General features: G+C 66.5%; 53 protein-coding genes and 1 pseudogene (2 of these 54 only partly in view). 20 read left to right on the top strand and 34 right to left on the bottom strand.

Annotation, left to right across the window (positions count from 1 at the left end):
* The 16 genes from STE01S_RS01705 to ffh form a co-directional block, all read right to left on the bottom strand.
* Positions 1-421, bottom strand: partial view of a PepSY-associated TM helix domain-containing protein gene (locus STE01S_RS01705; protein WP_062764258.1) — the 5' end (the start) only. 953 nt of this gene lie to the left of the window's left edge; the window shows 421 of its 1,374 coding nt (coding positions 1-421); the start codon lies at positions 419-421; its stop codon lies off the left edge, out of view.
* Between the two features lie 14 nt (positions 422-435).
* A complete protein-coding gene (locus STE01S_RS01710) occupies positions 436-2,448 on the bottom strand; it encodes a TonB-dependent receptor family protein (protein ID WP_062764260.1) in 2,013 nt (670 codons plus the stop codon).
* Between the two features lie 69 nt (positions 2,449-2,517).
* A complete protein-coding gene (locus tag STE01S_RS01715; RefSeq protein ID WP_062764262.1) occupies positions 2,518-2,910 on the bottom strand; it encodes a DUF2946 family protein in 393 nt (130 codons plus the stop codon).
* Between the two features lie 50 nt (positions 2,911-2,960).
* A complete protein-coding gene (locus STE01S_RS01720; protein ID WP_062764264.1) occupies positions 2,961-4,130 on the bottom strand; it encodes a sterol desaturase family protein in 1,170 nt (389 codons plus the stop codon).
* Between the two features lie 47 nt (positions 4,131-4,177).
* Positions 4,178-6,304, bottom strand: a complete 2,127-nt coding sequence (gene ligA / locus STE01S_RS01725; protein ID WP_062764591.1) for an NAD-dependent DNA ligase LigA — start codon at positions 6,302-6,304, stop codon at positions 4,178-4,180.
* Between the two features lie 29 nt (positions 6,305-6,333).
* Complete coding sequence (locus STE01S_RS01730; RefSeq protein ID WP_058811156.1) at positions 6,334-6,897, bottom strand: hypothetical protein; 564 nt, start codon at positions 6,895-6,897, stop codon at positions 6,334-6,336.
* Positions 6,898-7,536, bottom strand: a complete 639-nt coding sequence (locus STE01S_RS01735; RefSeq protein WP_062764266.1) for a hypothetical protein — start codon at positions 7,534-7,536, stop codon at positions 6,898-6,900. It abuts the gene before it with no gap.
* An 82-nt stretch (positions 7,537-7,618) separates the two neighbouring features.
* Complete coding sequence (locus tag STE01S_RS01740) at positions 7,619-8,014, bottom strand: putative quinol monooxygenase (protein ID WP_062764268.1); 396 nt, start codon at positions 8,012-8,014, stop codon at positions 7,619-7,621.
* A complete protein-coding gene (locus STE01S_RS20995) occupies positions 8,014-8,337 on the bottom strand; it encodes a GNAT family N-acetyltransferase (protein WP_409371963.1) in 324 nt (107 codons plus the stop codon). Before STE01S_RS20995 ends, STE01S_RS01740 begins: the two co-directional genes overlap by 1 nt.
* Positions 8,276-8,695, bottom strand: a complete 420-nt coding sequence (locus STE01S_RS21000; RefSeq protein ID WP_409371964.1) for a hypothetical protein — start codon at positions 8,693-8,695, stop codon at positions 8,276-8,278. Before STE01S_RS21000 ends, STE01S_RS20995 begins: the two co-directional genes overlap by 62 nt.
* Entirely contained in the window at positions 8,692-10,377 is a 1,686-nt protein-coding gene (recN, locus tag STE01S_RS01750) for a DNA repair protein RecN (RefSeq protein ID WP_062764270.1), read from the bottom strand. Before recN ends, STE01S_RS21000 begins: the two co-directional genes overlap by 4 nt.
* A gap of 49 nt (positions 10,378-10,426) precedes the next feature.
* A complete protein-coding gene (locus STE01S_RS01755; RefSeq protein WP_062764272.1) occupies positions 10,427-11,221 on the bottom strand; it encodes an outer membrane protein assembly factor BamD in 795 nt (264 codons plus the stop codon).
* 96 nt (positions 11,222-11,317) lie between these two features.
* Positions 11,318-12,031, bottom strand: coding sequence for a peptidylprolyl isomerase (locus tag STE01S_RS01760; RefSeq protein WP_003043024.1), 714 nt, complete (start codon positions 12,029-12,031; stop codon positions 11,318-11,320).
* A gap of 84 nt (positions 12,032-12,115) precedes the next feature.
* Positions 12,116-12,625, bottom strand: a complete 510-nt coding sequence (gene rimM / locus STE01S_RS01765; protein ID WP_062764274.1) for a ribosome maturation factor RimM — start codon at positions 12,623-12,625, stop codon at positions 12,116-12,118.
* Between the two features lie 4 nt (positions 12,626-12,629).
* On the bottom strand, positions 12,630-13,211 hold the full coding sequence (rpsP, locus tag STE01S_RS01770) for a 30S ribosomal protein S16 (RefSeq protein WP_062764276.1): 582 nt from the start codon (positions 13,209-13,211) through the stop codon (positions 12,630-12,632).
* A gap of 45 nt (positions 13,212-13,256) precedes the next feature.
* Positions 13,257-14,702: a signal recognition particle protein gene (ffh, locus tag STE01S_RS01775; RefSeq protein WP_003043033.1), complete on the bottom strand. Its 1,446-nt coding sequence runs from the start codon at positions 14,700-14,702 to the stop codon at positions 13,257-13,259.
* On the opposite strand from ffh, the gene STE01S_RS01780 reads away from it, so the two are divergent.
* From STE01S_RS01780 to STE01S_RS01805, 6 genes are read left to right on the top strand one after another with little or no spacing between them, the layout of a single operon-like run.
* Positions 14,701-14,916 (top strand): hypothetical protein, encoded by a 216-nt coding sequence (locus tag STE01S_RS01780; protein WP_062764278.1) that lies wholly within the window; start codon positions 14,701-14,703, stop codon positions 14,914-14,916. The two genes, ffh and STE01S_RS01780, sit on opposite strands and share 2 nt — an antisense overlap.
* A gap of 52 nt (positions 14,917-14,968) precedes the next feature.
* Positions 14,969-16,600, top strand: coding sequence for a putative bifunctional diguanylate cyclase/phosphodiesterase (locus STE01S_RS01785; RefSeq protein WP_062764280.1), 1,632 nt, complete (start codon positions 14,969-14,971; stop codon positions 16,598-16,600).
* 51 nt (positions 16,601-16,651) lie between these two features.
* Positions 16,652-17,458, top strand: a complete 807-nt coding sequence (gene dapF, locus STE01S_RS01790) for a diaminopimelate epimerase (RefSeq protein WP_062764282.1) — start codon at positions 16,652-16,654, stop codon at positions 17,456-17,458.
* On the top strand, positions 17,455-18,753 hold the full coding sequence (locus tag STE01S_RS01795) for a MiaB/RimO family radical SAM methylthiotransferase (protein WP_062764284.1): 1,299 nt from the start codon (positions 17,455-17,457) through the stop codon (positions 18,751-18,753). The genes dapF and STE01S_RS01795 overlap by 4 nt, the downstream gene beginning before the upstream one ends.
* Positions 18,750-19,676 carry a signal recognition particle-docking protein FtsY gene (ftsY, locus tag STE01S_RS01800; RefSeq protein WP_062764286.1) on the top strand — a complete coding sequence of 309 codons (927 nt, stop codon included), beginning with the start codon at positions 18,750-18,752 and terminating at the stop codon, positions 19,674-19,676. The genes STE01S_RS01795 and ftsY overlap by 4 nt, the downstream gene beginning before the upstream one ends.
* Positions 19,673-20,338: an inner membrane-spanning protein YciB gene (locus STE01S_RS01805; protein ID WP_082813177.1), complete on the top strand. Its 666-nt coding sequence runs from the start codon at positions 19,673-19,675 to the stop codon at positions 20,336-20,338. The genes ftsY and STE01S_RS01805 overlap by 4 nt, the downstream gene beginning before the upstream one ends.
* Before the next feature lie 37 nt (positions 20,339-20,375).
* Here the strand turns inward: STE01S_RS01805 and STE01S_RS01810 are convergent, their stop codons facing one another.
* Genes STE01S_RS01810 through STE01S_RS01825 form a run of 4 tightly spaced genes read right to left on the bottom strand, consistent with a single transcriptional unit; the run spans position 20,376 to position 25,813 of the window.
* Positions 20,376-20,930, bottom strand: coding sequence for a gamma carbonic anhydrase family protein (locus STE01S_RS01810; protein WP_058811148.1), 555 nt, complete (start codon positions 20,928-20,930; stop codon positions 20,376-20,378).
* Positions 20,927-23,179 carry a spermidine synthase gene (locus STE01S_RS01815; protein WP_062764288.1) on the bottom strand — a complete coding sequence of 751 codons (2,253 nt, stop codon included), beginning with the start codon at positions 23,177-23,179 and terminating at the stop codon, positions 20,927-20,929. Before STE01S_RS01815 ends, STE01S_RS01810 begins: the two co-directional genes overlap by 4 nt.
* Positions 23,176-24,174, bottom strand: a complete 999-nt coding sequence (hemB, locus tag STE01S_RS01820) for a porphobilinogen synthase (RefSeq protein WP_062764597.1) — start codon at positions 24,172-24,174, stop codon at positions 23,176-23,178. Before hemB ends, STE01S_RS01815 begins: the two co-directional genes overlap by 4 nt.
* 52 nt (positions 24,175-24,226) lie before the next feature.
* Positions 24,227-25,813 (bottom strand): M23 family metallopeptidase, encoded by a 1,587-nt coding sequence (locus STE01S_RS01825; RefSeq protein WP_322787061.1) that lies wholly within the window; start codon positions 25,811-25,813, stop codon positions 24,227-24,229.
* A 241-nt stretch (positions 25,814-26,054) separates the two neighbouring features.
* Between STE01S_RS01825 and STE01S_RS01830 the strand changes: the two genes are divergently transcribed.
* The 12 genes from STE01S_RS01830 (at position 26,055) to STE01S_RS01885 (ending at position 37,372) form a co-directional block, all read left to right on the top strand.
* Positions 26,055-28,871, top strand: coding sequence for a helicase-related protein (locus tag STE01S_RS01830; RefSeq protein ID WP_062764600.1), 2,817 nt, complete (start codon positions 26,055-26,057; stop codon positions 28,869-28,871).
* Positions 28,871-29,200: an RNA-binding S4 domain-containing protein gene (locus STE01S_RS01835; protein WP_003043057.1), complete on the top strand. Its 330-nt coding sequence runs from the start codon at positions 28,871-28,873 to the stop codon at positions 29,198-29,200. Before STE01S_RS01830 ends, STE01S_RS01835 begins: the two co-directional genes overlap by 1 nt.
* 81 nt (positions 29,201-29,281) lie before the next feature.
* The gene (gene fdxA / locus STE01S_RS01840; RefSeq protein WP_003043060.1) at positions 29,282-29,620 is read left to right on the top strand and encodes a ferredoxin FdxA; all 339 of its coding nucleotides are present in this window, start codon (positions 29,282-29,284) and stop codon (positions 29,618-29,620) included.
* 161 nt (positions 29,621-29,781) lie between these two features.
* Positions 29,782-31,224: a metalloprotease TldD gene (gene tldD / locus STE01S_RS01845; protein WP_058811297.1), complete on the top strand. Its 1,443-nt coding sequence runs from the start codon at positions 29,782-29,784 to the stop codon at positions 31,222-31,224.
* Positions 31,225-31,440: 216 nt separating this feature from the next.
* Complete coding sequence (locus STE01S_RS01850; RefSeq protein ID WP_062764292.1) at positions 31,441-32,661, top strand: hypothetical protein; 1,221 nt, start codon at positions 31,441-31,443, stop codon at positions 32,659-32,661.
* An 88-nt stretch (positions 32,662-32,749) separates the two neighbouring features.
* Positions 32,750-33,151, top strand: a complete 402-nt coding sequence (locus STE01S_RS01855; protein ID WP_003043068.1) for a hypothetical protein — start codon at positions 32,750-32,752, stop codon at positions 33,149-33,151.
* Positions 33,152-33,163: 12 nt separating this feature from the next.
* On the top strand, positions 33,164-33,742 hold the full coding sequence (locus STE01S_RS01860) for a DUF924 family protein (RefSeq protein ID WP_062764294.1): 579 nt from the start codon (positions 33,164-33,166) through the stop codon (positions 33,740-33,742).
* 28 nt (positions 33,743-33,770) lie between these two features.
* Entirely contained in the window at positions 33,771-34,346 is a 576-nt protein-coding gene (locus STE01S_RS01865; RefSeq protein WP_062764296.1) for a pyridoxamine 5'-phosphate oxidase family protein, read from the top strand.
* Positions 34,347-34,559: a putative signal transducing protein gene (locus STE01S_RS01870; RefSeq protein WP_003043073.1), complete on the top strand. Its 213-nt coding sequence runs from the start codon at positions 34,347-34,349 to the stop codon at positions 34,557-34,559.
* Positions 34,560-34,651: 92 nt separating this feature from the next.
* Complete coding sequence (locus STE01S_RS01875; RefSeq protein WP_058811296.1) at positions 34,652-35,353, top strand: endonuclease/exonuclease/phosphatase family protein; 702 nt, start codon at positions 34,652-34,654, stop codon at positions 35,351-35,353.
* 292 nt (positions 35,354-35,645) lie between these two features.
* Positions 35,646-35,984 (top strand): P-II family nitrogen regulator, encoded by a 339-nt coding sequence (locus STE01S_RS01880; protein WP_003043080.1) that lies wholly within the window; start codon positions 35,646-35,648, stop codon positions 35,982-35,984.
* Between the two features lie 17 nt (positions 35,985-36,001).
* On the top strand, positions 36,002-37,372 hold the full coding sequence (locus tag STE01S_RS01885) for an ammonium transporter (RefSeq protein ID WP_062764603.1): 1,371 nt from the start codon (positions 36,002-36,004) through the stop codon (positions 37,370-37,372).
* Positions 37,373-37,812: 440 nt separating this feature from the next.
* Here STE01S_RS01885 and STE01S_RS01890 read toward each other — a convergent pair whose 3' ends face one another.
* The 7 genes from STE01S_RS01890 to STE01S_RS01920 form a co-directional block, all read right to left on the bottom strand.
* Entirely contained in the window at positions 37,813-39,399 is a 1,587-nt protein-coding gene (locus STE01S_RS01890; protein WP_062764298.1) for a GMC family oxidoreductase, read from the bottom strand.
* A gap of 96 nt (positions 39,400-39,495) precedes the next feature.
* Positions 39,496-40,413, bottom strand: a complete 918-nt coding sequence (locus tag STE01S_RS01895; protein WP_058811139.1) for a sterol desaturase family protein — start codon at positions 40,411-40,413, stop codon at positions 39,496-39,498.
* Positions 40,406-40,813: a hypothetical protein gene (locus STE01S_RS01900; RefSeq protein WP_062764300.1), complete on the bottom strand. Its 408-nt coding sequence runs from the start codon at positions 40,811-40,813 to the stop codon at positions 40,406-40,408. The genes STE01S_RS01895 and STE01S_RS01900 overlap by 8 nt, the downstream gene beginning before the upstream one ends.
* A gap of 2 nt (positions 40,814-40,815) precedes the next feature.
* Positions 40,816-41,244, bottom strand: coding sequence for a protein tyrosine phosphatase family protein (locus STE01S_RS01905; RefSeq protein WP_003043089.1), 429 nt, complete (start codon positions 41,242-41,244; stop codon positions 40,816-40,818).
* Between the two features lie 75 nt (positions 41,245-41,319).
* Positions 41,320-43,095 carry a DNA helicase RecQ gene (gene recQ / locus STE01S_RS01910; RefSeq protein ID WP_062764302.1) on the bottom strand — a complete coding sequence of 592 codons (1,776 nt, stop codon included), beginning with the start codon at positions 43,093-43,095 and terminating at the stop codon, positions 41,320-41,322.
* Between the two features lie 59 nt (positions 43,096-43,154).
* Positions 43,155-44,969: an ABCB family ABC transporter ATP-binding protein/permease gene (locus STE01S_RS01915; protein WP_062764304.1), complete on the bottom strand. Its 1,815-nt coding sequence runs from the start codon at positions 44,967-44,969 to the stop codon at positions 43,155-43,157.
* A 131-nt stretch (positions 44,970-45,100) separates the two neighbouring features.
* A complete protein-coding gene (locus tag STE01S_RS01920) occupies positions 45,101-46,321 on the bottom strand; it encodes a polyhydroxyalkanoate depolymerase (RefSeq protein WP_062764306.1) in 1,221 nt (406 codons plus the stop codon).
* Between the two features lie 379 nt (positions 46,322-46,700).
* Here STE01S_RS01920 and STE01S_RS01925 point away from each other — a divergent pair, with 379 nt between their 5' ends.
* Positions 46,701-48,503, top strand: a complete 1,803-nt coding sequence (locus STE01S_RS01925) for an ABC transporter transmembrane domain-containing protein (protein ID WP_058811134.1) — start codon at positions 46,701-46,703, stop codon at positions 48,501-48,503.
* 2 nt (positions 48,504-48,505) lie between these two features.
* Positions 48,506-49,045 (top strand): DUF1993 domain-containing protein, encoded by a 540-nt coding sequence (locus STE01S_RS01930; RefSeq protein WP_003043097.1) that lies wholly within the window; start codon positions 48,506-48,508, stop codon positions 49,043-49,045.
* A gap of 40 nt (positions 49,046-49,085) precedes the next feature.
* Here the strand turns inward: STE01S_RS01930 and STE01S_RS01935 are convergent, their stop codons facing one another.
* The 7 genes and pseudogenes from STE01S_RS01935 to STE01S_RS01965 form a co-directional block, all read right to left on the bottom strand.
* Positions 49,086-49,508, bottom strand: a complete 423-nt coding sequence (locus STE01S_RS01935; protein ID WP_003043099.1) for an ExbD/TolR family protein — start codon at positions 49,506-49,508, stop codon at positions 49,086-49,088.
* A 270-nt stretch (positions 49,509-49,778) separates the two neighbouring features.
* Positions 49,779-50,894: an OmpA family protein gene (locus tag STE01S_RS01940; protein ID WP_062764308.1), complete on the bottom strand. Its 1,116-nt coding sequence runs from the start codon at positions 50,892-50,894 to the stop codon at positions 49,779-49,781.
* Between the two features lie 129 nt (positions 50,895-51,023).
* Positions 51,024-51,476 (bottom strand): DUF2793 domain-containing protein, encoded by a 453-nt coding sequence (locus tag STE01S_RS01945; RefSeq protein ID WP_062764310.1) that lies wholly within the window; start codon positions 51,474-51,476, stop codon positions 51,024-51,026.
* Positions 51,477-51,503: 27 nt separating this feature from the next.
* Positions 51,504-53,678, bottom strand: coding sequence for a phage tail protein (locus STE01S_RS01950; RefSeq protein WP_062764312.1), 2,175 nt, complete (start codon positions 53,676-53,678; stop codon positions 51,504-51,506).
* 1 nt (position 53,679) lies between these two features.
* Positions 53,680-54,093 (bottom strand): NlpC/P60 family protein, encoded by a 414-nt coding sequence (locus STE01S_RS01955; protein WP_322787064.1) that lies wholly within the window; start codon positions 54,091-54,093, stop codon positions 53,680-53,682.
* Entirely contained in the window at positions 54,086-54,919 is an 834-nt protein-coding gene (locus tag STE01S_RS01960; RefSeq protein ID WP_062764314.1) for a DUF2163 domain-containing protein, read from the bottom strand. The genes STE01S_RS01955 and STE01S_RS01960 overlap by 8 nt, the downstream gene beginning before the upstream one ends.
* Positions 54,913-56,168 (bottom strand): annotated as a pseudogene (locus STE01S_RS01965) (DUF2460 domain-containing protein); its annotated part runs 265 nt beyond the window's last position; the annotation flags it as partial. The pseudogene STE01S_RS01965 and the gene STE01S_RS01960, both read right to left, overlap by 7 nt.

Raw genomic sequence — 56,168 nt, forward strand, 5'->3', positions numbered from 1 at the left:
CGCCCAGCCCCAGCAGCAGCTTGCCGTGCAGCCGCGCGAGCCATGCCGTCCAGCGCTGGTCGGGATCGGCCGACCCGATAACGCGTCCCTGCGGAGATACAGCCACATCGCGCATTGTGCCGCCGGGCAGGCCGAGATGGATCACCGCGGCGTCGCCCGGTGCTTCCGGGATGCGATAAGAATGAAAGGCCGCGCCGGGAAAGGCGGCGAGCGCCGCCGCGACCTGCGCGTCAGCATCGACGCGCTGCGCGGCGGCCAGCCCGCGCCAGTCGCGCTCCTCCCACCGGTCGATCTGCGGTTTGAACAGATAAGCCGCACCGGTCACCGACAGGATCAGGATGAAGGGGATGACGAACAGCCCGGCATAGAAATGCCAGCGCCATATCGTGCGATAGAGCGGCATGCGGCTGATGTCGGCCATCCCCCTCCTCCCCGTCAGAACCGCGCGCGGAGGCCGGCCGAAATGGCGCGGCGTTCGACGGGGTAATAGATCGCCGACGTCGGTGTCGCGGTGATCGTCGCGCTGATATCGCCGATGGCCTTTTTGCCGGTGATGTTGCGCACATCGACGAACGCGTCGATGCCGTCGGCAATCCGCGCACCGCCGGTGATACCGATCAGCGCATAGCCCGGCGTCCGCACCAGATTGCGATAATCGGCATAGGGACCGTCGGGCACCCATTCGACATTCGGCGCAATGTGCAGCGCCTCGCTCCCCAGCCGCAACTCGGCGCGATAGACATGCTTCGGCACCACCGGCAGGCGGTTGTTGCCGAACTGGCTGTCGCCGCGGAAGCGGAAGTCGCTGTAGGTATAGATCTGGCGCAGCCGCACCCATGGCGCGAAATTCAGCTCGAGCGCCGCCTCGATCCCCTGATGCAGCGTCCGGTCGGCGTTGAAGGTCGCGGCCGGAATGCTGCTGTTCGTCGAGAATTGCAGCATCTCGCCGGTCAGCGTCGAACGGTAGAACGCCAGATCCCAATGCGCGATGCCCGCGCTGCCGCGCGTGCCGATCTCGGCCGTCCACGCGCGTTGCGGGCGGATGGCGGAAACGACGGCGCTGGTCGGCGGGGTGCCGATCGTCTGGAACACCTCGCCGAAACCGGGAAATTCGGCCGAACGGCTATAGTTGGCGAAAATCTGGATGCGGCTCGACGGTTCGAACAGCAATCCGAATTTCGGCGAAAAGGCATCGAGATCGACGCGCCCGTCGGTCGCCGGAGACGCCGAGTAATTGACGTGGCGCTTGCGCCAGCCATCGGCATAGACGCCGCCCGCAATCAGCGAAAGCTGCGGCACCGGGCGCACGCGGACCTCGCCATAGAGGCTCGCCGTCTGCGCCTTCTGGTCGGCATCGAAGGTCAGCGCGCCGCGCGACCCGCTGATGTTGACGAACTGCTTCGCCTTGGTGCTGCCGTGGCGAAGCTCGCCACCCAGCGTCAGTTCGACCGGCCCCGCCGCATAGTCGAGGCGCGCGAAACTGCCGACATCGGTCGATTTCTGGTCGATCACCTGAAAGATCGGGTGGAACAGCGATTTGGCGTTGACGAAGCCGCCAACCTCCAGCGTCGCCGATCCGAAATCGAAGGTCGTGCGGTTCTGCAGGCGCAGCGAATCGATGTCGCGCTGCTGATCGCCCGCCGCGCTGCCCGCGTTCGCCATCTTCGGCGTCGTCAGCGCCTGGTCATAGGTCAGGGCGCCGGGAAGCTGCTGGTCGATATTATTGAAGCTGGCGTAGAAACGCGTCGAAACGGCATCGCTGAACCGCAAGCCAACATTGGAATGAAAGCGAAAGCTCCGCCGCCCCGCATGATCCCGATCCCCGTCGGACGTGTCGGCGCTGACCGCGCCCCACGCATCGACCGCATCGCTCGCCACCCCGGCTGAGACGAGTCCACGCAGCATCGAAAAGCTGCCCGCGTCGGCGCGCAGATAGACGCCCTCGGCGGTGCGGCCGGTCGGCGTCACGCCATTGATCGCGCCGCCGAGCGTGCCCGACCCGAAGCGCAGCGCATTGGCGCCACGATAGACTTCGAGATGGTCGAAGAAGATCGGTTCGAGTTCCTGGAAATCGCCATTGTCGTCGGCGAGGTTGATCGGCACCCCGTCCTGGAGCAGCGTGATGCCGCGCATGTGGAAACCGCGCGACAGGCCCGAACCGCGGATCGACAGGCGCACTTCCTGCCCATAGCGCGGCTGGAGATAGACTCCGGGCGAAAAGGCCAGCGTGTCGCGCAGGCTGACGATCGATTTGTCGGCATAATCTTCATAGGAAACGACATCGGTGCCGCCCGGCATCCTGGCGGCGCGCGCTTCGGCCGCATCGGTAAGCTGCGGCGCGGTGACGATGATCGTCGACTGGTCTTCGGCGTCCGCGGCATGGGCGGTGGACGACAGGGAAATGGCGAGCGCCAGCAATGGCGCCGCACGGGTCACGTGACTCTTCATGGAAAATCCTTCGCTTGAACACAGGCAGAACCGCGCCGCGCGAGGTGCGCGGACGGTCATCAAACCGGGTCAGGCGAAGGCGGGTGGTCCGGTGCTCGGCGGCAGCGGCGACGCGATCCCGGGCGCATAGCCAAGCGCGGGAATCGCGACCGGCGCGGGTTCGGCCGCGGCGAGCGCGACGGGGAGCACGGGCGTATCGGGAACGATCGGGGCCACCGCGAGCGCGCCCCAAGGACAATGTTGCTGCCCCTTGCCGCTGTCGTGGTCGCCCGCCTTTTCAATGGGGATGGTCAATGTCGCGCCGGGATTGGCGGGATCCGAACAGACGCGCACGGTGATCGCGCCCTTTGCGTCGCTTTCGATCATCCAGCCGGGCGCGACGAAGACGCGCGCCGCCAGTGCCAGCAGCACGGGCAGCAGCAACAGGATGCCGGGACGGCGCAAGACGGCAAGAACCCCCACGCGCCGCGCCTTATGCCCGTCCGCGCGCGCTGGCAAGCGGGCATGATGCCCTATTCGGCGGGCGCCTCGTCGATCTTCTTCCCCGTCCGCGTCCACGGATAGAGGAACTGGCCGCCATAGCTGCGCGGCACATCTTCGGGGATGCCGTAATTTTCGGGCCAGCGATCCTTGGGCAGATGAAAGGTGCCGAACAGCTTGTCGAGGAAAGGAAAGTGGATCGCGAAATTGACGTCGAATGCCTCGCGTTCCAGCCCGTGGTGCCAATGGTGAAAGCGCGGCGTCGCGATCCAGTGTCCCAGCCGGTTGAAATCGCCGCCGACATTGGCGTGGAGCAGCGACGACCAGACATAGACGAAGCCGATATAGGCCTGCATCACCGACGGGCTGAAGCCGAGCGTGAACAGCGGCAGCGAGGTGATCGAACGGAGGAGGATGATCTCGACGAAATGCATCCGCGATCCCGCGAGCCAGTCCATCGATTTCGCGCTGTGATGGATCGCGTGGAATCCCCACAGAAAGGGGATTTTGTGGAACAGCCGGTGATACCAATATTGCGCGAGGTCGGAGACGAAGAGGACGATGGCGAACTGCGCGATCCACGGCAGCGCCGCGACCCCGGCGCGGAATGCCGCCCAACTGCTCGTATGGTCGTTGACGAACGCCTGCGGGGCGAGCGCAAGAAAGCCCAATATCTGAACGAACATCGTGCTGACGAGATAATAGAACAGATCCTCGCGCCATTCGGTGCGGAACAATCTCTGCGCGCGGCGGTGCGGAAAGGCGCGCTCGAGCGGCGCGAACATGAAGCCGGTGACGAGCAGGTTGACGACGAAAAAGTCGAGCCCGAAAAAAATCCCCCAGTCGCGCGTTTCGGCGGGCTGGACATTGGCGCCGCCCATCAACGCCGCCGCCAGCCCGATCATCAGCGCGGTCAGCCCCAACACCTTGCGCGGCCGCAGCAGCAGGCTGAGCAGCGACAGGCCATAGCTCGCGAGCAAAGTCAGGTGGACGATCCCGCGAAATCCGGTCCAGCCCTTGACGATCTCGAGCTCGGGCGTCGCGAACCAGTCGGGAAAGCGCAGCGCGACAACCATGAAAAAGCCGCTGATCGCAAACAGCAATCCGAAGAAGCCCGAAAGCCACCCGCTCCCGAACCGCCGCACCTCGGTATGCGATTCCAGATCGCGCATGAGGCTTTTCAGATAGTCGCTCTTAGCCATTTTGCCCCCTCGCCCCCTCCGCATGACCAACCATATGTCCCGCGGTGCTATCCCGCCGTCGCCACAATTTCCGCCCACTGCGCCTCGTCGATCACCCGGATGCCGAGTGCGGCCGCCTGCTTGAGCTTCGACCCCGCGCCCGGCCCGGCGACGACGAGGTCGGTCTTGGCACTCACCGACCCCGCCGCCTTGGCGCCGAGCGCCTCGGCCTGCGCCTTCGCGTCGTCGCGGCTCATCGTCTCGAGTTTGCCGGTAAATACGACCGTCTTGCCCGACACCTCGCTCTCGCGGGTTTCGACGACGTAAAGCGGCGGCGACACTTCGCTGAACAGATCGTCCCAGAGCGCGCGGTTGTGCGGCTCATGGAAGAAATCGCTCAGCGCCTCGGCGACCGCGGGGCCGATGCCGTCGGCGCGCACTTCGAGGATGGCCTTGATTGCGTCGAGTTTGCGGCTTGCATATTTGCCGTCGGATTCGTCCGGATCTTGCGGGTTCGCCTCGGTCCAGGCCCGCAATTGCTCGGCCTTTTCGGGCAATCGCCGGATGTCGCCGATCCCCTTGAGCAGATCGCGCGCGGTCACCGCGCCGATATGCCGGATGCCGAGCCCGAACAGCAGCCGCGCGGCGTCGGGCTGCCGCTTTGCCTCGATTGCGGCAATCAGCTTGTCGACCGATGTTTCCTTCCACCCTTCACGTCCGAGCAGTTCGTCCCGGTGCTCTTTCAGGCGGAAGATGTCGGCCGGCCCCTTGTCGAGCCAGCCGATATCCATGAATTCCTGAATACTCTTCTCGCCCAGCCCCTCGATGTCGAGCGCACCGCGGCTGACGAAGTGGCGCAGCCGCTCGAACTTCTGCGCCGCGCAGATCAGCCCGCCGGTGCAGCGGACATCGACCTCGCCCTCCTCGGCAACCGCTTCGCTGCCGCAGACGGGGCAATGGTCGGGGAAGATATAGGGGTCGCGCGGCGTGTCGCGGGTGAGATTGTCGACTACTTGCGGAATCACGTCGCCCGCCCGCTGGACAACGATGCGGTCCCCCGGCCGGACACCGAGCCGTGCGATCTCGTCGCGATTGTGCAAGGTCACGTTCGAGACGACGACGCCGCCGACGGTAACGGGGGTCAGGCGCCCGACCGGGGTCAGCTTGCCGGTGCGGCCGACCTGGATGTCGATGGCTTCAAGGGTCGTCTGCGCGCGTTCGGCGGGGAATTTATGCGCGATGGCCCAGCGCGGCGCCTTGGCGACGAAGCCGAGCCGTGCCTGCCAGTCGAGCCGGTCGACCTTGTAGACGACGCCGTCGATATCATAGGGCATGTCGGCGCGCCGCCGCTCGATCTCGGCATAATGGGCGAGCAGATCGGCGACGCTGTCGCAGCGCGCGAGCAGCGGCGACACCGGAACGCCCCAGCCCGCGAGCGCATGCATGACGCCGAACTGGGTATCGGCGGGAAGCGCGCTTACCTCGCCCCAGCCATGCGCAAGGAAACGCAGCGGGCGCGCCGCAGTGACGCTCGCGTCCTTCTGGCGCAGCGATCCCGCCGCGGCGTTGCGGGGGTTGGCGAACTGGCGGACGGTGGCGGGATCGAATATCTGTTCGCGCTGTTCGGCGAGCGCCCGCCCCTCCTCCATCAACCGTTCGTTGAGCGCCGAAAAATCCGATTTCGACATATAGACTTCGCCGCGAATCTCGAAAACGTCGGGGGCGTCCCCCGGCAATTCCTGCGGAATATCCGCGATATGCCGCACATTGGCGGTGACATCCTCGCCCACCGTCCCGTCGCCGCGCGTCGCGGCCTGCACCAGCCTGCCCTTTTCGTAGCGCAGCGAGCAGGACAGGCCGTCGATCTTGTCCTCGGCGGTCATCGCCACCAGGGCATCGCCCGGAAGGTTCAGGAAACGCCGCACGCGGGCGGCGAATTCCTCGACATCCTCGGCCGCGAAAGCATTGTCGAGGCTCATCATCCGCACCGCATGGGCGACCTTGGCGAGCGGCGATGCCTCGACCGCCGCACCGACCAGTCTGTTCGGGCTGTCGGCACGGATCAGGTGCGGAAAGGCGGCTTCAAGCTCGTTATTGCGACGGACGAGCGCGTCGTATTCGGCGTCCGAAATCTCCGGCGCATCCTCGGTATGGTAACGATTGTTGTGATGGGCGATCGTCCTGGCGAGACGCATCAGTTCGTTGGCGGCGTCGGCTTCAGTGGTCACGGCGATTTCAAAGCTTCCAACAGGGCGGGGTCGGCGAAGACCTGCCGCACGAGCAAGGGATAGAGCGCATTATACTGCCGGAACGCCTCGGGGATAGCGATGGCGCCGATAAAATCACCCTTCCAGCGCGTCTCGACTCGATAGTCCTTCGAAAAGCCCGGCCCTTCGCCGCGTAGCACCGTGATGCGCACACCCAGCGACGCATGAGTCTCGCCGGCCCGGCTTTCGATCAGCCGCCCCGCGATCGCGACCGGCGCGCTTGCATCGAAGCGCCCCGCCGCTCGCAGTTCCTTTTCGAAGCTCATGCCCAGAAATTCGGCGAAGCTGGCCCCCTTCGGCGGGCTGAGCGTCGAGCCGCGAATGATAACGGCGCGCGCAATGGGTGCCTGCCCGCCCGCATCGACGAAAGGACCTAGCGCGATCGGCGGAACCTTTGCCGCACGCAGCGACTTCAGCGTCTCGATCGACGGCGCCGTGTCGTCGATCTGCGCATGGACGCAGCCCGCCAGCGCAAGAAGGGCTGTCGTCGCGGCGAAAAAGGCGAGCCGCCGCCAGGCCATCTATTGCGGGAAAGCGGGATCGGAGACGAGATTGTTGACGCCGCGATCCGTCGCCTGACGCACCACCGTCTTCACCGCCTCGGTCACATTCTTGACCTGCGTCCCCGGAATTTCGACGTCCTTCTTGCCATATTTCATGTGCAATGCGTGCTGAACCAGCGTCTTGATCGACGCGGCGCCCTCGCCCGGCAGATATTCGAAGGTCACGTCATAGCGGTCGGTCGCGACGACGCCACCGAACAGCCCGAAGCCGAGCCCGGCGCGAAAGCCGTCTTTCTTCGCCTTGTCGACATCTTCCTTCTTGACGATATTGTTGAAAGTGACGCTGAGCACGGCGCCGCCGGCGACGGGAGTCTCGAGCACCTCGCTGAACGCGCCGCTCTTTTGCAGCGCTTCGATGATCCAGGGTTTTACTTCCTTGGTCGCGCGCGGGTTGGGCGCGCCATCGCGCTGAAACTCGAAGATCAGTTGGACCGGCCGCGGCATCGCGGGCGTCTTCTTTTCCTCGGGCTTCACTTCGCCCAGTGTGTTGTCGACATACCATTTTGCCGCCTGTGCCGCCGTCGGCAGGGCAAACAGCAGCAGGGCCGCGAGCGCCATCAAGCCCTTGGTGCGCGCGGATAAAATCGATTTCAGCATGATAGCCCCCTCCCCAATGGAAATTGGATATCACCGCGAGCGAAATCGGCAAGCCGCTTTGCATCGCCCCGCTCGCCATCGCTCAGCGCAGAGGGGATGCAATCGGCCTGAACTCGGCGCGAGCGCCAAATCCCGCGATCAGCGGGCGGCCCTTTTTGATGGCCGCCCGCACCGACGGCAACTGCAGCGACGCGGCATGGGCATCCTTGTCAGCCCAAAGCTCGACGATCCACAGCGCATCCGGATTGGCGCTGTCTTCGCCGACCAGATAGGTGAAATTGCCGGGCATCGAGTCTGTATCCTCGGTCAGGATCCCAGCAAGCGCAGCGCGCTGGCCGGGCTGCGCGATCATCTGGCCGATCAGGCCATAATGGGGCTGTTCTTCGTCCATGGTCGTCTCCAAGGCCAACAGGTCGCGCGGTGCCAGAACTGCTGCTGCGAAAGTCGCGAGCGCGGCAAGATGGGTGCGTCTGTCCATCACCGTGCAATCACCAGCACGTGCACCTGTCGCCGTTCCCGAAAGCCGAGCGATTCATACAGCGCGATCGCGCCTTCATTGTCGGCATAGCTGTGCAGAAAGGGCGTCTCGCCGCGCTGCGCCATCGCGCGCATGACATGGCCGATCAACGCGCGCGCCAGTCCGCGGCCGCGGCAATCGGCCCAGGTCGCGACGCCGCTGACCTCCGCCATGCCGGGAACAAGCATCCGTTGCCCCGCCATCGCAAGCAGGCGCCCCTGCTCACGCACCCCGAAAAAGGGACCAGAGATGCGTCTTCGGCCCCCACGGCCCCGGCTTCGCATGCTCGGCAAGCGCGGTCATTTCAGCCGCATTGGCCTCGCCCAGCGGCACGATGAAGGGATCGTCCGCGCGCGGTTCAGGCGGCGGCCCTTCCGCAACCATCTGCGTCAGAATGGCGCGCTTTACCTCGCGGGTTCCCGGCGGCAGCGGCCAAGCCTCGCCTTCGACCAGCCACAACTCTCCACCCTCAGGAACCAGCGCCGCGAGTGCGGCTTGCGCGGCCGCGCCGGTGTCGGCAGCGGCGCCGAACGGGCCATAATCCCGATCGATCCGCACCGCCCGCGCATCGCCCTGTGCCAGATGCGCCTGTCGGCCGGTCAGGATGCTTCGGATCGGCCGGTCGAGGGGCTGCGCGCTCACCCCGCTACCTCCAGCAGCCGGTCTGCCTGTGCCCGCGCCTCCGCGGTCACTTCGGCCCCCGACAGCATCCGGGCGATTTCTTCGCGGCGCCCCGCTTCGTCGAGCGCGCGGACGCCGGTGCGCGTCACCGTTCCTTCGCTCGACTTGGCGATCATGAAATGCGTCGCGCCCTTGGCGGCGACCTGCGGGCTGTGCGTCACCGCGAGCAATTGCTTGCCCGCGCCTTTTCCGCTTCCGCCGGCAAGCCGTGCCAGCCGCTCGCCGATCGCGCTCGCCACCGCGCCCCCGACGCCGCGGTCGATCTCGTCGAAGATGATCGTGTCGGCACCACCCTCTTCGGCAAGTGCAACCTTCAGCGCGAGGATGAAGCGCGACAATTCGCCGCCCGAGGCAATTTTGGCGAGCGGAGCGAAAGGAGCGCCGGGATTGGTCGCGATCAGAAATTCGACGCGGTCGATGCCGTCCGCACCCCAACGCTCGGCAGGCAGGCGTTCTACGAGCGTCCGGAAGCGCGCGGCATCGAGCTTGAGCGGCGCCAGTTCGCCGGCCACCGCCGCATCGAGCCGCGCCGCGGCCTTCGTCCGCTGATCCGACAGCGCGGTCGCGGCATGGGTGTAGGCGGCGGCACTTTCGGCGACCGCCGCTTCGAGCCGGGAAAGCCCCGCGCTGCCGCCCTCGATCGCGTCGAGCCGCGCGGCGAGATCGTCCGTCAGCGCGGCCAGTTCGTCGGGCTGGACGCCATGCTTGCGCGCCATTGCGCGCAGTTCGAACAGCCGCGTCTCGGTCGCTTCGAGCCGGTCGGGATCATATTCAAGGGCGCGTGCCGCCTCATGCAGCTTGGCTTCGGCATCGTCGGCATCGATGATCGCGCGATCGAGACTGGCGAGCGCTTCGGCAAGCAGCGGATGGTCGCCCGCCAGCCTATCGAGCCGCCGCGCGGCACCGCGCAGCAGGGCGGGACCGCCGGCGCTGCCGTCGAATGCCTCCATGATCGTGGAAAGGTCGCCCGCAATCCGCTCGCCCTTCTGCATCGCGGCGCGCGCCTCGGCGAGTTCGGCCTCTTCGCCCGGCTGCGGCGCCAGCGTTCGCAACTCGGCAACACAATGCTCCAGCCATTCGCGGTCGCGTTCGGCCTCGGCAATCGCGGCGCGCGCGGCTGCCAGCCGCTCCCCGGCGCTGCGCCAGCTGGCATGCGCCGCCGCCACCGCGCCTGCATCGGCGCGCGCATAGGCATCGAGCAGTGCGCGATGCCCCGCGGGCGCGAGCAGGCCGCGATCGTCATGCTGCCCGTGAATTTCGACCAGATAGCTGCCGACTTCGCGCAGCAGCGCCGCCGAACAGGGCTGATCGTTCAGAAAGGCGCGGCTGCCGCCGTCGGCCTTGACGGTGCGGCGGATGAGCAGCGGTTCGCCATCCTCCAGCACGACATCATTGTCGGCGAGCAGCGCGGCGAGCGGCGTGCCTGCTGCCGGCGGCGCAAAGCTGGCGGTGACCTGCGCCCGGTCGCTGCCCTGCCGCACCAGCGCCGTGTCGGCGCGCGCGCCCAGCGCAAGCCCCAGCGCGTCAAGCAGGATCGACTTGCCGGCGCCGGTTTCGCCCGTGAGCACGCCCAGCCCGCCCTCGAAATCGAGGTCGAGCCGTTCGATCAGAACGATATTCGATATGGACAGCGCGGTCAGCATCCGGCCCCGCCTTACAATAGAACAAAGCGCGAATCTATCGCGCGATGCATCAGGCGCTGGGCGCGTGCTTTTCCATCAGCTTGTACGCGCGCTCGTACCATTTGCTGCCGGGATAATTGGCGCCGAGGACGGCCGCCGACTTCTTCGCCTCTTCGGGAACGCCGAGCGCGAGATAGCATTCGGTCAGTCGGAACAGCGCCTCGGGCGCGTGGCTGGTCGTCTGATATTTGTCGACGACTTCGCGGAAGCGGATCGAGGCCGCGAGCCAGTTCGAGCTGCGCTCGTAAAAGCGGCCGATTTCCATCTCCTTGCCGGCCAGATGGTCGCGGACAAGATCGAGCTTCAACCGCGCATCGGCGGCGTAGCGGCTATCGGGATAGCGGCGCACAATCTCGCCCAGCGCGGCCTGCGCCTGCTGCGTGATCTTCTGGTCGCGGGTCACGTCGCTGATCTGCTCATAATAGCTGAGCGCGATCAGATAATAGGCGTAAGGCGCATCCTTGTTGCCGGGGTGGATCGACAGGAAACGCTGCGCCGATTCGATCGACGGAGTATATTCGCGGTCCATATAATAGGAAAAGGCGCTCATCAGCTGCGCCCGGCGCGCCCAAGGCGAATAGGGGTGCTGACGCTCGACCTCGTCGAACAACGCCGCGGCAAGCTTGTACTGGCCGCGGTCGAGACGATCCTGCGCGGCGCGATAGAGCGTATTCACGTCACGCGCGACGTAGCGCGTGTCCTTCTTGACCCCACCCCCGCCGGCGCAGGCCGCGAGCAGCGGCGAAATCACGAGGGCGGCGGCGATCAGGCGCACGGCGGCGCGAGAGGAAGGGCGCTGAGTCATGGGCGCGGTATAGCCACAGCGCAGATGAACGCAAAATAAATGATCATGTCTTTCGTCGGCTTCGCGAACCAAATCGTCCGGCGGCGTCCGGGGGCGTCACGGCGCCGGAACCGCGGGCGCCTTCACCACACAGCCTTTGGGTGCATCGGCAGGCGCCGGAACGCGGCGCGCCGACAAGATGGTCACGGCGGGATCGAGGATCTGGCCGCGCATCACGCCCTCGCCCGCGGTCTCGGAAACCGGCATCGCGAAGATTTTTTCCGCCACGTCGCGCCCCGAAGCAATCTCGCCGAATACCGCGAAACCAGCTCCATCGCCGCCGGGCGCGTCGGCGTCGAAGCCCTTGATGTCGGACAACAGCAAAAAGAAATCGGTCGTCGCATCGCCCGGGCGCAAATGCGCCATCACCAGCGCGCCGTCGCAATTGGTAAGGCCGGTTTTCGTCGTCGGCTCATGCGCGATCGGCGGAAAGTTGGTTCGCGGGTCGCCGCGGTTGCCCGCCTGGATCAGCTTGTTTCCTTCACCCCAGCTGCGCGTCGTGCGATAGAATTTGAACCCGTCCATCCGCTTGCTGTCGACATAGCGGAGGAAATTGGCGCTGGTGATCGGCGCCCGCTTGTCCTCCAGCCGAACGACGATCGTGCCTGCGTCGGTCTTGAGCGCGACATAAGGCCGCGTATCGGGCGCCGCGACCTCGACCGGGGGCGTCACGGCCGCCGGAACGGGCGGCGGCGGCGGGGGCAGTTGCGTGGTCTGTGCCGGAACGGACTGCACCGCAAGGACGAGCGACAGGATCAGGGGAGCGAACATGGACCTTTCTGCGGACCTCTCTCTGGTTGGCGGGCGGTCAGGCTAGACGCCCCGGCAGCGAACGCCAAGCCCTTGCGCCGACGCCTATTCGACGAAGGCCGCCGCTACGGTCACGCCCTCGGCGTTCCAGGCAGGAACCGCCTGCGCGGTCATCGGCACCATGAAGCGCTTCGGCTTGTGCCCCGCTTCGGCCGGACGTTCGATTTCCAATATGTCGCCGGCGCCGAAATTCTCGACCGCCACGACATGACCGACGACCTCGCCGTCGGTCGAAACGCAGGGCAGGCCGATCAGGTCGTGATGATAATATTCCCCCGGCGCGAGCGACGGCAGCGCCGAGCGCGGGACCGTCAACACCGTACCGCGCAGCGCTTCGGCGGCGCTGCGATCGGCGATTTCGGCAAAGCTTGCCACCGCCCCCTGATTGGCGGGGCGTACCGATTTCAGCGTCAGCTTGCGGGCGCCGGCGTCGAAAACGGAAAAGGCGCGGAGAGCCTCCGCGCCTTCACCGAACAATTTGAGCCGCACCTCGCCCCGGACCCCGTGCGCGCCGGCAATGGCGGCCAGGGTGACGGGACGATCGGCGGCGGCCAAGGGTTTAGCCTTCGGCCTTTTCTTCGCCGGCTTCGGCGACGGGGCCGCCTTCGGCAACTTCTTCGGCGATCGCAGCCGCGTCCTCGGCGCTCGCGTCGGCCGGAACTTCCTCGGCAACCGCGTCGGCAACCGCTTCGGCGGTTTCTTCGCTCTTCACCGAGCCGGTCGCATCCGATTCAGCGGCTTCGGGAGCAGCTTCTTCGGCCGGAGCCGGAGCCGCAGCGGCGGCCGCCGCAGCTTCTTCGGCCTCAGCCAGCTTCGCGGCCTTTTCCTCGGCGCGTTCCTTGGCCTTTTCGCCCGGGACAGCCTTGTTCGGGTTGTTGCGGGCCGAACGTTCCTTCACGCCCGCGGCGTCGAGGAAGCGGGCGACGCGGTCGGTCGGCTGCGCACCAACCGAAACCCAATGCTTCGCGCGTTCGGCGTCGAGCTTGACGCGGTCCGGATTATCCTTGCCGAGCAGCGGGTTGTAGCTGCCGATGCGTTCGATGAAACGGCCGTCGCGCGGGCTGCGCGAATCGGCAACGACGATCTTGTAATAGGGGCGCTTTTTCGAACCGCCGCGCGAAAGGCGAATGGTGGTAGCCATGATATTTTCCTTCTGACTTTCTAACTTTGACTTTGATTTTCCGGGTTATTTCTTCTTGTTCAGCAGATTGGCGAGATCGGGCGGAAGTCCGGCACCGCCAAGGCCGGGCAGTCCGCCGGCACCGCCGCCGCCGCCCATTCCGGGGATACCGCCGCCGCGGCCGAGGAGGGCGCCAAGGCCCTTGAGGCCGCCCATCTTGCGAATCTTCTTCATCGCGGTGGACATTTCCTGATGCATTTTCAGCACCTTGTTCACCTGTTGCACCGTGGTACCCGACCCGTTGGCAATGCGGATCTTGCGCTTCGCATTGATGATTTCGGGCTTCGCGCGCTCTTTGGGCGTCATCGAGCCCATGATCGCGTCGAAATGGACCAGCACCTTGTCGTCGGTGCCGCTCTGCGCCATCGCCGCCTGTGCTTTTTTCAGGCCGGGGATCATGCCCGCCAGCGCACCCAGTCCGCCCATGCGGCGCATCTGGTTCAATTGCGTGCGAAGATCGTCGAGGTCGAACTGACCCTTCGCCATCTTCTTCGCCATCGCCTCGGCCTCTTCGGCCTGAATCGTCTCGGCGGCGCGTTCGACGAGGCTGACGACGTCGCCCATGCCGAGGATGCGGCCCGCGATGCGCGAGGGCTGAAAGACTTCAAGACCGTCAAGCTTTTCGCCGGTGCCCGCGAATTTGATCGGCTTGCCGGTGACGGCGCGCATCGACAGCGCGGCGCCGCCGCGCGCATCGCCGTCCATGCGGGTGAGCACGACGCCGGTCAGCGGCACCTGTTCGGTAAAGCGCTGCGCGACCTGCACCGCGTCCTGACCCGTCAGGCTGTCGACGACGAGCAGCGTTTCGGCCGGATTCGCCGTGCGCGATACCGCCTGCATCTCGTCCATCAATTGCTGATCGACGTGGAGGCGGCCCGCGGTATCGAGCATCAGCACGTCGAAGCCCTGAAGCTTCGCCGCCTGCATGGCGCGCTGCGCAATCTCGACCGGCTGCTGCCCGGCGATGATCGGCAAGGTCGCGACGTCGATCTGGCTACCGAGGACCGCGAGCTGTTCCTGCGCGGCGGGACGATTGACGTCGAGCGACGCCATCAGCACCTTCTTGCGCTCCTTGTCCTTCAGCCGCTTCGCGATCTTCGCGGTCGTCGTCGTCTTGCCCGACCCCTGAAGGCCGACCATCATGACAACGGCGGGCGGCGTGACGGCAAGGTCGAGTTCGGCAGCTTCGGAGCCGAGCATTTCGGTCAGCGCGTCGCTGACGATCTTGACGACCTGCTGCCCCGGCGTGACCGAGCGCAGGACATTCTGACCGACCGCAAGTTCGGTGACCTGATCGACGAAGCTGCGCACCACGGGCAGCGCGACGTCGGCTTCGAGCAGTGCGATGCGCACTTCGCGCATCGCCGCGCGCACGTCGGCCTCGGTCAGCGCACCGCGGCCGCGGAGCTTCCCGAAAACATCGCCAAGCCGATTGCTCAGACTGTCGAACATGCGCTTCCAAACCCTTCTCTCGATCCGCAACGCAAAACACGCCGGTGAGCGAAACCTCGCCAACCAGCGGCTATCCGTGGACAGAAATTCCGTCGCGGATGTCGATATGCCCACCCGAATCCAATCGGCGGACGGCGGCTCCTTAAGCGAGATCGCCCACAAAGGCAAGTCGGACCGCCCGCTGGCCCGGACTTCGCAGCGGCGCGCCACTTAACGCAAATTTCACCGCTTTGCCGGCATATGCGGCGAATGGTGGGGACTATAGCATGAATTCGACGATGAAGCCGCGAAACCGCAGCGAGGACGCCCGACGCGACATGATCGCAGGGGGAATCGTCGTCGCCGCGATCGTGATGTTCGTCGGCACCGGCGGCAATGTGATGCAGGCGGTGGTGCAGACGCTGATCGGCATCGGCGGCGGGCCGGATAAGGTCTTGTCGGCGGCGCTGATCCTGAATGTTGCGCTGATCCTGTTCGGCTGGCGCCGTTACGAAGACCTCAACCGCGAGATTCGCGAGCGCACCGAGGCCGAACAGCGCGCGCGCTATCTGGCCGACACCGATCCGCTGACCGGATTTCTGAACCGCCGCGCGCTGATCGTTGCGGGGCAGCAACTCATCGCCAGCGCCGTGGCCGAAAAGCGCAACGTTGCCCTGTTCCTGCTCGACCTCGACCATTTCAAGACGGTCAACGACATCCACGGCCACGCCGCGGGCGACCGCGTGTTGCAGGTCGCGGCCGAGCGGATCACCGCCATCCTGCCGCCCAATGCGACCAAGGCGCGGCTCGGTGGCGACGAATTCGTCGCGATGATCCCGTTCGAGCCCGCCGCGCGCGCCAACATCGACGCGCTCGCCGCGGCACTGGTTTCGTCGCTCGAGGATTCGGTCGCCCACGATGCGCAGCATATCCGCATCGGCGCCTCGCTCGGCATCGCGCTTGCCAACGACGCGAGCATGACGATGGAAACCATGATCCGCCAGGCCGACATCGCGATGTATCACTGCAAGGACGAGGGTCGGAACCGCTATTGCTGGTTCGAGCAGGGCATGGAAATGGCGGTCCAGGTCCGCAACCAGATCGAAAACGGCATCCGCGAAGGCATGCCGCGCGGCGAGTTCATTCCCTTTTTCGAACCGCAGGTCGACATCGCGACCGGCCGCCTTGTCGGCTTCGAAATGCTGATGCGCTGGGATTCGCCGGAATATGGTATGATCCCGCCCGAACGCTTCATCCCGATCGCCGAGGAAAGCGGGCTGATCGGCGAATTGTCGCTGCTGGTCATCCGCCGCGCGATGGAAATCGCCAAAGGCTGGGATCCGTCGATCATTCTCGCGGTCAATATTTCGCCGCAACAGCTCAAGGACCCCTGGTTCAGCCAGAAGCTCACCAAGCTGCTGGTCGAAACGGGCTACCCCGCCAGCCAGCTCGAGGTCGAGATTACCGAAAGCTCGCTGTTCGAAAATCTGCCGCTCGTCCGCTCGATCGTCACCAGCCTCAAGAATCAGGGCGTGTCGCTCAGCCTCGACGATTTCGGCACCGGCTATAGCTCCTTGTCGCACCTGCGTGCGCTGCCCTTCGACCGCATCAAGATCGACCGCAGCTTCGTCGCCGCGATGCGCGGCAGCCCCGATGCGCAGGCGATTGTGGTGGCAATTGTGCGCCTCGGCGAAAGCCTCGCCATGCCGATCACTGCCGAAGGCGTCGAAGACGAAGTAACCGCCATCGAACTGACGCGGCTCGGCTGCGCGAAGGGCCAAGGCTGGTTCTTCGGTCGCGCCGCGTCCGCCGACGACACGGCGCGCCTGCTTGCCGACCGCGGCCTGCTCCGCGCGCCCGCGCTGCCGCAAACGCCGCCGCCCGCCGGCGACGAGGAAGTGCTGCGCAAGACGGCCTGACGCCGCCACATCGCTAGACTTCGCCCGTCGGCGCCCTTACATGCGCGGACTATGGCGGACCGCTTCACCAAGATGCATGGCCTCGGCAACGACTTCGTCGTGATCGATGCGCGCGCGAACAGCGTCGAGATGACGCCGGCGCGGGCGCATGCGATTGCCGATCGCCGCCACGGCATCGGCTGCGACCAGCTTATCCTGCTCGAACCGTCGTCGAAGGCCGACGTCAAAATGCGTATCTTCAACGCCGACGGCAGCGAGGTCGAGGCGTGCGGCAATGCGACGCGCTGCGTCGCCACGCTGATCGGCAAGCCCGCAGTCATCGAAACGCTGGGCGGAATGCTGCGCGTGACCCCCGCCGACGGCGGCGCCGAAGTCGTGCTGGATGAACCCGTCTTCGACTGGGAGCATATTCCGCTCGCCATGCCGATGGACACCCGCGACATGCCCGTCGCTTGGGACGAACTGGAACATGGCGCGGCGGTCAATGTCGGCAATCCGCACATCATCTTCTTCGTCCCCGAAGCCGACGCGGTCGCACTGGGCGACCTGGGCCCGCGGATCGAGACCGACCCCCTGTTTCCCGAGCGGGTCAACGTCAATGTCGCCAGCCTCGACGGCGAAAATCAGCTTCAGCTTCGCGTTTGGGAACGCGGCGTCGGGCTGACGCAGGCGTGCGGCACGGGCGCGTGCGCGACCGCGGTCGCCGCCATCCGCGCCGGCATCGTCAAATCGCCCGTCACCGTGTCGCTGCCCGGCGGCGATCTGGTGATCCGCTGGTCGCCCGGCGAGCCGATCGTGATGAGCGGCGCGGCGACCCGCGTGTTCGAGGGCGAGACCGACTGGGCGCAATTCGGATGAGCGTTGCCGAAGCCGACCGGGTCGAGGTCGTCAATTTCGGGTGCCGGCTGAACCTGGCCGAAGGCGAAGCGATCCGCGCCGCCGCGACGCGCGCCACAGCGCGCGACACGATCGTGTTCAACAGCTGCGCGGTGACCGACGAAGCGGTGCGCCAGACCCGCCAGGCCGTGCGGCGCGCGCTACGCGAGCGCCCCGACACCGCGGTGGTCGTTACCGGCTGCGCCGCCGAACTGGAGGCCGAGCGCTTTGCCGCAATGGGTGCGCGGGTGGTCGCCAACGATGCGAAGGGGCTAACGGCAAGCTACCAAGTCGAAAACGGTGCTTCGACAAGCTCGGCACGAGCGGAGATGGATGACGGAGCTCCTCCGTCACCGTTCGCCCTGAGCCTGTCGAAGGGCCGTTCTTCCGTTCCCTACACCCCCGCCCTCTCCGGCGCCGACCACGCCCGCGCTTTCTTGGGCGTGCAGACAGGCTGTTCGCATAGCTGCACTTTCTGCGCGACGGTGCTGGCACGGGGAGCCGCTCGCTCGGCAACGGTCGAATCGATCCTGACAGCGGCCCGGACGGCGATAGACCGCGGCCAGCGCGAGATCGTGCTGACCGGGGTCGATCTTGCCAGCTATGGCGATGACAGCGGCACCAGCCTTGCTGCGCTGGTCGAAGCCTTGCTGCGCCTGCCCCTCGAACGGCTCCGCCTATCGTCGCTCGATCCGGACCGTATCGACGATGGGTTGTTCGCGCTGCTGACGCAGGACGCGCGGATCATGCCGCACGTTCATCTCTCGATGCAGGCGGGCGACGACATGGTGCTGACGCGGATGAAGCGCCGCCACCGCCGCGCCGACGCCGTGCGGCTGGTCGAACGGCTGAAGGCCGCGCGCCCGGAAATCGCGATCGGCGCCGACCTGATCGCGGGCTTTCCGACCGAGGATGCCGCCATGTTCGCGAACAGCCTGGCGCTGATCGACGATTGCGACATCGTCTTCGGCCACATCTTTCCCTACAGCGCGCGAAGCGGGACGCCCGCGGCGCGGATGCCGCAGGTCGGACGCGGTGTGGCGCGCGAGCGGGCGGCGCGGCTGCGCGAGGCCAATGCGCGGCGGCGTCATGCCTGGCTGGACCGGCTGAGGGGGTCGACAACGACCATGCTGGTCGAGCGCGACGGCCGAACCGGCCATGCCGAAAACTTCGCCGCGCTGACATTGACCGCGCCCGCCGAACCGGGCGCCATCGTGCCGGTCCGGGCGGGCGCACGCGACGGCGACAGAATGAATGCGGAAAGGATATCGGGATGAGCGGACCGAGCTGGAGCGAGCGGCTGCTCGGCGGCTTTCGGCGCACGTCGGAACGGCTTGGCGAAAATCTCGCGGGACTGACGGGCAAGTCGCGCCTCGACGAAGACGACCTCGACCGGATCGAGGAAGCGCTGATTACCGCCGACCTTGGCCCCGGCATGGCGGCGCGTATCCGCGATCGCCTGTCCGAACGCCGCGACATTGCCGCGAACGGAACCGACGAATTGCGCCGGGTCGTGGCCGAGGAGATTGCGGCGGTGCTGCGTCCGGTCGCCGAGCCGCTTGAAATCGATGCTTTCCCCCGCCCTCAGGTCATTTTGGTAATCGGGGTCAACGGATCGGGCAAGACCACGACCATCGCAAAGCTCGCGCATCTGTTCCAGGAACAGGATTATGGCGTTATGCTGGTCGCCGGCGACACCTTCCGCGCCGCCGCAATCGGCCAGCTCAAGGTCTGGGCCGAACGGCTGGGCGTGCCGATCGTCACCGGACCCGAGGGCGGCGACGCGGCGGGCATCGTGTTCGATGCGGTCAAGCAGGCGACCGCGACAGGCATCGACGTGCTGATCGTCGACACCGCCGGGCGGCTCCAGAACAAGCGCGAGCTGATGGACGAGCTGGCCAAGATCAAGCGCGTGCTCGGCCGCCTCAACCCCGCAGCACCGCACGACGTCGTGCTCGTTCTCGACGCAACCACCGGACAGAATGCGCTGTCGCAGATCGACGTGTTCCGTGACGTGGCGGGCGTGACCGGGCTCGTGATGACCAAGCTCGACGGCACCGCGCGCGGCGGCGTCCTCGTCGCCGCGGCCGAACGCCACGGCCTTCCCATCCACGCGATCGGCATCGGCGAAACGATCGACGATCTGCGCCCCTTCGACCCCGACGAGATCGCGGGCATCATTGCAGGAAATATCCGATGAGCGAACCGCTCGACCAGCTTCCCGGCGGCCCCGAACCCGTCCCCGCCGCGCCGCCCGCCAAGCATGGCTGGCTGAACTTCGCGATCGACTTCGGTCCGCTGCTCGTCTTTTTCCTGACCTACAAGTTCACCGCCGGCGGCCAGGGTGCCTTCGCCGCGACTACGGGCGCGATCAAGGGCACGATCGCCTTCATGGTCGCGATCCTCGTTGCGATGGGCATCTCGAAATGGAAGCTCGGGCGGATTTCGCCGATGCTGTGGATGTCGGGTATCCTCGTCATCGGGTTCGGCGCGCTGACCGTCTATCTCCACGATCCCAAATTCATCGTGATGAAGCCGACGATCATCTATGCGGTCTTTGCGCTGATGCTGCTCGGCGGCTGGTGGTTCAAGAAGCCGATGCTCAAATATCTGCTCCAGTCGGCGCTCGACGGGATGACCGAACGCGGCTGGCTGCTGCTGTCGCGCAACTGGGGCCTGTTCTTCGCCGCGCTCGGCATCGCGAACCATGTGATGTACGTGCTGATCGAAGCCGGGCGGATGAGTTTCGATACTTGGCTGACGATCAAGGTCTGGGGCGTGACCGCGCTGTCCTTCCTCTTCACGCTGACGCAGGTGCCGGTGATGCTGAAGAACGGGCTGGCGGTTCCGGAAGAGAATTAACCTTCCGTCCCCTCCCGCAAGCGGGAGGGGAGAAGACTCAGCCGTCGATCGCCGCCTTGTGCATCCGTCCGTTGAGGACATAGTGGGCAACGCCCATCTGCATTCCCGCCGCCTGCGCGTCGCCGATCTCGCGCACCCGGCGCGCCGGCGACCCCGCCCATAGTTCGCGGTCCGGAATTTCCTTATTCTCGGTCAACAGCGCGCCCGCCGCGAGCATCGCGTCGCTGCCGATGCGGCAGCCGTTCATCACCGTCGCCTTCAGTCCGACAAAGGCGCGGTCAGCGAGCGTGCAGCCGTGCACCATCGCCATATGGCCGATCAGTACATCCTCGCCGATGATCGTCGGATAACCTTCGGGACGGCCCGGCATGGGTCCGTCGCAGTGCACGACGCTGCCGTCCTGGATATTCGACCGCGCGCCAACGACGATGCGGCTGACGTCGGCGCGCAGCACGCAATTATACCAGATGCTGACGTCGGGTCCGATCGTCACGTCGCCGATGATCCGGCAACCCGGCGCAATGAAGGCGCTCGGATCGATTTGCGGCGACTTGCCGTTCACGCTGATGATGCTGACGTCGGTGTAGGTCATTCATGTTTCCCGATCAGATTGCCCCAGAGAAGTATCGGTAGCGTGGACGCATAATCGTCGGTCCAGCGCTGGAACCCCGACTCACCACGCAGCGCGACCCAGGCGTCGTTCGCGGCGGCACTCTGACGGGGACGCAGGCCGTGCGTCAACTGGGCAAGGCGGGCGGGCGTCGCCGTCAGCGCCACCCAGTTCGATCCGGTGAGATCACCGAACTCGCTGTCCTCCGGGCCCGGGTCTAGCCGGATCGCCGCGCTCCACCCGCGCCCTCGCGCCTCGGCAGCGAGCACGGGTTCGAGATCGAAGAAGCGGTTCGAGATATGGACGAGCAGGATGCCGCCGGGGCGTAGCGCGCGCGTATAGGCATCGAACGCTTCACGCGTCAGCAGATGCAGCGGGATCGCGTCCGACGAAAAGGCATCGATGACCAGCACATCGAAGCGCGTCGGCGGCAGCTTCGCGATCTGCAAGCGCGCGTCGCCGATCACGATCGGCGTATCGGCGGCGCAGCGCGACAGGAAGGTGAATTTGGTGGGGTCGCGCGCTAGATTGGCCATGACCGGGTCGATTTCGAAGATCGTCCAGTGCTGCCCGGGTTTGCGATAGCAGGACAAGGTGCCCGTCCCCAGGCCGACAATGCCGACGGCGGCATCCGGCCCGGCGAGTTCGGGCAGCCTGTCGAGCGTCAGGCCGACCCCCGACTGATGGCCATAATAGGTAGTCGGATCGAGTTCGTGGCCGGGCGTCGTGCGCTGGAGCCCGTGCAGCGTCGTGCCATGCGCGAGCCGCCGCTGCTGATGATAGCGGTCGTCGGTGACGGTATAGATACCGAAATAGCTGCGCACCCGCATCCCGTCGCGCCCCTTTTCGAGCGTCTGGACGCCCCCGAATCCGAGCATCAAGAGGAAGAGCACGGTGACATAGGCCCAGCGCCAGCGAATGACGAGCAGACCGACCGCCACGATGATCGCCGCCCAGACGACATGCGCGCCGTGCAGCGTCCCGTCCCAGGTCGCCACAAGCTTCCACGATGCGAAGGCCGCAATCGCGACCAGTGCGGCGACGACGGGTAGCGGGCGGCGCAGTCCCAGCCATTTTTCCCACGGCAGCAGCGCAGGCAACGGCAAAAGCATCGCCGCGGCAAGCACCAGCACCGGATGCTCATAGACCCAGTTGAAGACGAGCGGCGCCACCAGCGCCGCGAAGGCGCCGCCAAGGACGCCCCCCGCCGACATGATGAGATAGAACAGGGTCAGATACCGCGGTCCCGGCCGCAGGAAATAGAGATAGCCGTGGAGCGCGGTCGCGACGACGAACAGCATGACGAGGCTCGCCAGCGCGACGAGCATCGTTCCGCCGCCCGTCCCGAGCAGCGCTTGCCCGCCGACGAGCAGCAGCAGCGCCGGGGCGATGGTCACGATGACGTTGGTCAGCGACGTCCAGCTGGAAAAGGCGAGCACGAAGCTGAGCAGATAGAGCCCGAGCGGCAACACCCAGAGCAAAGGCATCGCGACGATATCGGTCGTAAGATGCGTGGTCGTCGACAGCATCAGGCCCGACGGAACGGCGGCGATCAACAGCCAATGGAGCTGTCGCCGCCAGTCCGGCCTGGCTTCGTCGCCGGCCGTGTCCGGCGATTGGGCGTTTTCCGGGCCGCGCCCCCAGCGCGCCGCGGCGGCGGCCGCAACCAGCATGAACAGCAGAACATAGCCCAGCGTCCAGCCGATGCTCTGTTTCGCGAGCGGCAACAGCGGTTCGACGAGCGCGGGATAGCTGATCAGCCCGGCGAAGCTGCCCAGATTCGAAGCCGCATAGAGGAAATAGGGATCGCCGGCGCGCGGATCGGCGGCGAACCAGCGCTGCATCAACGGCGCCTGCGCCGAAACCGCGAAGAAGACGGGACCGATCGAGGCAAAGAGCAGAAGCGGCACCCACAACGCCTCCTGCCCCGGCGCCGGCGGGGCGATCCGCGCGAGGCCGACCGGCAGCCACAGCGCCGCAACGAGCAGCAGGCCGAGGTGGATCATCGCCTGCCGCCGCACCGCGAAACGCCCGAGCCAATGCGCATAGGCATAGCCGCCAAGGAGTAGCGCCTGATAGACGAGCATCGCGCTGTTCCACACCGCCGGCGCCCCGCCGAGCCGCGGCAACACCATGCGCGCGACCATCGGCTGAACGAGGAAGAGCAGGAAACTGCCGACCAAGATGGTCAGAACGAACAGGGGCCGACGCGGCGAAGCGGAAGCGATCATGCAGTGAGCAGCCTCGCCGCGTGCAGCGCGTGATAGCTCAGAATCCCCGACGCGCCAGCGCGCCGGAAGGCGAGCAGGGTTTCGAGGACGAGCGCATCGCGGTCGCCCGCACCTGCCGCCGCGGCGGCCTCGATCATCGCATATTCGCCCGACACCTGATAGGCATAGACCGGCACCGCGAACGCGTCCTTCACCGCGCGCACCACGTCGAGATAGGGCAGACCCGGCTTGACCATCACGCTGTCGGCGCCCTCGGCAAGATCCTGTTCGACCTCGCGCAGCGCCTCTTCGACATTGGCGGGGTCCATCTGATAGGTCTTCTTGTCGCCCTTCAGCAGCCCGCGCGATCCCACCGCATCGCGGAAGGGGCCATAGAAGGCCGACGCATATTTGGCGGCATAACTCATGATCTGGACATGACCGAAGCCCTCGACCTCAAGCGCTTCGCGGATCGCGCCGATGCGTCCGTCCATCATGTCGCTGGGCGCGATGATGTCCGCGCCCGCGCGCGCCTGATTAAGCGCCTGGCCGACCAGCACCTCGACCGTTTCGTCGTTGACGACATAGCCTGCCGCGTCGATCAGCCCGTCCTGCCCGTGGCTGGTATAAGGATCGAGAGCGACGTCGGTCAGCACGCCGATCACATCGCCGAGCGCATCCTTGATCGCTGCGGTCGCGCGGCACATCAGATTGTCGGGATTGAGCGCTTCGGCGCCGTCCTCGCTGCGCCGGTCGGGCTGCGTATAGGGAAAGAGGGCGAGACAGGGGATGCCCGCGTCGACCGCATCGCGCGCGCGCGCAACGAGCAGGTCGACCGACCATCGCGACACGCCAGGCAGGCTGGCGATCGGTTCTTCCACGCCGTCGCCCGGACAGACGAACAGCGGCCAGATCAGATTGGCGGGGGTCAGCTGCGTCTCGCGCACCATCGCGCGGCTCCAGGCGGTTCGGCGGGTGCGGCGCAGGCGCAGGTCTGGGAAAGCGGCGTGAGTCATGCCCGTGTGCATAGCGGCGCTTGGCCGCCGGGCAAATGGATATTGGCCGCCGTCAGATTCCTTCGCCGGCCCGCTTCGATGCGGTGTCGGCCAGCGAACCGAGCTTGGGCCCTTCGGCGGGCCGGGCGGCGACCGGCGTCAGCGCGGCGCCGACCGAGACCGAGGTGAGCTGGCGGATGCGGGCACGGAAATCGGCGAGCGCCTTGCCTTCGAGTTGCGCGCGCGTCACGAAGCTGACCGACAGCGGGTTCACCGCGACGCCGTTGCGATAGACTTCATAGTGAAGATGCGGGCCGGTCGACAGGCCGCTCGACCCGATATAGCCGATGACCTGACCGCGATTGACATGTTGGCCCGGGCGCACCGCGATGCGGCTCATATGGCCGTAACCGGTGCCCAGACCCGCGCCATGGTTCAGTTTCACATAGTTGCCGAAACCGCCGGTCCGCCCCGCGATCGTCACCACGCCGTCGCTGACCGCATAAATGGGCGCGCCGTAGCCGCCGCCGAAATCGACGCCGCTATGCATGCGCGTGTAGCCGAGGATCGGGTGGCGGCGCATGCCGAAGGTCGATGTGATGCGGCCGTTCGTCGGACGGACCATGCCGCCGCGCTGCTGCCCGATGCCCGACGCTTCATACCATTGGGTGCGGCCGTCGACCGTCCATTCGATCATCGACAGTTTCGGCTTTCCGCCGCGCACCAGCCCGGCGTAAAGCAGCTTGCCCGTCTCGCTCTCGCCCGTTTCGGCGCGGCGATGGTCGAGGATGATGTCGAATTCGTCCGATGCGCGAATATCGCTGCCGACCGAAATCTGGCGGCTGATCACGCGCAGATAGGATTGGATCGCCTCGGGCGGTGCGCCGGCGGCGCGCGCCGAGCGATAGAGGCTGTCGCCGACCCGGCCGCGGATGCGCAGCGGTGTATTGTCGACCGCGATCGGGATGCGGCGCATCACCAGTCGGCCGTCGATACGCTCCATCTCGATCCGCAAGTCGAAGCGCGCCCGCATCGCGAGTGCATCGACCGGGCGCGGCATCGTGCGCGCGGCGCGGCGGCCGAGGATCAGGTCGATCCGCGTTCCCGCGGCGATATCGGACAGCGGCACGGCGCCCGCGACCTGGCTGGCGATCGCCTGCGCATCGGGGCTGCCGACGCCCGAGCGTTCGAGCACGCGGGCGAAGCTGTCGCCCTGCCCCAGCGTCGCGGTGAGTTCGATCTGCGGCCGTTCGGGCGTCTGGGCCAGCGGGCGCACCGCGTCGGTCGCCGCCATATGGCGCCCGGTGTCGCCGCCATAGGCGATCGGCACGATCATCTGCGCGCGCGCTTCGTTGAAGTCCGATGCGTCGAGCGCCGGAGCGCCGCCGATCTCGAGCGGTTTCAGCCCCGGAAAGGTCGATATGGCCGTGCCGCACAGCAAGGTGAGCGTGGCCAGCCCGCGCCACCATTCCGCCGATCCGATATTGTCGCCAAGGTCGGGGACGAGGTCGATATGCGCGAAACGGTCGCGCAGCGCGTCGATCCAGGACAGCGCGCGGGGCGATTCGTCCGCGGCACGGCGCAGCGAAATCGCCTGCGACATCGACAGGGTCGCGGCATTGCCCGACATACCCGCGATGGGTTCGTGACGCTGAAACAAATCGCAACCCCCGCTCGACGGGCCCCCAAAGCCCGGCCGTCGATGATGTTTTCGACCCGAGGTCTGTAAACAAAGGCCGTTAAAGTCAATTTAACGGCCACGCGAACGCGCGGGCTTGCGGCCAGTCGTGGCGCGTGCGGGTTATGATGTGCCGCGATCGGGAAATCGACCGGATCGCTCCGCCTTCGTCGATCCGCTGTTGCGCCGCCGCGCCGCCCGTGCCAGCGTTGCATCCAAGAAAATGCCGTCCCACTCCTCCCACCCGGTCAAGGCTGTCCTTGGCCCCACCAACACCGGCAAAACCCATTTGGCGGTCGAGCGCCTGACGGCGCATGCCAGCGGGATGATCGGCTTTCCGCTGCGCCTGCTGGCGCGCGAGGTCTATGACCGGGTCGTCGCCATCAAAGGGCCCGCGCAGGTCGCCCTCGTCACCGGGGAGGAACGCATCTGGCCTGCCGAAGCGCGCTATGTGCTGGGAACGATGGAGGCGCTGCCGGTCGACCGCGACGTCGCCTTCGTCGGCATCGACGAGGCGCAGCTTGGCGCCGACCCCGAGCGCGGCCATGTCTTCACCGACCGCGTGCTGCGCGCGCGCGGCCGCGAAGAGACGATGATCCTTGGTTCGGCGAGCATCAAGGGGCTGGTGCGCGATCTGGTTCCCGAAATCGACGTCATCAGCCGGCCGCGCTTTTCGACGCTGAGCTATGCCGGCGCAGCAAAGCTGTCGCGCCTGCCCAAACGATCGGCGATCGTCGCCTTTTCGGCCGAGGAGGTGTATGCGATCGCCGAGATGCTGCGCCGCTTTTCGGGCGGCGCTGCGGTGGTCATGGGGGCGCTCAGCCCCAAGACGCGCAACGCGCAGGTCGCGATGTTCGAAGCGGGCGAGGTCGACTATCTCGTCGCCACCGACGCGATCGGCATGGGGCTGAACCTCGACGTCCAGCATGTCGCCTTCGCGAGCCTGCAGAAATTCGACGGCCGCCGGGTCCGCCGCCTGACCATATCGGAAATGGCGCAGATCGCCGGACGCGCAGGGCGGCACCAGCAGGACGGCAGTTTCGGTACCGTCGGCCAGCCGCAGGGCGGCTTCACGCCCGAAGAAATCGCCGCGATCGAAGGCCATCATTTCCCGCCGCTGACCAGCCTGTTCTGGCGCAATCCGGCGCCGCGTTTCGATACGCTCGACACGCTGATCGCCGACCTTGCGCGGCCGCCCGAGCACAAGGCGCTGCGCCCGGCCCCCGAAGCCGTCGATATTGCGGTGCTCAAGCATCTGGCGGGCGACATGGAGGTGCGCGCACGCGCCGACGAAGCCGCCGCGGTGCAGCGCCTGTGGGACGTGTGCGGCCTCCCCGATTTCGAACAGCTCGGCCCCGAACATCATAGCCGCACCGTCCTCAAGCTGTGGCAATGGCGCACAAGCGGCAACGGGATGATCGACCCCGACTGGTTCGCGCGCCGCCTCGCCCGGCTCGACCAGGTCGATGGCGATATCGACCAGCTCGCAAGCCGCATCGCCGCGGTCCGCACATTATGCTTTATCGCCCAGCGGGGCGACTGGATCGAAGGCGGCGCCGGATGGACCGAGCGCACGCAGGACCTCGAATCGCGATTGTCCGACGCGCTGCATGCGGCGCTCGCACAGCGTTTCGTCGATCGCCGCCTGGCGCTGCTGATCCGCGATGCGGGGCAGCGCCACGCCGCGCTGCCGGTCGCGGTCGGCCCCGACGGCACCGTCGCCGTCGACGGCGAAGCGATCGGGACGCTCAAAGGCTTTCAGTTCAAGGTCGATCCCGGCGCGCGCGCCAGCGATCACCGCCTTTTACTCGCCACCGCCGAGAAGCATCTGCGCGCCGAACTCGCCCGCCGCGCCGCGCTGCTTGCAAGCGGCGAGGACAAGGCGATCGAACTGGTCAGCGAAGCCGGCGCGCCGCCGCGGCTCGCTTGGCACGGCCAGACGATCGCGACACTCGCGCGCGGCCCGACACTTGTACAGCCGGCGATCCAGATCGACCCGTCGCTTCGGCGGCTCGAACCGCAGCAGGTGCAAGCGATCGCCGAGCGGTTGCAGATTTTCGTCGCCGAACAGCTCGCGCGCCATGCCGCGCCGCTGGCCGCGATGGGCGAAGCGGCGGGCGACCTGTTCACCCCGCCGCATGTCCGCGCGCTGCTCGCCGCGCTCGTCGATGGCGGCGGCATGGCGCCGCGCGCGCAGGTCGAGGCGCAACTGGGCGCGATGAGCGCCGACGAACGCCCCTATCTGCGCAAGCTCGGCCTGACTGTCGGGTCGCTCGACCTTTTTCACCACCTGCTTCTCAAGCCCGAAGCCGTGCGCTGGCGCGCCGCGCTGCTCGCGGCGCAACAAGGAAGCGCACCGATCCCGGCGCTGCCGCCGCAGGGCGCGGTGCTGCAAAAGAGCGGCCATCACGGCGGGCTGCGCATTGCAGGCTTCCGCCGCTGCGCCTCGGGCTGGCTGCGTATCGACATGGCCGAAAAGCTGGCGCGTCAGGCCCATGCCGCGCGTCTGAAGGCCGCGCATCCGCCGACCGAGCCCGTCGCGGGTGCAGCCGAACATCATGCCGACCATCCTGACGGCGCCGACGAAGGTCAGGGGGTTTCGGCCGCGCCGCCGCCCGGCTTCGTCATCGACCCGGCGCTCGCCATCTCGCTCGGGCTTGACGAGGAAACGCGCCGCGCGCTGCTGCAGGCGTTCGGCTTTCGCAGCGTCGGCGACCCCGCGCTCCAGCGCTGGCGCTGGTCGGGGCTGAAGGCCGCCGACAAGCGCAAGCGCCGCAAGCACAAGGCGGGCGACAAACGGCCTGAAACAAAGGCCACAACCTCGACCGATGGACACCCGGCACGGCACCGAGCCAAGCCGCGCAAGACCGGCAAGCCGAACACGGCAAAGGGTCAGCGGCCGCAGGGGCAGCAGCAGAGCAAAGGCGGGGCGCGGCCACCGCGAACCGACCGTCCCGACCGCCCGGTCCGGCGCGGCCCGTCGCCGAACAGCCCCTTCGCCGGGTTGGCCGCGCTGATGGCAGAGGCGCGCAAGGACTGATGGCAAGCCCCGGCGCAGCAGGCAGCATCCGGCTCGACAAGCTGCTCTGGTATCTGCGCTTCGCGCGCTCGCGCAGCATCGCGCAGGCGATGGTCGCGGCGGGGCATATCCGCCTCGACGGCCGCCGCGTCAGCCGCGCGTCGGTCGCGGTCCATCCCGGCGCGACGATCGTGCTGCCGGTCGGCGAACGCATCGAAGTGATCCGCCTCCTGACCCTGCCGCCACGCCGCGGTCCCGCGCCCGAAGCGCAGGCCTGTTACGAACGACTGACCTCTGCGCCGGCCTCTCCGGGAAATGAGAGTGATTCGCAACTGGCGGCGGACCATTGACGCATCGCCGCCACGCGGCATAGGAGGCGGGGAATCGCAACAAGGGGCGGCAGCAATCCGCCACGAAGGGAGCCCTTACCCATGACCTATGTCGTCACCGACGCCTGCATCCGCTGCAAATATATGGATTGCGTCGAGGTTTGCCCCGTGGACTGCTTCTATGAGGGCGAGAATATGCTCGTCATCAACCCCAATGAATGCATCGATTGCGGCGTGTGCGAACCCGAATGCCCCGCCGAGGCGATTCTGCCCGATACCGAGAGCGGCCTTGAAAAATGGCTGGAAGTGAACAGCAAGTTCAGCGCCGAATGGCCGAACATCACGACCAAGAAGGACAGCCCCGCCGACGCCGACGAATATAAGGGCGTCGACGACAAATATGAAAAATTCTTCTCGCCCGAACCGGGCGAAGGCGACTGAGACCAGGGACAGGGCGGGATTTTCCCGCCCTTTTCTTTTGTAGTTCCTGCCGCTGAAACGGGGAGCGCTGCAAGGCCGCGCACCGCCCGTCGTTGAAGCGCCGCGGCACGGCGGCACCGAACGGGCTTTGCGCCATCGCTATGCGCGCCTATATCATGCGCATGACAAGCCCCACCGATCCCCGCCGCTTCCTCTACCGCGCCGATGCGCTCGACCCCGATCTGGCGCAGAAACTCGCGCGCGAGGCACTGGCGAAGGCCGACGATGGCGAGCTTTATCTGCAATATCGCGCGACCGAGAGCTTCGGCTTCGACGACGGGCGTCTGAAGACCGCCGATTATTCGACCGACGCCGGCTTCGGGCTGCGCGCCGTGACGGGCGAGATGACGGGCTTTGCGCATGCCAGCGACGTCAGCGCCGGCGCGATCCGTCGCGCCGCCGAAACGCTGGCGTTGCTCGATCCCGCGAAACAGGCACCCGCCGGCCCGCCGCCGCGCACCAACCGCCACCTCTATGACGAGGCGAACCCCCTCGACCTCGTCCCCTTCGCGAAGAAGGTCGAGCTCTGCCAGAAGATCGACGCCGCTGCGCGCGCGCGCGATCCGCGCATCGTGCAGGTGTCGGTCGCGCTCGCGGGTAGCTGGTCGGTGGTCGAAATCGTCCGCGCCGACGGCTTCCTCGCAACCGACATCCGCCCGCTCGTCCGCCTCAACGTCTCGATCGTCGTCGAAGAAAATGGACGGCGCGAGAGCGGCTATTTCGGCCTCGGCGGCCGTTATATGTACGATCACCTCTTCGAAGAGGCGCAGTGGAACCGCGCGATCGACGAGGCGCTGAATCAGGCGCTCGTCAATCTGCGCGCGGTCGATGCCCCCGCCGGCGAATTTACCGTGCTGCTCGGCCCCGGCTGGCCGGGCGTGCTGCTCCATGAAGCGGTCGGGCATGGGCTCGAGGGCGATTTCAACCGCAAGGGCACCAGCGCCTTTTCGGGCCGGATCGGGGAACGCGTCGCGGCGGCGGGCGTCACCGTGGTCGACGACGGCGCGATGGAAAGCCCGGTCGGCGGCGGTCGCCGCGGTTCGCTCAGCATCGACGACGAGGGTACGCCTACGGGCGAGACCGTGCTGATCGAGGACGGCATCCTCAAGGGCTATATGCAGGACCGCCTCAATGCGCGGCTGATGGGCGTCGAACCGACCGGTAATGGTCGCCGCGAAAGCTTTGCGCACGCGCCGATGCCGCGGATGACCAACACCTTCATGCGGGGTGGTAACGACGATCCCGCCGAGCTGCTGAGCCGCGTCAAGAACGGCATCTTCGCCAAGAGCTTCGGCGGCGGACAGGTGGACATCGTGTCGGGCAAGTTCGTGTTCAGCTGCACCGAAGCCTACAAGATCGAGAACGGCAAGATCGGGGACTCGATCAAGGGCGCGACCCTGATCGGCGACGGGCCGAGCGTGCTGACCAAAGTCAGCGGCATCGGCAACGACATGGCGATCGACGAAGGCATCGGCATCTGCGGCAAGGGAGGGCAGAGCGTCCCCGCGGGCGTCGGCCAGCCGACGCTGCTGGTGAACGGTCTGACGGTCGGCGGGACAGCCTGACAATCGCGTCATCGCGAAGGGCGAAGTGACGAAGCAATCTCAAGCGCCCGGCCTTGCGCAACGGCGATGACTCGAGATTGCTTTGCTTCGCTCGCAATGACGAAGACTGTGACAGCCCTCACTTGGCGTTCGCCCGATCCGCGCATATAGAGGACCAAACAAAAATAGATTTCGGTCGCATCATCCGTGGGGCACCCCCACAACAGGGAGGTTTGCATGCGTTCGAGTCTGCGTTTCGTGTCCGTCGCCGCCGTTGCCGCGATGCTCGCCGCCGTTCCGGGATCGGCGCAAAAGACCACCGGCCCCAAGGAACGCTATGAAATGGACGTCGCGACGATGTCGGGTTTCGCCGCGATGGCGGGGGGCGGTCGCGGCGGCCTGGGCGGCGCGATGAGCATGATGTTCGGCGGCGACCCGTCGAGCCGCGTCGCCTACACGCTCAACCTCCGTCTCGGCTCCGACCAGTCGCCGACCGCGCCGCCGCCCAAGGGCGATCATTATTTCGAACCGCAGGCCAAGCTCGGCAAATCGGTGCCGCTGATCGCGCCGCCGCGCGCCGAAGGCAGCTACACCCCCGAATTCGAACGGCCCAAGGGGCGACTGCTGCTCTATTGGGGCTGCGGCGCCAAGGCCGGTCCCGGCCAGCCGGTCATCATCGATTTCGCCAAGGTCGCGGCGGGACAGGTTCCGCCCGGCCTCTTCTCGAGCGCGGTGCCGATCATCCGCGAGGTCAGCCAGGCGAACAGCAAATCCTATGTCGACTGGCCGAACAGCAAGGGCGGCAAACAGCCGCAGGCGGGGTCGTCGCTGATCGGGGCGCACCGGATCAACAGCAATGTCGGGTCGGACATCAATTTCAATCTCGCGCAGGATTACATGCCGGGTCTCCAGGCCTCGACCGCGCAACAGGCCGACGGATCGGTGATGATCCGCTGGGGCGCGCTCCAGCCCGCGACCGGCTATGTCGCATGGACGATCGGCGGCATGGACCGCGGCGGCGGCAATGGCGACATGGTCTGGTGGACGAGCAGCGCATCGAAGGAATTCGGCGGCGGCCTGTGGGATTGGCTCCCCCCGTCGGTCGTCGCCAACCTGATCACGAAAAAGATCGTGATGCCGCCATCGCAGACGAGCTGCCAGATCCCGGCCGAGGTCAAGAAAGCGTCTGGCGAAATGATGATCGGCAATCTTAACGCCTTCGGTCCCGAAGCCAATTTCTCCTATCCGCCCAAGCCCGCGGGCAATGCGGTGTGGAATATCGACTGGACCGCCAAGGTGCGCTTCCGGTCGCACACCATGCTGCTCGTCGGCGCCGATATGGGCGGCATGGGCGCGATGGGCGGCAGCAGCGGCAGCGCCAGCACCCCCGCCGAACCGCCCAAGAAAACGAAGTGCAAGGGACCGCTCGGCATCCCGCTGCCCGACGGCGCCTGCTGATTTCCGCCGGCGCTTTCAGGCTCGGTTCACGCGTCTCCGTCTATGGAGTGGGGAGGGGTAGGACATTTCGAACCGCAGGAGCCCTGTCATGCGTCCGCTGATTACCGCCATCATCGCCGCCGCCGCTGTCGCGGCGGTTCCCGCTGCCGCCACCGCGCGCGAAAAGCTCGCACCCGAGGCGCAGCTTGCCAAGCTGCTCGAAGGCCGCGTCGCCGGCAAGGCGCGCGACTGCATCTCGCTCTCGGCCGTCACGAGCAGCCAGGTCATCGACAAGACCGCTATCGTCTATCGCATCGGGGACACCCTGTGGGTCAACCGGCCGAAAAATGCCGACAGCCTCGACGGCGACGATGTGCTTGTTACCAAGACCACCACGTCGCAGCTCTGTTCGATCGACACGGTCGAACTGCACGACCGTAGCAGCCACATGTATAACGGCTTCGTCTCGCTCGGCGAATTTACCCCCTATCGGCGCGCGGGATCGAACTGATAGATAAGGGGAATGTTCGACGACGACCTCCCCTCTCCCCCGCCGCCGCCCGCCGATTGGCCGCACAGGCTGCTCACCTTCTGGTTCGACAGCCACGGAATGGACGACTGGTATGGCGGCGGGGCTGATTTCGATGTCGCGGTGCGCGATCTGGCAGCCGACTGGCTGGCGGCGCTGCGTAGCCAGCCTGCCGAGACCTTTCTGACCGACCCCGACACCGCGCTCGCCGCGACCATCCTGTTCGACCAGGTGCCGCGCAACATCTTTCGCGGCAGCGCAGAGGCCTTTGCAACCGACGATCTGGCGCGCCAGATCGCGCGCGGCATCGTCGCGCAAGGCTGGGACCAGCACTGGCCCGACGCACGGCGCCAGTTCGCCTATCTGCCCTTCGAACATAGCGAGGATATCGCCGATCAGCGCGAATCGCTGCGCCTGATGTCCGAACTCGCCGATCCCGTCTTCCACGATTATGCGCAGAAGCATTTCGACATTATCGACCGTTTCGGACGCTTTCCCCACCGCAATGCCGCCCTCGGCCGCGCAACCCGCGCCGATGAGCAGGCGGCGATAGAAGAGGGCAAGAATTGGTGATAGACCGGCCGCCGAACGGAGCTTTGCCATGGCCGAATTTTTCGACGCGCTGACCGATAAGCACGTCGCTTTCATCGAGAAGCAACCTATCTTCTTCGTCGCGACCGCGGCCGCCGACGGGCGCGTGAACCTGTCGCCCAAGGGCTATGCCGACAGCTTCCGCATCTTGTCCGGCAGCCAGGTCGCCTATCTCGACCTCGGCGGATCGGGGAACGAAACCCATGCGCATCTTGCGGCCGAACAAGCCGACCGCGGACGCATCACGATCATGTTCTGCGCCTTCGACCGCAGCGCGCTGATCCTGCGCCTCTATGGCCGCGGCCGCGCGGTGTTGCCGCAGGATGACGAATGGGATGCGCTCGCGGCGCAGTTCAGTCTGCTCCCCGGCACGCGCCAGATCTTCGTCATCGATATCGACAGCGTGCAGACGAGCTGCGGCTGGGGCGTGCCGATGATGGAATTGCAGCACGAACGTGACACGCTGCAGAAATATCATCGTCAGGCCGATCCGGTCGAATGGACCGAAAAGTTCAAGGGCCGCACGCGCAGCATCGACGGACTGCCGACCCGGCCGACCGACCGCTATATCGCGGGCGACGCCTGAATGGCGCTGGTCGAACTGGTGCGGATGCCGAACGGCGCCGAGGCCGAATTGCTGCGCGGTCGCCTCGAAAGCGCCGGAGTTCCTGCGGTCTGCTTCGACGCCGGGATGAATATCGCCGAAAGCGTCGGGCTCGCGATTCCGGTCCGCGTCATGGTGCTCGACGAGGATCTTGCCGACGCGCGCGCCTTGATGGCGGAGTTCGGGATCGCCTAGGATGAAGATGGCGGCTGCAACCCGGACCCGCCGCCGTTCGTCTTTACCGCAATGAAAGCAGCCCGCCCTCTCCCATGATCCCGCCCGCACCCATGATCAAGGTCGCCAGCTACAATATGCGCAAGGGCATCGGCCTCGACCGCCGCCGCGATCCGGGGCGAGTGCTGTCGGTTCTTGGCGAGCTCGATGCCGACATCGTCGCCTTGCAGGAGGCCGACCGCCGCTTCGGCACGCGCGCGAGTGCGATCCCGCCGCACATGTTCGAAGATCATAGCGACTATGTTCCCGTCGACCTGCTGGACGGCCGCCCCTATGCGATCGGTTGGCACGGCAATGCGCTGCTCGTGCGCAAGGGCGTCGTGGTCGAGGAGAGTCACGCGCTCCATCTGCCAACGCTCGAACCGCGCGGCGCGGTCGCCGCGACGGTGCGCGTCGGCGATACGCGGCTCCGCGTCGTGGGCATGCATCTCGACATTTCGGGGCTGCGCCGGCGCCAGCAGGCGCGCGCCATCCTCTCGCATGTCGCCGAAGGCGAAAAGCTGCCAACGGTGCTGATGGGCGACTGCAACGAATGGCGCAATCGCGGCGGCTGCCTCCACGATTTCGGCGAGCATCACCGTCTCGTCGATACCGGCCACAGTTTTCACAGCCGCAAGCCCGTCGCGCGCCTCGACCGCATCTTCGCCTCGCCCGAGCTCGAAGCCGTGGACGCCGGCGTCCACCAGAGCGCGCTCGCCGCGCGCGCGTCCGACCATCTGCCGATCTGGGCGCGGTTCAAAACGATGGAAGACTGAGCAGATTCCCCTCCCGCAAGCGGGAGGGGCAGCGAGACTTGCGACTTTGTTCGTTAGTCGCAGCGGGGCGGGCCATCGCAGCGTCGTTGCCCACCCCTAACCCCTCCCGCTTGCGGGAGGGGAATGATATGCCCAAAATTTAGGCAAACCCCTGCCTAGCCTGCCTGCCGCGTGAACGATCCGGCACGCCACCGGCGCCAAAACCGTCACAAAATGTTAACTTTCCCGCCCTCGTCGCAATTTGGCACGGCTGTTGCACCGCAACATGGTGCCATAAGCAAAAGGGGGCATCATGAAGCTGATCCTTGCTATCATTAAACCGTTCAAGCTCGACGAGGTGCGCGAAGCACTGACCGGGCTGGGCATCGCAGGAATGACCGTCACCGAGGTCAAGGGTTTCGGCCGGCAGAAGGGCCAGACCGAAATCTATCGCGGCGCCGAATATGCAACCAACATGGTGCCCAAGGTGAAGATCGAGCTCGTCTGCGACGATGCGCTCGCACCGCGGGTCGTCGAAACGCTTCAGCAAAGCGCCGGAACCGGGTCGATCGGCGACGGCAAGATTTTCGTCCTCGACGTCGGGCAAGCCGTGCGCATCCGCACCGGTGAAACCGGCGAGGCGGCGCTGTGATGACGAAGGGGGAAAATATGACGTTCGCAAAGAAAATGGGGGTCGGTAAGATCGCGGCGAGCGCCGCGGCTGGCGGCCTCGCGCTGTTCGCGGCGCTGCCCGCCTGGGCGCAGGAAGCGGCCGAAGCCGCACCCGTCGTCGACAAGGGCGATACCGCCTGGATGATGACCTCGACCGTGCTCGTCCTGGCGATGATCCTGCCCGGCCTTGCGCTCTTCTATGGCGGCCTGACGCGCACCAAGAATATGCTTTCGACGATGACGCAGATCGGCGCGGTCGCCTGTCTCGCGATGATCGTCTGGGTTTGCTACGGCTATGGCCTCGCTTTCGGCCCCGAAGGCAATGCCTTCATCTCCTGGGGCAAATTCTTTCTCGCCGGCGTCACGCCCGACAGCCTTGCCGATACATTCTCGGACGGCTTCAAGCTGCCCGAATATGTGTTCATCTGTTTCCAGATGACCTTCGCCGCGATCACGCTGGCGCTGGTTCTGGGCGCGACGGTCGAACGCATGAAATTTTCGGCAGCCCTCGTCTTCGGCGTCATCTGGCTGACGATCGTCTATTTCCCGATCGCGCACATGGTGTGGGCGGTTGGCGGCTTCCTTTTTGAAGGCAAGATGTTCGGCACCGATCTGCCGGCGGCACTCGACTTTGCGGGCGGCACCGTGGTCCACATCAACGCCGGTGTCTCGGCACTCGTCGCGGCGATGATCCTCGGCAAGCGTATCGGCTATCAGAAGGAAATCATGGCGCCGCACTCGCTGACGCTGACCATGGTCGGCACCGGCCTGCTGTGGGTGGGCTGGTTCGGCTTCAACGCCGGTTCGGCGCTCGAAGCCAATGGCTCTGCGGCGCTCGCGATGATCAACACCTTCGTCGCCACCGCCTCGGCCGGCCTTGCCTGGATGCTCGCCGAAAAGCTGGGCGGTCACAAGCCGTCGGCTCTTGGCTTCTGCTCGGGCATCATCGCCGGCCTCGTCGCGGTCACTCCGGCAGCGGGCAATTCGGGTCCGTTCGGCGCGATCGTCCTCGGCGCGGTTGCCGCGTTCATCTGCTTCTACGTCGTCACCGTCCTCAAGCCCAAGCTCGGCTACGATGACGCGCTCGATGCGTTCGGCATCCACGGCGTGGGCGGCATCGTCGGCGCCATCGGCACCGGCATCGTCTACGCTCCGAGCCTCGGCGGTCCCGGTGGTGAGGATTTCGCGATGGGACCTCAGGTCGTAACCCAGATCGTCGCTGTCCTCGTCGCGATCGTCTGGGCCGCCATCGGCACCGTCATCGCGGTCTATGTCGCCAAGGCGCTCACCGGGCTCCGCGTCACCGAAGAAGTCGAACGCGAAGGCCTCGACCTCGGCGAACATGGGGAACGCGCCTACAATATGTAATCACGAGACAGGATACCCGCCGCCGCTCTCTCCTCTTTCAAACGGGCGGCGGGGTCCTAACCAGGTTCCTCCTGCGAACCACTCATGGCCGGGATGCGAAAGCGCCCCGGCCATTTTTTTGTGCAGATTGCACTGCACAATAAAAGGGCAGCGCTGCCGCGAAATTAGGCCTTCCCATCATGACATTAATATGGCATTCAGCCTGTCAACAGTTTCAGGAGGGGAGAGCCTGAAAGGCTGGGCCAGGACGCAAGTCCTGGCCCTCTTTTTTTGCCCATTTCGCAGGCACCCCTGAAAAGCCGCGCTTTTTCAGGCCTCTCGTATAGCGAGGCATCGCCGAGGGCTGCACGCCCCGGTCCGCCGAATCGGTCGCGCCGAACGCCTTCGCCGCGAAAGACTCCGGCCGCCGCGATGCTTTTGCGCGCCGCGGCAAAGGCCGCTTATTGCAGCGCGGATTTGACGAAATCGGCGGCGCGTTCGCCGATCATGATGCTCGGCGCATTGGTGTTGCCGCTGACGAGGCGGGGCATGATGCTCGCATCGGCAACCCACAGGCCATCGACGCCATTCAGCTTCAGCGTCGGGTCGACAACCGCGTCGGCGTCGCTGCCCATGCGGCAGGTGCCGACCGGGTGATAGACGGTGTCGGCGCGGCTGCGGATCAGCGCGTCGAGCGCGGCGTCATCGTCGATATTCACCGGGTGGCGATCGACGCCGGCATAGTCGGACAGCGGCGGCGCGGCGACGATGCGGTGCATCATCCGCACCCCGGCGCGCAGCGTCGCCATGTCGCGGTCGTCGGTCAGGAAGCCGGGATCGATCATGGGTGCAGCCGCTGCATCGGGCGAGGCGAGCGTCACGCTGCCTCGGCTTTCGGGGCGCAGGACGCAGGCGTGGCACGAAAAACCATGCCCCTTCACCTTGGTGCGGCCGTGATCCTCCAGCATCGCGGGCACGAAGTGGAACTGGATATCGGGCGCAGCGACGTCGGGCCGCGATTTCCAGAAGCCGCCCGCCTCGGCGAAGGGCGTGGTCATGATGCCGGTACGCCCGGTGCGATGTTCGAAGATTGCCTTCAGCATCCGCCAGCTGCCCGCCAGACTGTCGCCGAAGGGGTCGCCCGAGCGCGTTTCCCAGCTCGACACATAGTCGATATGGTCCTGCAGATCGGCCCCCACCGCCGCACGGTCGGCCACCGGATCGATCCCCATCGCCTTCAGATGGGCGGCGGGTCCGATGCCCGACAGCATCAGCAGCTGCGGCGACCCGAAAGCACCGGCCGACAGGATCACCCCGCCCGCAGCGCGCAGCGTCTCGCGCGCGTTGCCGCGGCGGATCGCCACGCCCGTCGCGCGGCCGTTTTCGACGATGATTTTTTCGACCAGCGCGCCGGTGCGAATGGCGAAATTGGCGCGCCCGCGCAGCGGTTCGACATAGGCGCGCGCCGCCGACCAACGCTCGCCGCCCTTCTGTGTCACCTGATACAGGCCAAAGCCTTCCTGCTGCGCGCCGTTGAAATCGGGGGTGCGCGGCAATTGCAGCGCCGCCGCGCTCTCGACGAAGCGGCGGCTCGTCACATTGGGCCAGCGCTGGTCCATCACGTTGAGCGGACCGTCGTCACCGTGCCATTCGTCGGCGCCGCGTTCATTGCCCTCGCTGCGCTTGAAATAGGGCAGCACGTCGGCATAGCTCCAGCCGCTCGCGCCAAGCGCCGCCCATTGGTCGTAATCGAAAGCGTGCCCGCGAATATAGATCATCGCGTTGATCGCGCTCGATCCACCCAGCCCGCGCCCGCGCGGCTGGTAGCCGGTGCGGCCGTTTAGTCCCTTTTGCGGAACCGTATCATATTGATAATTCGACTTCTTGGGGATGAAGGGCATGAAACCGGGCGTCTTCACCCACATATTGTCGTTCGACCCGCCGGCTTCGATCAGGCAGACACGCCGCGTGCCGTCCTCGGCAAGCCGTCCCGCCGCCGCGCTCCCGGCGCTGCCGCCGCCGATGACGATGATGTCGAACTGATCCATAAAGCCGCTCCCCTCGCCACCCGATCGGTGGTCAATTGCGACTTACATGAATGTCATTAGCCCGCGAGGCAAGCGCGTTGTCGCGGCGGGCGAAGACTATTCCGCAGCCGGCTCCTCGGCGGGGCGGCCGGCCGCCCATCGCTCCTTGATCATCGCACTGGTCATCCGGCTGCCGTCGTGGCTCCAGCCGGGTTCGCGCCAGATATAGGACAGCTTGTGCCGCCACGGCGCGCTCCACACGTCCTTGGCGATCCCGACCCATTCATGGACCGCGGCCCACAAAAGGTTGAAGCTGCCGAGTTGCTTGACGATGCCATAGCGAACCGGATCGTCGTCGCGTTCGGGAACGAAGCTGCCGAACATCCGATCCCACACGATGAAGACCCCGGCATAGTTGGCGTCGAGGTAGCGCGGGTTGACGCCGTGGTGAACGCGGTGGTGCGATGGCGTGTTCATCACCGCCTCGAACCAGCGCGGCATCCGCCCGATCGCCTCGGTATGAATCCAGAACTGGTAGATCAGGTTGAGCCCGCCGCAGAAAAAGACCATCGCGGGTGGAAAGCCGATCAGGAACAGCGGCAGACGGAACAGGAAGGCCAGGCTGAAAAAGCCGGTCCAGGTCTGCCGCAGCGCGGTCGACAGATTATAATGCTGGCTCGAATGATGGATGACATGGCTCGCCCAGAACCAGCGGACGCGGTGCGCGCTGCGATGAAAGGCATAATAGGCCAGATCGTCGAGGACGAAGCAGAGGATCCACGCCCACCACCATTGTTTGAGCGCGATGCCGATGTCGAACAGGTGGAATTGATAGACCCACACCGCCATGCCGACGACCGCCGCGCCGACCGCCGCACCGGCCACTTGACTACCGGTACCAAGCAGGAGCGAGGTCAGCGTGTCGCGCGTTTCGTACCGGCTCTTGTCGCGGCGCAGCGACACGATCATCTCGGCGATCAGCAACAGGATAAAGGCGGGCACCGCATAGGTTACCGGGTTGGGAAGATCATCCATGCGCCACATCCCGCATCCGCGCCGCCCATACCCCCGCGTCTTTCCCGAGTTGCAGCGTCACCGACCCGAAGGTTCGCTCGGGCATCGTCAATGTCAGGAAATCCTTGTCGAGCCGTCCAACCACGGCTGCGTCGACCGGCCGCGCTGCGAAATGATTGCCGTGCGCCCGCACCAGCATCATCTGCCCCGCGGCGTTGCGGACGATCGCGGCAAAGCCCGCGCGGTCGCGCGCGACCTCTATCCCCCCGAACCCCGTCTCGGCCTCGTCGGCAAGGCGGATCGCATGCGCGGCGTCGGCAATCCGCGGATCGGCGCCCAGGCCCATGCGCTTGACCAGCCAGGCGACGACCAAGACCGCCACCAGCGATCCCGCGAGCTGGATAAGGTCGCTCACCGTCATGGCTAACCTGCGAGCGCGTCCATCATCGGCCGCAGCGCCGACAGATCATAGCCGCCGTTCGCGGCCGCATCGCACAGCATGTCGATATCGTCGCCGGCCCGCGCGCGCGTCAGCGCCCACAAATGCGTTGAGCGCGTACCCGACCGGCAATAGGCGAGCACGGGCCCGGTCGCATCGCCCAGCAACGTATCGAGCGCGTCGAGCTGCGGATGGCTGAACCCCGAATGGCCGATCGGGATGGCGGCATAGGCCATTCCCTCGGCGGCGCAGGCATGCGCGATGGCATCGCCCTGCGGCGCGCCCGGGTCCTCTCCGTCGGGGCGGTTGTTGACGATCATCGCAAAGCCTGCCGCCTTCGCCGCGGCGACATCCTCGATGCTGATTTGCGGCGCGACCGAATAGGTCGGGGTCAAGGCTCGAAAGTCGCTCATGCCGCGATCTATAAACCTGCGCTGATTGCTGACAAGCGTGAAGGTGCCAACAAGGTTGCGCGATAGCGATCTTTCCTAGAACTGCCGGATCACCTCCAGAAAGGCATCGCCCCATGCCTCCAGCTTCTTGGCGCCGACGCCGGGAATCGACGCAAGGTCGGCGCGCGAGGCGGGACGCTCGCTCGCCATCGCGCGCAGCACCGCGTCGTGAAAGATCACATAGGGCGGCACGCCCGCCTCGCTCGCAAGGTCGCGCCGCGTCGCACGCAGCGCATCGAACAGGGGGTCGCCGACCGGGTTTGCCGCCGCACCATCGCCGCGCCCGGCGCGCGACAGGCGGCGGGCAGGCGGCTCGGCCATCAGCACGGGCACCTCGCCCTTCATCACCGCGCGCCCGGCGGGGCCGAACATCAGCCCGCCATGCTCGGTCGCGGCGAGCGCCTCGCGTGCCATCAGGCTGCGCACCAGCGGCTTGATCAGCCGCGCATCCTCCCCCTCGACGATGCCGAACACCGACAATTTGTCGTGGCCGCGCGCGGCGATCCGTTCGTCACGCCGCCCCGTCAGCACCGCCTCGACGTGCCCCGCGCCATAGCTTTGTCCGGTGCGATAGACCGCCGACAAAAGCTTTTGCGCCAACACCGTCGCATCGACCTGCTTCGGCGGGTCGAGGCAATTGTCGCAATTGCCGCAGCGCGTCGGCGGGTCTTCGCCGAAGTGGCGCAGCAGCAGCGCGCGGCGGCACTCGACCGTCTCGACCAACGCCGCGAGCGCATTCAACCGGGCGCGCTCGCCTGCCAGCCGGTCCTCGGGCAGATCGCCCAGCCGCATCCGCGCCCGCGCGAAATCTTCGGCGCCCCACAGCATCAACGCCTCGGCGGGATCGCCGTCGCGCCCCGCGCGCCCGGTCTCCTGATAATAGCTCTCGATCGATTTCGGCAGCCCGGCATGCGCGACGAAACGTACGTCGGGCTTGTCGATCCCCATGCCGAAGGCGACCGTCGCGGTGACGATGCCATCTTCGGAGGCGACGAAATCATGCTGCACCCGCGCGCGCCGTTCGGGGTCGAGCCCGGCATGATAGGCCGCCACGCTGCGCCCGGTGGCGGCGGCGAGCTTCGCAGCCATCCGTTCGGTCCCGTCGCGCGTCGGACAATAGACGATCCCGGGCCCCGGATTGGCGGCGATGAATTCGGTAAGCTGTTTTGCCGGCGCCCCGCGCGGCGCGATGCGATAGCGGATGTTCGGCCGGTCGAACCCCGCGAGGATCAGCCCTTCGGCGGGGATGCCGAGCTGGACCAATATATCCTCGCGCGTGTGCTTGTCGGCCGTCGCGGTCAGCGCGAGCCGCGGTACCGCCGGAAAGGCGTCGAGCAGCGGGCGGAGCAGGCGATAGTCGGGGCGGAAATCATGCCCCCATTCCGAAACGCAATGCGCTTCGTCGATCGCGAACAGCGCGGGCGCGCGCACCGCCATCAGCGACCGGAACCCCTCGCCCGTCGCCCGTTCGGGCGCAATGTAGAGGAGGTCGAGCTGTCCGTCACGATAGGCCTGGCGCGTGTCGGCGAAATCGGCATCGACGCTGGTCAGACTGGCGGCGCGAATCCCCGCCGCGCGCGCACCGCGCAGCTGATCATGCATCAGCGCGATCAGCGGCGATACGACGACGACACAGCCGTCGAGGGCCACGGCGGGAAGCTGGTAGGTCAGCGACTTGCCCGCCCCCGTCGGCATCACCGCCAGCGTATGCGCACCCGCCATCACCCGCGCAACGACATCGGCCTGCCGCCCGCTAAAGGCGTCGAAACCGAATGTGGATTTGAGCAGGGGGAGAAGAGCGTCGGGGGACATCGCTCGGGGCGATAGGGGAGTCGAGCCCGCGACGGAACCCCCCTCCACGCGGATGCGGACTAAACCGTGCCCTCTTCCCTCTCCGCCTGCTGACGCGCCCACATGTCGGCGTAGAGCCCGCGCATCGCCAGCAGTTGGTCGTGGGTGCCCGTTTCGGCGACGCGGCCGCGGTCGAGGACGATGATGCGGTCGGCGCTCGTGACGGTCGACAGGCGGTGCGCGATCACCAGCGTCGTGCGCCGTTCGGCGATCCGTTCCAGCGTGTCCTGAATCGCCGCCTCGGTCCGGCTGTCGAGTGCGCTCGTTGCTTCGTCGAGGATCAGGACCGGCGGATTCTTGAGCAGGGTGCGCGCGATCGCGACGCGCTGTTTCTCGCCGCCCGACAGTTTGAGCCCGCGCTCGCCGACTTCGGTCTCATAGCCCTGCGGCAGCATCGCAATGAAGCCGTCGATCGCCGCGCCTTTCGCCGCCTCGGCAATCTCTTCGACGCGCGCATCGGCGCGGCCATAGGCGATATTATATCCGATGCTGTCGTTGAACAGCACCGTATCCTGCGGGACGATCCCGATTGCGGCGCGCAGGCTCTGCTGCGTCACCGCGCGGATGTCCTGCCCGTCGATCAGGATGCGGCCGCCCTGCGGATCGTAGAAGCGGAAGAGCAGCCGCGCGATCGTCGATTTGCCCGCGCCCGAAGGGCCGACAATGGCCAGCGTCTCGCCCGCGCCCACCGCAAAGCTGACGCCGTTCAAAATGGTTCGGTCGGCCTCATAGCCGAAGACGACATCCTCGAACGCCACGGCACCGCCCGCGACGTGCAGCGCGGGGGCGCCGGGCGCGTCGGTGATCTCGCTTGGCGTGTCGATCAGGCGGAACATCGCCTCCATGTCGATCAGCCCCTGCCGGATCGTGCGATAGACCATGCCGAGCATGTCGAGCGGGCGGAAAAGCTGCGCGAGCAACGTGTTGACGAGCACCACGTCGCCGACCGCGAAGATGCCGCGCGACCAGCCCCACACCGTATAGCCCATCGCGCCGGCCATGGCGGCATTGGTGATGAAGCTCTGCCCGATATTGAGCCAGGCGAGGCTGTTCTCGCTCTTGACCGCGGCGCTCGCATATTGACCCGCAACCTCGCGGTAGCGCGCCGTCTCGCGCTCCTCGGCGCCGAAATATTTGACCGTCTCGTAATTGAGCAGGCTGTCGACGCTGCGCCCGACGGTCAGCGTGTCGAGGTCGTTCATCCGCATCCTGAGCGCGGTGCGCCAGTCGGTCACCTTGCGCGTGAAGGCGATGTAGACGACGACCATCAGCGCGGTCGCCGCGGCCAGACCGAGGCTGAATTTGGTCCAGAAGATGACGATGACCGCGGTCAGTTCGATGATCGTCGGCGCGATATTGAACAACAGGAAATAGAGCATGGTGTCGATGCTCTTGGTTCCGCGCTCGATCACCTTGGTCACCTCGCCCGTCCGCCGCGCGAGGTGAAAACGCAGCGATAAGGCATGCAGGTGGGTGAAGGTGGCGATCGCGAGTTCGCGCGTCGCATCCTGTCCGACGCGTTCGAAAACGACATTGCGCAGATTGTCGAACAGCACCCCGGCAAAGCGCGCACCGGCATAGGCGACCACCAACCCGATGGTCAGCGCGACGCCTTCCTGCATCCCCGGCGCCATGCGGTTGATCGCCGCGCCATAGACGAAGCCCATCGACAGCTGCACCGCCTTCGACGCCAGCACCAGCAGCCCGGCCCCGATAATGCGCAACTTGTGCTCGCGATGCCCCGCCGGCCACAGATAGGGCAGGAAGCGCCGCAGCGTCGCCAGAATCGGCGGCTCGCTGCGCGGGCTGGCGGAAGAAGCGGTGTCAGGCGGCATGAGCGCTCCATGTAGGGCGCCGGTCCCGCTTCGCCAAGCTTGGGCGAAGACAATGCTCCCTTTTCCGTGAAAAGCGCGTGATCCCGGTCCGCCGCCGCCCGATCATCAGAATCGGGCGACAGGGCACCCTGTCAGCCGCCGTTGGCGCGGATCCATTTTTCGACGACCGGCGCAATCTCTTCGCGCCACTTGCGCCCGTTGAAAATGCCGTAGTGGCCGACACCCTTCGCCATCAGATATTTCTTCTTGGCGGCCGGCAGTTCGGTGGCGAGGGTCAGCGCCGCCTTGGTCTGGCCGATCCCCGAAATATCGTCGCGCTCGCCTTCGATCGCGAGCAGCGCGATGTCGTCAATCTTGCCAAGGTCGACGATCTTCCCCCGATGCTCGAATTCGCGCTTGGGCAACAGGTGGCGCTGGAAAACCGCATCGACCGTCTGGAGATAGAATTCGGCGGTCATGTCGCAGACGGCGCGATATTCGTCATAGAATTCCTTGGTCTTGTCCGCACTCTCGCCATCACCATCGACCAGATGCTTGAACATTTCCCAATGGCTCATCATGTGATTGCCGAGGTTCATCGACATGAAACCGGCGAGCTGCAGGAAGCCGGGATAGACGCGGCGCCCGGCGCCCGGATACCAAGCCGGAACCGTTGCGATCACATTTTCCTGGAACCATGCATAAGGCCGCGTCGTCGCGTGCTGGTTGACAGCGGTGGGCGCCTTGCGCGTGTCGATCGGTCCGCCCATCATCGTCAGCGTGCGCGGGCGGCACTTGTGCTTGTCGGCCGCCATGACGGCTGCGGCGGCGAGGCTCGGAACCGAAGGCTGGCACACCGCAAGCATATGCGCGCCCGGCCCGATATGCTCGAGCCAGCCGATCAGATAGTCGATATAATCATCGAGATCGAATTTGCCTGCTTCGAGCGGGACATTGCGGGCATCGCGCCAGTCGGTGATCCACACATCATGGTCGGGGATCATCCGCTCGACCGTGCCACGCAGCAGCGTCGCATAATGACCCGACATCGGCGCGACGATCAGCAGCTTGGGCTTGCCGGCGCTTGCCGTGTGCCGGAAATGCTTGAGCTGGCCGAAAGGCTTGCGCGCCTCGATCGCTTCACCGACGCGCAGCGTCTCGCCATCGACGACCGTCTCGTACAGTTCGAACCCCGGTTTGCCGCGCGGCGCCGAGGCGTGCGCAAAGACCTCGAGCGCCGAGGCGAACATCGGGCTCGCGCTGAAATAGCCGAGCGGATTGGCGGGATGCTGGATGACCTGCGCGCCCGCGGTCGCCAATGCGCTCGCGCCCGCGAGCCAGCTCCGCTGCATGTCAAAAGCGTGGTACAGCATAATCTGAATTCCTTGCGTCCGGTCGGGCGCTCTTCCGGCATCCCTGTTGGTCCACAGTCTAGGGCAACATCGTCATTGTGCAATGCATCAAAATCATTGCGCGGCGCTTGATGGATAATATTCCGGGACAGCGGCGGCCTCGGCCTGTTCCAGCGCCTCCGCCACCGCGGCTTCATCGCTTCGCGCGGCGGCAGCCCTATCGCATCACGCGCGCGGGCCTGCGTGCGGTGCGGGCGCAGCGCGACAACCGCTGAGCCGAAGGGAGCGCGGGCGATCCGGTCCCGCGCTCCCTTTACGCAGCCTGGCTTCATGGTCCTTGAAGCAGATCGCCATTCTGCATCGTTGAGCGGCACCGGCGCGGCTGCTAGGGCGATGACCAATGGCGACCAAATCCGATAAACCGAACCCGCCCCGCAAGCTGTCGAGCCTGCGCATGGTCTGGCATCATGCCAGCCGCTATCCGCTCCAGCTGCTGATTGCGGCGATCGCGCTCGGCATCGCGGCGATCGCGACGCTCGCAATCCCCTATCAGTTCAAGGAAATGATCGATTCGGGCTTCGTCGCCGGCGGCGGCGATGTCAGCCCGCATTTCCGGTTCTTCTACGTGATCGTCCTCATCCTCGCGATTGCGACGGCGCTCCGCTTCTATTTCGTGAGCTGGCTCGGCGAACGCACCGTCGCCGATATCCGCGAGGCGGTGCAGCGTAACCTTCTGCGCCTGGCCCCCGGCTTTTTCGAAGAAAACCGCCCCTCCGAAATCGCCTCGCGCATGACGGCGGATACGGCGATCATCGAACAGACCGTCGGCACCACGGTTTCGGTTGCGCTTCGCAACACCGTCATGGGCATCGGCGGGATCGCCTATCTCTTTTCGCTCTCGCCGAAACTTACGGGCGGAATTCTGCTCGGTATCCCGGTCATCATCATGCCGATCGTGCTGCTCGGGCGCCGCCTGCAAAATGTCTCGCGCTCGAGCCAGGATCGCGTCGCCGACATCGGTGCAACCACGGCGGAACAGCTCGGCGCCATGAAGATCGTCCAGGCCTTCGGGCAGGAAACGCGCGAGGCGGAGCGCTTCACTAGCGCCGTCGAAGCCAATTTCGCCACCGCCAAGCGCCGCATCCGGCTCCGCGCTACGATGACCGCGATCGTCATCGGGCTGCTGTTCGGCGCCATCACCACCTTGCTCTGGTACGGGGCCGAAGGCGTGGCCGCGGGCACGATCACGGGCGGCACCATTGCCGCCTTCGTCCTGACCGGCGGCCTTGTCGCGGGTGCGTTCGGCGCGCTGACCGAAGTCTATGGCGATCTGCTTCGCGCGGCCGGCGCCGCCGAACGCCTCAACGAACTGCTGATCGCCGAGCCGAGCATCGCCCCGCCGCCGGCCCCTCGCGCTCTGCCGGAAACCGCGACCGGCACGCTCGAATTCGATCATGTCGAATTCCGCTACCCGACGCGCCCCGACGCACCCGCGCTGCACGATTTCAGCCTGTCCATCCGCGCGCGCGAAACGGTTGCGATCGTCGGCCCGTCGGGTGCCGGCAAATCGACGCTCTTCCAGCTCGCCGAACGCTTCTACGATCCGCAAGGCGGTGAAATCCGCCTCGACGGCGTCGCGCTGCCCGAACTCGATCCCGCCGACCTGCGCGCCCGGATCGCGATGGTTCCGCAGGAAACGGTGATATTCGCGGCCTCGGCGCGCGACAATCTGCGCTATGGCAACTGGCTGGCCACCGATGACGAGCTATGGGCCGCCGCGCGCGCCGCCAATGCGGAAGAATTTCTGCGCAAGCTTCCCGATGGTCTCGACACTTTCATGGGCGAAGGGGGCGCCCGCCTGTCGGGCGGCCAGCGTCAGCGTGTTGCAATCGCCCGCGCGCTGCTCCGCCGCGCGCCGCTGCTGCTGCTCGACGAGGCGACTTCGGCGCTCGACGCCGAGTCCGAAAAACTCGTTCAAGATGCGCTCGAGGCGCTGATGCACGACCGCACCACCGTCGTCATCGCGCACCGCCTCGCGACCGTCCGCGCCGCCGACCGCATCATCGTGATGGACGAAGGCCGTATCGTCGAGGAAGGACGCCACGACGATCTCGTCGCCGCCGACGGTCTCTATGCGCGGCTCGCGCGCCTGCAGTTCCAGGATAACCTTGCCGCCGATCAGGCAGCCGTGATGGAGAAATAGCGATGTCGCTCTACGATCTCACCGTTCCCGCCTACGTCAATGCGCTCGGCGCGCTCTCGGCGCAGCTTGCAAAGGCGCAAGCGTGGGGTGCCGACAATGCCATCGGCGAGCTGCAATTCGCCGCCGGCCGGCTGGCGCCCGACATGTTCCCCTTGCCGACGCAGATCCGTTTCGCCTGCGGCCAGGCGATCAGCGGGCTCGCCCGGCTTGGCGCCTCGGGCGGCCCCGAATTCCCCGACGACGCCGCCGACTTTGCGGGAATGCAGGATCAGATCGCCCGCACGCTGACTTTTCTGGATACGATCGACCCCGTGTCGCTCGGCGTGGACGATGATCGACCGGTCAGCTTCGATCTGCCCAACGGCATGGTTTTCGACCTGACCGCCGCGACCTATGTTCGCGACTGGGCGCTGCCGCAATTCTACTTCCACATCGTCGCGGCCTATGCCGTCATGCGTCATCTTGGGGTGCCGCTCGGCAAGGCCGACTACGCCGGCTATATGATGCAACATCTGCGCCCCGGGACGGCGCCAACCGCCTGACCGGCACTTCCGAGACGGGGCATCGGTACGAAGTCGGCGGTCAGACCAAGCCGCCGTACCGCTGGATACCCGGAAACGCGATCTTGCTGCCCCCGTTACGACGGATCGCGCCGATGGCCTGATCGACACGCAGATAGCGCGCCTGCGCGTCGGGTTCGAACAGCAGCGTGGCCGGAACCGCGCGCTCGGACGCTGCCTTCACCAGTTGGCCCAGTTCGGCCAAGTCGACGGCGTTGCCGTTCCAGCGAATGATGTCGCTGGTGTCGATGCTGACGCGATTTTCGTCGCGAACTTCGAAAGGCGCCGGGCCGGCGGGCAGTGTGACATCGACCTTATGCGTCGGCGGCGGAATGGTGATGACGAACATCACCAGCATCACGAGCATGACGTCGATCAGCGGCGTGGTGTTGATGTCGGGGCTGCCGTTCGGATCGGCGCGAAAGATGCTGCGGCGTCGACGCATTCTGTCTCTCCCTGTCATCGAGAGCGCCAACACCTCACCCTCGCGTGCCAGCGCGCCCGCCTTGTCCGAGGCCCACCCGTTCACCGCGGCGCCTCACAGATATGATATATCATTTATGTTGAGGAGCAAGACTCAAATTCCGCGTCGTCGCCCCGGCAAGCCCTGCCATCAGCCGGAGGTGTCATCGAAAAGCATACATAAAGAAAGGGCGGCACCTTGCGGTACCGCCCTTCTTTTTCGTCCAATCCCCGTCGGGAATGAAAACCGGTCTTACATGCCCGAGTTCGGACCGTAAGTGATTTCCACGCGACGGTTCTGGTCGTTGCGGACGCCATCGGCGGTTGCAACGGCCGGGCGGGTTTCGCCGAACGCCTGCGTCGTGATCGAACCATCGGCAACGCCACGAGCCGTCATGTACGACTTCACGGCATCGGCGCGACGCTGCGACAGACCGACGTTGTACTTGGCCGAACCCGAACGGTCGGCGTGACCGGCGAGCATGACCTGCTGGCCGCTGCAGCCACGGTTGTAAGCGCTGATCGCGTTGTCCAGCGTTGCAGCCGCTTCCGGCGTGATCGCCGACTGATCCCAGTCGAAGTACACGATATACGGTCCGGGTTCGCAAACCGGCGGCGGCGGCGGCGGCGGCGGCGGAGCCGGCGGCGGCGGCGGCGGCGGCGGCGGCGGAGCCGGCGGCGGCGGCGGCGGCGCTTCCGCACCACCGAAGTTGTAGGTCAGCGTTCCGAGCAGCGAGTGCGAACGGAAACGACCCGAAACGTCGCGGCCAAGCTGGTCGACCATCTTCAGATCGCTGACATTGAAGAAGCGATACTTCAGACCGGCATCCCAATGCTTGGTCAGCGGCGCACGAACACCGGCGATTGCCTGCCACGCGAAGCGCGTATCGGAATCGTCCAGGAAGTTGGTTGCGAAGACCGGCTGGACCGAAACGCGCGCAACACCGGCGCCACCGCCGATGAAGCCCTGCAGGCCATCGTCGTCTCCGAAGTCGAGCATACCGTTGGCCATGAAGCTCAGCGCGTTCGAGTCGCCATTCAGCGGCGTGCTGCCGGTGAAGATTGCGCCAGCCGAACTCGACGGAATTCCGGGCGCCGAGAAGGTGCCACCCTTGATATCGGCTTCACGATAGCCGACTTCGACTTCAGCGCGGAAACCGCCGAAGTCGTAACCGACAGTGCCTTCGAAATCATAACCGGTACGATGATCGAGCGTTCCCGCATTAGCGACGGTGCCGATATCGAGGTCGATGTCCTCGACGATCATGACACCACCACCGACACCAACATACCACGAGTTGTCGCGCGCCATAGCAGGCGACGCAAGGGCAGTGGAGGCCAACGCCACAGCGACGGCAAGCTTCCTCATAATGGATTCCCCTTTCAATTGAGATTACGTCTCGACAGACGTCCTACTCGTGCCTTTGGTTCCACGCAAGTAAACAAATCGACAATCTGTTGCCAAAAAGTCGCACTTCCTGCGCGAACAGAAACAAAATCAGCCAGCGATCATAATACCATGCGCTACCATAAGCGCAAGCAGCGCGTCTATTGCCGCACGCGCTTCCAGGTCGATCGTCGTCCCCCCTTCGGGATTCGCAATAGCCATGGGTACAGTCCATTCGGAGCCGTTGAACCACAGCGCGGCACCATCGCTGATCCGTCTTATCCGCATTCCGGGAGAGGGCGCGACAAACCGCCAACCGCCCGCGGTCCAAAGCGCCAGCCGGCCCGCCTCGCCGGACCATTCGCCGATGGCGGCTTCATCCACGATCCAGCAATCGCCCTCGGCAGGATCTTCAGGCGGCGTCGCCAGCGGCCCATCGACGACGGCGGCGTGAAGCAGCGCGTCGATCAGGACGAGCGCCTCGTTATGCGTCGTCTCCTTCTGCGCTTGCGCCACCGACAGCATGGGCAGGGCAAAGCGCGGGGTCTGCAGATTGTCCGACATGTGGGAATCCTTTCAGAAAGCAGAGGATCAGGCGAGCGGGAGGACAAGCGGCGGGGAAAGACCGAAGTCGCCGACCTGCCGAACGGAAAGCGCGCTTCGCGCCGGTATTACCGCCAGCAGCGCGGCATCCAGAACCAGTCGGGATTCAGGGCAATCCCACGGGCCGAGCCCCGGCACCGCGGGCACGAGCATGACCTGCCACAGCTCGCGGACCTCGCCGATCGGCAGATCGACCTGATCGCGCCAGCCGTGATCGGCACGGCTGCGCCGCACCCAGCGCGCCTCGATCGCGCCATCGGCAGCCGCGCGCATATATCCATGCACCGGCGACAGCGGCCGCAGCGCCCGCGCCGCCGACGGCACCGGCACATCGACCAGTTCAACGCCGCCCCGCCGCGCCCATTCGACGCTTGCCTCGCCGCTTTCGGCCTGCCGCGCCATATCGTCGGGAAGCAGCCACAGCGCGGCATCATCGAGCAGGACGAACGGCTCGCCCGCGCCGTGCGCCATCGTATCGTCGGTCCCGGCAAGACCGCGAAGGAGCCCGGTCAGCCGCCACAATCCTCCCCCCAACGAGTCGGCGGTACCGAACTGCAGCAATTCACCGCCGACCATCGCCCTGTTTCCGCCGGCCAGCAGCGCCGCGTCGCCAATCGATTCGAGCGTCATCACGGGATTGGTCAGTACAACGTCCAGCCCGTTCACCCGGTCGAACAGGCCTACGGGCCCCGGCTCCAGCGGCGCGGCCAGCGCCCCCAACGCCAGTGCCGGCCGCGCCGTCCCGATCGCGACCGGCTCTATATCGGCGCCGCCCAGAAACCATAGATCGGCGCCGCGCCAGCCGTCATTCTCGCCGGCCGCGGCAACCAGCACCCGCGGCGCCGTGGCGGCCGCGCCCATGCTGGGCAGATCGAACAGCCGCACCACGCCCTCGCTATCGGGCCAGTCGGGGGCAACGACGGGCGCGCCGGGGTCCGCAGCAAGCTCGGCCACGCTCGGCGGCCGATAGCGCCGCAGCTCGACGCGGACCGACGCCGCTTTCACGCTGCGCGACGCGATGCGCCAGACACCCCCGTCCGGAAGCGCGATCAGCCCGCCAACGGGCAGGGCCAGCGCCGCCAGATCCGCTTCCCAGACGATCGTTTCGCGGCCATCGGTCGCCGAGGCCGCGAGCCGCTGCGCCAGCGCGCGGGCCGAACCGGCGGCAAGCACGGCGGGCAAATCCATCCGGTCCTCGCGCGCACCTCCGCCGGCGACGATCGCCATCTGCTGACCAAGTTGATAGTCGCGCTCGGGCTCGTAATGGCGCAGCCGGATCGAAGCAGGCAGCGCCCCCAGCGGCATGCGCCGATGCTCGACGATGTCGGACGCGCTCCAATCGCGTCGGCTTTCGGAATAGGCATCCGGTGCAAGGATGGGCTGCTCGGCCTCTGCCGGCAGAAGCCGCCAGTCCGCCGACGCGCTGCGCAGCCGGACGGCATCGGCGTCGAACAGCGGCGCCAGCGCGTCGCGCGCGCGATCGCCCGACGCGGCATAGCCGCCAAAGGGCCAAACCCCCGCCGCACGGCCTGGATCGCCCAGCAATATGTTGGCCACGCTTCCGGCATCGACGGTCCCCGCATCGGCTTCGACCTCGAAGGTCAGCGATGGAATCCGGTTGCCGAAGGCCGCCAGTTCCAGCTCCTCGAACACGACATAGGCCAATCCGCGAAGCGCCGACGCCGAAGCCGGGCCCAGCGCCGCGGCAATCAGCGGATCGACGGCCTGATCCTCGCCCCCGTCATGGCTCCTAAAGACACAGCGTTCGCGAAAGCTCCCGCTCGCCCCGCGCAGCAGATTGCCATCGGCCCAGATGCGCCGCACCGCCCGGATCGGCCGCGAGGACAGCGCGACCGCCAGCGATACCGCATAGCTATATTCGGTCACCGAAGGCCGCCCCTTGCCGCCGCCGCTCTTCGTGCGCCGCTCGATCAGGTCGGTTGCCCAAATGACGCTGCCCGCAACGCGCATCGTGCCGAACAGCTTGGGAATCTGCTGGCCATAGGTCGATGCCTGCACCTTCAGGTCGGCCAGCCGCGGCCCCTCGCGCCCCTTGGGCTTGAAGATCGCCGCGTCGACCTGCTGGCCGACGGCGGCGCCGATCGCCGCGCCGACCGGCCCGCCAACGATGCCGCCGACGACCGTCAGCACCAGAGTCGCCATATCATTTCTCCAAATCAGAAAGCCGCCAGCGGCGCGCGCTCCGCACCGCCCGATCGAACGGCGCCTCGACCACGCGGCGCAGCCCGGCATGGGCATGAACGATCCCCGCCGGACCGATCAGCGCCAGGTGAAACTGCCGCGCGGGCAGCGCGATCAGCGCGACATCGCCGACCCGCGCCGCGTCGACCGTTTCGCCAAAGCCGGCCGCCGTCAGTCCCGCCGCGACCCGCCCGCCGCTCCATCCGCGCAGCGGATAGGCGGCGGGCGCAACCAGCATCCGTCCGGCTTCGGCATAGGCCGCCCAGACCAGCCCGACGCAATCGACGCCCGTGCGCGGGTCGCGCCCCTGCGGGACGAACCGCGCCCCGACCATCGCGCGCGCGGCTGCAAAGGCGCGCGCGCCAAGCTCATCCACCGGGATAGCGCGTCAGCAGATCATTGCCCGGCAGATGTGCCTCGCCGCGGAAATTGACCGCGTTGGCAAAGCGGCTGCGACAGGTCGCCAATTGCTTGTCGCACCCCTCGATCAATCGCACCCGCGCGGGCAGGGGCGGAAGCAGCGGCGGCATCTCGGCGAGCGTCAGCACCGCGCCCGCCGCCGCAATCACCGGAGTGCGCAGCCCGCACGCTGCCCCTTCCAGCCAGCACAGCTCGCCGAACGCCATCGTGCCGGGCGGCGGCGCGGCATCGATCGTTACCTCGCGCCCGTCGATCGCCACGATGCGGCGCGCATGGGTCAGCGGCGCCAGATTGATCCGGCACGCGGGGTCGCCCAGCGCCGCGCGGCACGATGGCGATGTCGCCGGACAGACGGGCCGGTCGAGCATCTGCATAATGCCCTGCAATTCGGCCGCAAAAGCGCTCCCGCGCCGTTCGATCGCGCCCAGCGTCCCCCGCGCCACCGTCACCGGCGCCACCTCGGGCGCCGTCCAGTCGGTCACGAACAGCGTCAGTGCCGCGCCGTCCCAGCGCCCCGCATCCAGGTCGCGCGCCGCAATCGCATCGCTGCTGATCGCGCCTTCAAGGTCCATCGTCGACGCATCCAGACTGTCGCTCGTTTCGATCGCCGAGGGCTTCATCCCCGGCGCCGCGCGATAGGGAACGCTATCGATCAACAGGTCGCGGTCGTGCGACGTCAGGCCCAGCACCACCCCGTCGCGCCGGGACAGGCGCCAGCACCACGCCAGCGTCACCACTTCGGCGCGCAGCCATGCCGGCGCGGCTTCGGCCTCGCTCACCATGGCGCCCGCACCTCGATCAGCGGCACGCTCGCAATCTCGCCCGCCAGAAAGGTCGCGCAGCTGACCTCCAGCCGGTCATCGGCAAAGCGCACCGGCACGTCGAACAGAAAGCCCGCCGTAACAGCGGCCCCAACCGCGGGGGCATCATCCAGCAGCACCGCGCCCTCGCCCGTCACAACAAAGGCCGCCGTCTCGACGCCGCCCACCGCGACGCGCACGCTTCCTGCGACGGGCAGGCGGATCGCCCGTTCCTGTTCGGCATCGCCCACGCCATAATGTTTGACGAGCGCGAACAGCCGCGTTTCGCCGTCGCCCTCTCCCAGCAACTGGTCACCCGGTCCGGGTGCGCCGCCATCGCCCGCCGAAGCATGATCGAACGGATCACGAAAGCGAAAGGCGCGCGCCGCCCCGCGCCGCGCCCGAAAGAATTCGGCCAGCGTCCGCACATCGGCTTCGGAGCGTATGCCCGGCCCCGCGTCATAGCGCATCCGGGCTTCCGCCCATTCGCTCGCGCGCTGTTCGTGGCCCGAAGCCGAGCTGACGATCTGCGTCGAAAATTCGGTCGCCACCATCGCCTCGCGCCCGATCGCCAGCGGAAAATCCACCGCATCGAAAGCCTGCACCGCATCCTCCCCGTCAAAACAAGTGAAGCCGTCGCGCGCGACCTGCGGCAACGCCCAGATAAAGGCGCGCGCTACACCCGCTGCCTCTGCCGCGTCGGCGGCCGCGGCGATCGCCGCCCACTGGGCGCGGTCGTCGGCATCGAGAACGAAGCCCGCGAAATACTGCTGCGCCGACACCGGATACCCCAGCCGCACCGCCATCGCGGCGCGCGCGCCCGCACTTGCGGCGCCGCGTCCCGTCGTCACCCAGTCATAATCCTCAAGCTGCAGCACATCGAACGCCGGTGCCGCCCAGCCGAGCGGCACATTGGCGCGGCGCAGTTCGGGCGCCGCGGGATCGAGCACGCTCGGCAGATAGACGAGCAGATGGCTCCGGAAATCGCTCGCCCCCGCCGCATCGCGCGCTGCCGCCAACAGCGCTGCAGTCGATGCCGCCAGCAGCGCCCCCAATGCGTCGAGCATCGCGCATTGCCCGGCATCGAGCGCGCCGCGGACATCGGGAATCGCGACGCTCGCGCTCCCCAATGCCGCCGTCGTCGCCGCGTCATAGACGCAGAGCCGCCCTGCGCCGGCGTCCCACCACCAGGGCTCGCCGACCTGGAACCGCACCGGCAAACCGGCCTCCA

Source organism: Sphingopyxis terrae subsp. terrae NBRC 15098 (genome assembly GCF_001598815.1).
GTDB classification, from domain to species: domain Bacteria; phylum Pseudomonadota; class Alphaproteobacteria; order Sphingomonadales; family Sphingomonadaceae; genus Sphingopyxis; species Sphingopyxis terrae.

What these genes read in the sequence shown, in the direction of transcription:
- STE01S_RS01710 (WP_062764260.1), bottom strand. Translation starts at nt 2,448, where the DNA reads ATGAAGAGTCACGTGACCCGTGCGGCGCCATTGCTGGCGCTCGCCATT.
- STE01S_RS01720 (WP_062764264.1), bottom strand. Translation starts at nt 4,130, where the DNA reads ATGGCTAAGAGCGACTATCTGAAAAGCCTCATGCGCGATCTGGAATCG.
- ligA (WP_062764591.1), bottom strand. Translation starts at nt 6,304, where the DNA reads ATGCGTCTCGCCAGGACGATCGCCCATCACAACAATCGTTACCATACC.
- STE01S_RS01730 (WP_058811156.1), bottom strand. Translation starts at nt 6,897, where the DNA reads ATGGCCTGGCGGCGGCTCGCCTTTTTCGCCGCGACGACAGCCCTTCTT.
- STE01S_RS01735 (WP_062764266.1), bottom strand. Translation starts at nt 7,536, where the DNA reads ATGCTGAAATCGATTTTATCCGCGCGCACCAAGGGCTTGATGGCGCTC.
- STE01S_RS01740 (WP_062764268.1), bottom strand. Translation starts at nt 8,014, where the DNA reads ATGGACAGACGCACCCATCTTGCCGCGCTCGCGACTTTCGCAGCAGCA.
- STE01S_RS20995 (WP_409371963.1), bottom strand. Translation starts at nt 8,337, where the DNA reads ATGCGAAGCCGGGGCCGTGGGGGCCGAAGACGCATCTCTGGTCCCTTT.
- recN (WP_062764270.1), bottom strand. Translation starts at nt 10,377, where the DNA reads ATGCTGACCGCGCTGTCCATATCGAATATCGTTCTGATCGAACGGCTC.
- STE01S_RS01755 (WP_062764272.1), bottom strand. Translation starts at nt 11,221, where the DNA reads ATGACTCAGCGCCCTTCCTCTCGCGCCGCCGTGCGCCTGATCGCCGCC.
- STE01S_RS01760 (WP_003043024.1), bottom strand. Translation starts at nt 12,031, where the DNA reads ATGTTCGCTCCCCTGATCCTGTCGCTCGTCCTTGCGGTGCAGTCCGTT.
- rpsP (WP_062764276.1), bottom strand. Translation starts at nt 13,211, where the DNA reads ATGGCTACCACCATTCGCCTTTCGCGCGGCGGTTCGAAAAAGCGCCCC.
- STE01S_RS01780 (WP_062764278.1), top strand. Translation starts at nt 14,701, where the DNA reads ATGCGCTTCCAAACCCTTCTCTCGATCCGCAACGCAAAACACGCCGGT.
- ffh (WP_003043033.1), bottom strand. Translation starts at nt 14,702, where the DNA reads ATGTTCGACAGTCTGAGCAATCGGCTTGGCGATGTTTTCGGGAAGCTC.
- STE01S_RS01785 (WP_062764280.1), top strand. Translation starts at nt 14,969, where the DNA reads ATGAATTCGACGATGAAGCCGCGAAACCGCAGCGAGGACGCCCGACGC.
- dapF (WP_062764282.1), top strand. Translation starts at nt 16,652, where the DNA reads ATGGCGGACCGCTTCACCAAGATGCATGGCCTCGGCAACGACTTCGTC.
- STE01S_RS01795 (WP_062764284.1), top strand. Translation starts at nt 17,455, where the DNA reads ATGAGCGTTGCCGAAGCCGACCGGGTCGAGGTCGTCAATTTCGGGTGC.
- ftsY (WP_062764286.1), top strand. Translation starts at nt 18,750, where the DNA reads ATGAGCGGACCGAGCTGGAGCGAGCGGCTGCTCGGCGGCTTTCGGCGC.
- STE01S_RS01805 (WP_082813177.1), top strand. Translation starts at nt 19,673, where the DNA reads ATGAGCGAACCGCTCGACCAGCTTCCCGGCGGCCCCGAACCCGTCCCC.
- STE01S_RS01810 (WP_058811148.1), bottom strand. Translation starts at nt 20,930, where the DNA reads ATGACCTACACCGACGTCAGCATCATCAGCGTGAACGGCAAGTCGCCG.
- STE01S_RS01815 (WP_062764288.1), bottom strand. Translation starts at nt 23,179, where the DNA reads ATGATCGCTTCCGCTTCGCCGCGTCGGCCCCTGTTCGTTCTGACCATC.
- hemB (WP_062764597.1), bottom strand. Translation starts at nt 24,174, where the DNA reads ATGACTCACGCCGCTTTCCCAGACCTGCGCCTGCGCCGCACCCGCCGA.
- STE01S_RS01830 (WP_062764600.1), top strand. Translation starts at nt 26,055, where the DNA reads ATGCCGTCCCACTCCTCCCACCCGGTCAAGGCTGTCCTTGGCCCCACC.
- STE01S_RS01835 (WP_003043057.1), top strand. Translation starts at nt 28,871, where the DNA reads ATGGCAAGCCCCGGCGCAGCAGGCAGCATCCGGCTCGACAAGCTGCTC.
- fdxA (WP_003043060.1), top strand. Translation starts at nt 29,282, where the DNA reads ATGACCTATGTCGTCACCGACGCCTGCATCCGCTGCAAATATATGGAT.
- tldD (WP_058811297.1), top strand. Translation starts at nt 29,782, where the DNA reads ATGACAAGCCCCACCGATCCCCGCCGCTTCCTCTACCGCGCCGATGCG.
- STE01S_RS01850 (WP_062764292.1), top strand. Translation starts at nt 31,441, where the DNA reads ATGCGTTCGAGTCTGCGTTTCGTGTCCGTCGCCGCCGTTGCCGCGATG.
- STE01S_RS01855 (WP_003043068.1), top strand. Translation starts at nt 32,750, where the DNA reads ATGCGTCCGCTGATTACCGCCATCATCGCCGCCGCCGCTGTCGCGGCG.
- STE01S_RS01860 (WP_062764294.1), top strand. Translation starts at nt 33,164, where the DNA reads ATGTTCGACGACGACCTCCCCTCTCCCCCGCCGCCGCCCGCCGATTGG.
- STE01S_RS01865 (WP_062764296.1), top strand. Translation starts at nt 33,771, where the DNA reads ATGGCCGAATTTTTCGACGCGCTGACCGATAAGCACGTCGCTTTCATC.
- STE01S_RS01870 (WP_003043073.1), top strand. Translation starts at nt 34,347, where the DNA reads ATGGCGCTGGTCGAACTGGTGCGGATGCCGAACGGCGCCGAGGCCGAA.
- STE01S_RS01875 (WP_058811296.1), top strand. Translation starts at nt 34,652, where the DNA reads ATGATCAAGGTCGCCAGCTACAATATGCGCAAGGGCATCGGCCTCGAC.
- STE01S_RS01880 (WP_003043080.1), top strand. Translation starts at nt 35,646, where the DNA reads ATGAAGCTGATCCTTGCTATCATTAAACCGTTCAAGCTCGACGAGGTG.
- STE01S_RS01885 (WP_062764603.1), top strand. Translation starts at nt 36,002, where the DNA reads ATGACGTTCGCAAAGAAAATGGGGGTCGGTAAGATCGCGGCGAGCGCC.
- STE01S_RS01890 (WP_062764298.1), bottom strand. Translation starts at nt 39,399, where the DNA reads ATGGATCAGTTCGACATCATCGTCATCGGCGGCGGCAGCGCCGGGAGC.
- STE01S_RS01895 (WP_058811139.1), bottom strand. Translation starts at nt 40,413, where the DNA reads ATGGATGATCTTCCCAACCCGGTAACCTATGCGGTGCCCGCCTTTATC.
- STE01S_RS01900 (WP_062764300.1), bottom strand. Translation starts at nt 40,813, where the DNA reads ATGACGGTGAGCGACCTTATCCAGCTCGCGGGATCGCTGGTGGCGGTC.
- STE01S_RS01905 (WP_003043089.1), bottom strand. Translation starts at nt 41,244, where the DNA reads ATGAGCGACTTTCGAGCCTTGACCCCGACCTATTCGGTCGCGCCGCAA.
- recQ (WP_062764302.1), bottom strand. Translation starts at nt 43,095, where the DNA reads ATGTCCCCCGACGCTCTTCTCCCCCTGCTCAAATCCACATTCGGTTTC.
- STE01S_RS01915 (WP_062764304.1), bottom strand. Translation starts at nt 44,969, where the DNA reads ATGCCGCCTGACACCGCTTCTTCCGCCAGCCCGCGCAGCGAGCCGCCG.
- STE01S_RS01920 (WP_062764306.1), bottom strand. Translation starts at nt 46,321, where the DNA reads ATGCTGTACCACGCTTTTGACATGCAGCGGAGCTGGCTCGCGGGCGCG.
- STE01S_RS01925 (WP_058811134.1), top strand. Translation starts at nt 46,701, where the DNA reads ATGGCGACCAAATCCGATAAACCGAACCCGCCCCGCAAGCTGTCGAGC.
- STE01S_RS01930 (WP_003043097.1), top strand. Translation starts at nt 48,506, where the DNA reads ATGTCGCTCTACGATCTCACCGTTCCCGCCTACGTCAATGCGCTCGGC.
- STE01S_RS01935 (WP_003043099.1), bottom strand. Translation starts at nt 49,508, where the DNA reads ATGCGTCGACGCCGCAGCATCTTTCGCGCCGATCCGAACGGCAGCCCC.
- STE01S_RS01940 (WP_062764308.1), bottom strand. Translation starts at nt 50,894, where the DNA reads ATGAGGAAGCTTGCCGTCGCTGTGGCGTTGGCCTCCACTGCCCTTGCG.
- STE01S_RS01945 (WP_062764310.1), bottom strand. Translation starts at nt 51,476, where the DNA reads ATGTCGGACAATCTGCAGACCCCGCGCTTTGCCCTGCCCATGCTGTCG.
- STE01S_RS01950 (WP_062764312.1), bottom strand. Translation starts at nt 53,678, where the DNA reads ATGGCGACTCTGGTGCTGACGGTCGTCGGCGGCATCGTTGGCGGGCCG.
- STE01S_RS01960 (WP_062764314.1), bottom strand. Translation starts at nt 54,919, where the DNA reads ATGGTGAGCGAGGCCGAAGCCGCGCCGGCATGGCTGCGCGCCGAAGTG.